Source organism: Phycicoccus duodecadis (assembly GCF_002846495.1).
Lineage (GTDB): Bacteria > Actinomycetota > Actinomycetes > Actinomycetales > Dermatophilaceae > Phycicoccus > Phycicoccus duodecadis.
Genome location: NZ_PJNE01000001.1, coordinates 224,391 through 282,061, shown reverse-complemented (window position 1 = coordinate 282,061; position 57,671 = coordinate 224,391). Strand labels below are relative to the sequence as shown.

Here is a 57,671-nt window from a genome sequence, read left to right as displayed (position 1 = left end):
TGCTCATCGGGTGCGGGAGCCCACCGAGGTCGGCGTAGCGCAGGAGGAGCCGGTGCCCCTGGTCGCTCGGGATGACGTCGGTCTCGGGGAAGGACTTGCCGTTGATGAGCCGGTACCGCGGGCTGAAGTCCCGCATGTCGAAACGCGCGGGATCGGCATTGAGGGCGGGGTCGATCTCGGTGAGGGCGACCACCGCCTCGTCGGTGTACGCCGAGGCGGTGTCGCCGTACGCCGACGTCCCGTCGGACGGGCGCACGACGAGCACCCCGGCGACCCCCATGGCGATCTGGCGCGCGCTGTCGGCGGTGTGGCCGGCCTCGTACACGAAGGTGCCCGGGCGGGAGGCGGTGAAGGTGAAGGAGCCGTCGCCCTGGGGGGCGACCCCGGTCGTCGACGCCGCGCCGAAGCCGGCACCCAGCGACGCGGCCGGGACACCGGGGACTGCCAGCGAGAGGGCCCCGGGCAGCTCGTTGTGCACCTTCACGGTCACGGTGCTCCCCTGGTCGACCACCAGCAGCGGGCCGGGGAGGGTCGGGTTGCCGGAGGCCGCGGACGACCAGCCCCAGATGGGGATGGACCGACCGAGGAGCTGCACGGTGCCGGGGCGGGCGTAGAGCACGCACGTGGCGGTCGTGCCCGAGGTCTGGCAGCCCTGGGGGGCCAGGTGGCCGTTCCCGGCGGCCGCCAGGGTGGGGCGCGAGGTCACCAGCCGGGGGAGGTGGGCGGGTGCCGCGGGCGCCGGCGCGGCGGCGGCCGGCGCGAGGGGTGCCAGCCCGCAGGCGACCACCAGGGCCGCGAGGAGTGCGAGGGAGCGTGTGCCGGTGGCACGGAGTCGTGAGGTCATCATCATTCCCGTCGAGGTCACTTGCAGCCGCCGGGCGGGTCGATGCGGTAGAGCGTCATCATCCCCCCGAAGGTGGCGCCGTAGTTGGTGGCTTGCTGCAGGGCGTGGCTGTGGGCGATGTGGTAGTACTCGCCGCACTGGTTGTTGTCCGTGATGTACGTGGGGACGTTGCCCTTCACGCCGAGGTACGGGCTCTCGCTGAACCACGTGTCGGTGCCGACGAGGAGCTGGTCGGTGATGGCCGGCAGCTTCGTGGGAATGGGGTTGGTGCTGGGGTTCCACTGGTCGACGTCGGTCCAGATCATCGTGGCGTCGAGGCTCTGTCCCGGCTGGACGTTCAGGTCGAACTTGTTGTACGAGAGGTCCTGCCCGGTGGGCCCGAGGGTCGGGTGCCCGTCGATGTTCACGATCCGTTCGTCGCTGCCGTGGGGGTGGAACGGGTAGTTCTCCGTCCCGGCGTTCAGGTAGCGGATGAGGGCGGGCGCGGAGTTCGTCGCGCTGTACGGCTGGATGTGCACCATCGCTCCGTAGGGCTGGCCCGGGAGGTACGTCGCGTTGTTCGGCGCCAGCGTGTCGGGCATGCTGCGGCCGTTGATCATGAAGTACCGGGGCTGGTACGACGACCAGTCCGGCGTCTCGCCCCGCTCCACCGCGAGGTGGATGTCGGGGTCGATCTCGCTCAGCACGAACAGGTACTCGTGGTCCGGGTTGAACGTCGCCGACGTGCCGGCGTTCGTGGCCTGGTGGGGGTGGTCCTTGGGGCGCACCACCAACGCGCCGAACAGGCCCATCTGCACCTGCTTGTTGACGTCGGTCCCCGAGGCGTACAGGTACGTGCCGGGGGACCCGGCCGTGAACGAGTACGTCATCGAGCCGACCTTCACCCCCGCGTCCGCGTCCGGCGGCGCTGCGGCCTGCACCAGCGAGGTGAGGGCGTGCTGGGCGTCGAACTGCGGCTGCGCCGGGCTGCCGTTGGCCGTCACGCCGCTCTGGCCGTGGAACACGATCGAGACCGGCTCGGTCAGGGTGTTGTGCAGGACCACGGTCACCACGTCGCCGGACGTGACGCACAGGGTGGGGCCCGGGAGCTGGAAGCCGTGACCTGCGCCCTCGTCGGCGAAGCCCCACGAGTAGATCGAGTTGCCGTCGGGCGTCGACACGCTGCCCGTGCGCGTGCCCAGCGTGAAGGTGTTGTTGACCGCCGTGTCGCAGACGATCCCCTCGCTCGGGGAGCTGCCCGCGTGCGCCGCGCTCTGGGCCACGACGGCCGCGCCGAGGGCCAGGAGGCCGGCCGTGGCGGTGGCCAGGAGCCGGCGTCGCGCCGGGAACCTCGGGGCGGAGGCCCGGGCGGGACGCCCGGTGGCCTTCGCAGGAATGGAGCTCGTCATCGTCGCTTCTCCCCGCTCACAGGTTCGGTTGGGTCTGGGCGGGGAGGGAGGGGCGGACGCTGATCTGCGTCATCATGCCGCCGTACCCGGCTCCCCCGCCGTTGTTCTGGAAGCTGTACCGGCGGTCGTACAGGAAGTAGTCGCCCACCGCCGGGGCCGTGAAGATGAGGTCGCGGCTCTCGCCGGGGCCGATGTTCACCGTGTTGGTGGTCTGGTAGTTCGTGACGTCGCCGTTGCGCAGCAGGCTCGCGTCCTCGGCGACGACCGTCAGGTCGATCTCGTCGCAGGTCAGCGAGTGGTCCTGGAAGCCGAGGTTCGCCAGGCGGACCAGCACCCGCTCGCCCGGGACGCAGGTGATGTGCGACGAGTTCGGCTGGTACTGGAGGCGGCCGGACGCGGTGTCGAGGTCGGGACGGTACTGCAGCCCACCGTCCGGCCGGGCCACGGAGTTCGCGCCGTTGGGGGCCAGCGTGTCGGGGTAGGCCCGTCCGTTCATCAACCAGAAGGAGGCGTCGAAGTCGGTCCAGTCGCTCACCTGGATGTGCGCGTCGCGGTAGTGGGCGGCCGACCAGAGCTCGGTCAGGATGATCCCGAACTCGCGGTCGTACCGGGTCGAGCCGTCGCCGTCGTTGTAGGCGTACTTGGTGCCCACGGGGTACCCGTTGACGCCCGTCCTGTTCTGCTTCGGTCGGACCCAGACCATGCCGGTCATCCCCATCTGCACGTGCTCGACGTCCTCGAAGTGGCAGTGGTACATGTACGTGCCGGCGTCGTGCGGCTTGTAGAAGTAGTCGAACCGGCGACCGACGGGGACCGAGAGCGAGAGCTCGGGCACCCCGTCGAACAGCGGGATCGCGTTCGTGAAGCCGTGCCAGTGCATCGTGTGGCCGTCGAACAGGTCCGGCCGCTGCGAGAGCCCCAGGTTGTAGAGGCTGAGGGTGATCTCGTCCTCCTCGTCGAACACCAGGATGGGGGCCGAGATCTGGGCCTTGCCCCGCTGGGCGGCCAGGTCGGTGTCGCTGAGGCCCGAGACGTCCCGGAAGCCGAAGACGTAGGTGTTGAAGGGGCTGGGTGCCAGCGGGTCCGGGAAGAACGGCGGGTCGGCCGGTGCGTTCGCCGGCATCGACACCCAGCCGTCGGTGCCGGCCAGGGCGATGGCCTTCTGGGGGCCGGTGCCCACCGGGTCGGCGGCGGCCACGGCGCCGCGGGCGTCCTGGGGGAGCAGGACCCGCGAGACCGCTGCCAGGCTCCCAGCGCCCAGGGCGCCGAGCAGCAGCCGCCGCCGGTCGATCGACGAGGTGTCCATGAGCTTCTCCTGCGGGGTCATGAGGTGGCCTGCGCGGCGCCGGCGTCGTACCGGGTGCCGGTGGGTCTGGCGACCCCGTGGATGTCGAACGGTGGAGCGGTGACGTAGACCGGGGTCGGGACGCCCTGCGTCACGAACGCGGGGTCGTTGCCGTAGGCGGCCGTGGTGCGGCTGCTGCCGATCCCGATGGCCGACGAGCCGGCGGCGAGGTCGAAGTCGCCGAGCAGGCTGTACGGGAGCACCGTCGTGACGATGGCCGCCTGCCGGAACATCGGGAACTGGCGCGAGGCGAGGATGTTCACGCTGATCGCGAAGTCGGACTTCACCGGCACGTCGTTCACCGCGTCGTTGCCGACCACGTTCCCGCTGCCGGTGGCGTCGGGGGCGTTCTGGTACCAGGAGCTGCTGATCGGCAGCTGGAGGCCCTGGGGGTTGTCGGCGATGCCGAAGTCCCAGCGGTTGGCGTCCGCGTCGGTGATGCCGGTCTCGAGCCCGGCGTAGTACGTGCCGGCGTAGTTGTCGGAGAAGGCGTCGTCGAGCATCGTCGGGGTGGCCGCCGCCGTGCCGCCGGTCAGCATCGTCGCGAACCCCGGCTGGCTCTTGAGCTGGGCCAGCAGCTGGTCGCTGAGGGTCCCGGTCGAGAGCCCGGCGGGAGCCGGCTGGCCGTTGCTCGTGGTCGCGGACGCGGTCGTGATGTTGCGCACGATGGTGTCGTCGACGATGGTGACGAAGGCAGCGTCGTCGAGCGCGATGCCGCCGCCCTCGTGCGCCGAGACGTTGTCGGCGATCTGGTTGTTCGTGATGCCGATGGTGTCGGTGACGACCCGGTTGGCCGGGCACGTCGTGACCCCGGTCCGCTTGTTCGTGGTGCACCCCGGCGTCGCGACGTGTGAGCCCGAGGTCTGGAGCAGCCGGATCCCGCCGCCGTCGTCGTTGGCGAGGTTGGCCTGGATGACGTTGCTGTCGATCGAGACCGGGCCCGTGCCCTCGGAGATCCCGTTGGGGTCGGCCGGCAGCTCGCCGGCGACCATGATGGCGCCACCCTCGTCGTAGGACTGGTTGAACCAGATCCGGTTGTGGTCGATGGTGTTCTTCGCCCCGAGCGCCGGGGTGGCGTTCTGGTACCCGAAGGCCGTGAGGGCCCCGCCGTACTCCGACGAGTGGTTGCCGCAGATGGCGTTGTGGTCGACCGAGTAGCCGTCGGACCCGGTGAAGAGCCCGATGCCGCCGGCGAGGTTGGTCCCGCCGTTGTCACGGATCTGGTTGTGCGAGATCACCGGCGACTCGTTGTGGTTGTTGCCGACGTACGGCGTCCCGATCCGGATGGCGCCGCCGAAGGAGCCGCTGTCACCGTCGAACACGTTGTTCGTCAGGTGCACGCCCTGGACCTGCTGGTGGACGTACACCCCACCGCCCTGGGTGACGAGGGAGCCACCGGCACCCACCGGAGTGGAGACCGCACCGGTGATGGCGTTGACCGCCCCCCCGATGTTGGCCTGGGACCCGTTGCGGATCCGCAGCCCGTCGAGGGTGACCGGCCACACGCTGCCCGGCGACCCGGTGGCGGGGGGCTGGTGGGTCCCGTTCAGCGGGGCGAGGACGGTGACGTCCGCGGCGTCCGGCACAGCCGCCAGCCCGCGGTAGCCCTGGCGGTTGACCGCGGCGAGCCAACTGGTGCCACTCGGCAGGTCGAGGTCGAAGCCCGTCCCGTCGAGGATGGAGCCGCGGACGAACGTCCCCGCGTCGTCGAACCCACCGGGGCCCACACCCTGGATGCGGGTCTGGTTGTGGACCACGACGTTCTCGTTGTAGTCGCCCTGGGGGTTGATCGCCGTCTGGGTGTTGGGCCAGACGACCACGGCGTCGTACTGCACGTCGTTCGTCGGACGGGCTGCGTTGAGGGCGGCCTGGACGGTGGCGTAGGTCTTCCCCGGGCCAACCTCGAACAGCTTGGCGTTGTTCTGGCTGTTGCTGGTTCCGTCACCCTTACCCGAGAGGGCCAGGACCGAAAGGGTGTTGTAGGCCGTCACCCCCGCGGCGTTCCTCAGGCTCAGCTGCAGGACGCCGTTCAGGTTGGTCTTGGCATTCTTGGTGTTCGTGTAGGTCGTCGGAACCGTGAAGACGATCTGGTGGTCGGTCCACGAGGTCACGACGGCCGGGACCGCCGGCATGGTGGTGACGAGCGGGTCGTTGAGCGTCAACGTCCCTCGAGTGGCGCCGAACCCGTAGCCCGTCATCGTCACCGTGCGGTTGGCGCCGTTCGTGCCCTTGACGTAGGGCGTGTCCACCGCGAGGAGCTGCGGCGTGGTCGCCGGGAGCTCGCAGATCGTGCTGTTGGCGACCGCTCCGTCGGGGGTGGCCACCGTCGAGGCCGCCTGGGTGGGTGCCTGGTCGGTGACGGTGTACAGGCCGGGCCACCCCTGGAAGTTCGCGGCGATGGTGCGGAACCGCGAGTTGTAGTCGGCGTTCAGCGCGCCCGGTGCGCCGGGGTCGTTGCCGACCGTCCGGTACATGTTCGGGCAGGGGCCGGCGGGCACCGGGCAGTTGTAGGTGTCCGTCGACGGCATCAGCGCCTCGTACATCCCGTTGAAGTCGGTGTGCGCCGTGTAGTCGAGGCGGCCGGCCCAGTCGTAGAAACCGACCGGGACGTTGGGCAGGCCCTGGGCCTCGCCGTACCCGATCGAGCGGGTGTCGAGGGTGAGGCCGAGGTCGTTGATGGTCAGACCCCAGAAGTGCGTCGGGATCGGGACCTCGGTGAAGAGGTTGAAGTTCGGGGCGACCGTCTGGCCCGAGCGGACCGTGACGAGCTTGTCCTGGCAGGAGGGCATCTCGTAGCCCTCGAACGGGGAGCCGCCGCCGGCGTTGAAGTCGGGGTTGTACGTCCCCGGGATCGGGTCGCTCGTGTCGCCGTCCGGCACGCTCCGCACGTGGACCCGGTGCAGCGGCCCGACGCAGCTGGAGATGATCCCGGCCTGCTGGGACGGCGGCTGCGACGGGGGCGTCGGGCTGCGGTCCGGAGCGCCGGCCGGGTTGTCGGCGGCCGCCTGGGTCGACGGCGGGAAGTTCTCCTGCGGGAGGTAGGTGTCACCGGTGAAGACGTTGACGTCCTCCTCCGAGGTGACCTTGTACATCGGCTTGTCGCCGACCGGTGTCCTCGGGATCTCCACGCTGACGATGTAGTCGCCCGGGTCCATGCCGCTGAAGCCGTAGTTGCCGTTGACCGACTGCGCTCCCGCCGTGTCGTTCACGCCGGCCTGGAACCCCATCATCGGGGACTCCACGCAGGCGTGGTCGGCGGTGACCCCGAACTCGGGCAGTGCCTGCTGGATCGTGGAGTCGAGGATCGAGCCGTCCCACTGGCGGGCGGTGCAGCCGCGCGGCGCCCCCCACGTCTCGGAGGTGTAGGCGTCGCTCTGCTCGGGGCCCTTCACGAAGGCCCCGCGGTCGGCGGCCGGGTTGTCGACGTAGGCGTTCGTCGCGTCCTTGACCTGCAGGGGGACGATCTCCTTGCCCTGGCGGCACTCGTTGGTGACGTGGAAGGTGTACGTCGCCGACGTCGTGTCGGTGACCCGGCACGGCGTGCTCGCGTAGAGGTGGACCTTCACCCCGGGGATGCCGGGCTGGTACGCCTCGCTCGCGGAGTCGGCGGCGTCCAGCTCGTTGCGGGTCGTGTCGTAGCTGACCGTGGCGGCGATCCCGCCGTTCTCGTTCTGGGCGTACGGGCGGACCCCCCAGTCGACCGTGCCGTGCAGGCCGATGATGGGCAGCACGTTGAGGTCGACCATGGAGCCGAGCTGGGTGGTGCCCTCGGGGTCGTTGTCGCCCTTCCAGGTGACCCCCGTGGTGGCGTAGCGGGTGTTGAAGGCCTCGAGGATCAGGTACTTCGCCATGGGGTAGCCCTCACGGATGTCGTACTCGCCCTGGTCGTTCGTGGTGACGGTGTTGGTCGCCTGGTCCATCGGGGTGTTGTCGCGCTCGCGCAGCGTGAGGGCGAAGTTCGGGACGCCGTTCTCGCCGGGGTCGCGGATGCCGTTGCCGTTGTCGTCGACGAAGACGTGGCCGGAGAAGTGCGAGAACCAGCCGACGAGCATCTGCTGGCCCACCTCGGTGTACCCGCCCGAGCCGCTGTGGGCGGCGGCGTCGACCTCGGCGTTGAAGCTCATGATGATGTAGTCCTGGTCGTCGTCCCACAGCGTGACCTGGTAGCTGCCGTCGGCGACGTCGTCGATGCGGAAGGTGCCGTCGGCGGCGGCCTGCGCGAGGTAGACCTGCTGGTCACCGTTGTTGAGGTCCGACAGCGCGACCCAGACGTTCTTCAGCCGCGAGCCGATCTTGACGCCGGCCACGCCCTCCGGGCCGACCACGCCGTTCTGGCCGCCGATGTACGGCAGGCCCTGGACGACGACACCCTTGATGCCACCGGGGCGGGTCGTGTCGGTGGCCGACGGGGCGAGCGCCATCGTCTTCGTGAAGCCGAACTGGGTGGCGGGCACCGGTTCCTGCCCCCGCAGCTGCTCGGTGTCGAGGCCGGTGTCGCCCTCCTGGACCCAGATGTCGTGGTCGTGCCCGCCCTCGAGGGTCGTCGTCTGCACCCACCGGCCGCCGGCCAGCGCGGGCGCGGCGACGGTGGCCGCGTAGCGGTTCGGCCCCAGGTTCGGGATCTTGATGACGCCCTTGCGGTCGCTGATGCAGCCGGGCGCCTTGGTGGTGTCGACGACCGGCTTGTTGGCCGCGTCGAAGACGATGGGGCTGTTCGGGTTCTTGGTGGTGTGCTGGTAGCTCGTGCAGAGCGCGTTCCCGTAGTAGTCGACGCTGACGGTGCCGAAGACGTCGCTCAGGTGCGCGTGGAACCCGGACATGTCGACGCTGCTCTCCGCGTCGACCTCGAAGGTGCCGTCGACCGGCGCGTAGTCGTCGTAGACCTGCAGCTGGATGGTCGCGAGCGGCAGGGGCGTCGGGTTGAGCCCGACCGGGACCGTCTGCGTGCCACCGTCGACGGTGAAGTGGGCCCCGTCGATCTTGTACCCGCGCGCTTTGACCGAGACGAGGTACTTGCCGCCCGGCAGGGTGAGGGTCTTGCCGGCGAAGTCGCTCTGGTCGCCCTCGGCGATGATCGGCGCGAAGCCCGACGTCGCGCGGGTGCTCGGCCAGGGGCAGGTGTCGGCGAAGTCGGGGTCGTTCGAGTGGGTGCCCTGCGCGGTCGCCGGCAGACAGCTGGACAGCAGCGGGTCCTTCGCCGTGCCGGGGTCGCCGGTGTCGTCGGCGTTGATGATCCACTGGTACGCGGTGACGGCGTCACCGGCGTTGGGCTTGATCGCCTTCCGGGCCGGGTTCACGTCGCGTGCGCTGCGGACGTCGAGGCTCACCGTGCCCGACGCACGGGTCGGGGCGGCGTAGGCGGCTGCCACCGCCCCCAGCGGTGCGGCCGGCACGGCGGCCCCCGCCGTGGCTGCGACGGTGGCCGGGGCGAGAGCCACGGCGACGACCGCGATGATCCGGACGAACGAAACAACAGAACCAGCCCTGCGCATGGTCACTCCCTCTGGACGGGCGACGTAGCGCCGAGACGCCCGAGGCCCTGTTCCTCGGAGTCGCCGTCGAGAGCAAGGTGGCGTGCCGAGGATGTCGCGACAAGCAATTCGCGGAATCCCACAGACGAGGGCCATGTTCGGGTCAGTCGGGCGTCACGGGGACGTCAGGATCGGGTGGGCCGGCGGTCAGGTGGCGGTCAGGGACCACCGCGGGGGCGCGCCACGGTGGGGCTCGGGGCCCTTTAGCACGGGATCGTCCGAACGGCCACTGGACGACGTCCCGCCCGAGTTCCACACTGGCCGGTGTCAGGGGTCAGACTTCAGCAGGGGTTGCCACGATGTCTCTCGTTCTACTCGCCGACGACGACGCACAGCTGCGAATGCTCGTCGCACGCGCGCTCACCGGTGCCGGGCACCAGGTGGTCGCGGTCGCCGATGGCGCCCAGGCGCGGGAACAGCTCCAGCACGGGGGGTTCGACCTCGCGCTCCTGGACCTGGTCATGCCCGGGGAGTCGGGCATGTCACTGGTCAAGTCCTTCACGCCCGAGCAGCGGCCGACGGTCCTGCTGATGTCCGGGATGACCGATGTCGGCCCGCGGATCGAGGCCCTCAACGCCGGGGCGGTCGACTTCGTGGTGAAGCCCTTCGTCATGGCCGAGCTCGTCGCACGGGTCAACCGGCACCTGGCGCAGAAGGTGCAGGCGACCCTCGTCGACGGCGGCATCCCGGCGGGCCCGGTGGTGCTGCACCCCGCCGGCCGGTTCGTCCAGACGCCCGACGGGCGGGTCGACCTCAGCGAGCTGGAGTTCTCGCTGCTCGCGTACCTCGCCCGGCGGGCCGGTGAGGCCTGCAGCAAGGAGGAGCTGCTCACCGACGTGTGGCGTACGGAGTGGGCCTCGTCCACCAACCTGGTCGAGGTGTGCGTCGCTCGCATCCGGCACCGCCTCGGTCCTCACTTCCCCGTCCGCACCGTACGCGGGCGGGGGTACTGCATCGATGCCTGAGCCGAGGGGCAGCGGCGAGGGGAGCGGCGACGCGGTCCTGCTCGCGTGGAACGCCCTGGCCGGCGTCGCCGTCGCGTGTGTCCTCTACCTTCCCCGGTACGAGACCCTCCCGATCCACCTCGCGCTGGCGGCGTTCGCCCTCGGCTACCGGCAGTTCGCGTGGCCCACCCCTCGCGCCTTCTTCTCGCTCGGGACCTTCTACGTGCTCATCGCGGTGCTGTTCGTCCGGGATGCCGTGATGGGCACCCTGCAGCTCTCCGAGGCCCTGGAGGTGCCAATCACCGCCCTGCTCGTCGTCGGGGTCGCGTGGCACGTCGGCCAGGCGCGGCGGGCTCTCGACCTGGTGGTGGAGGCAGCGGCCCGCGTGCGGCGACAGGCCGAGGACCGGGACCGGCTGACCCGGCTGAGCGCCCACGAGATGCGCACCCCGTTGACGGTGGTCCTGGGCTTCGTCGACCTGACCTCGACGAGCGGGGTATCGCCGGAGGTCGAGGAGCACCTCGCGGCGGTCCGCGCCGAGCTGCGCACCCTCGACCGGGTGGTCGACCGCATGGTGCGGGCCGCGAACGTCGAACCCGACCTCCCCACCGGGCCGCTGGAGGTGGCCCCGCTCCTCACCGAGGTCGAGGCGCGCTGGCACGCCGTGGCCGACCGGGAGTGGGTCGTCGACGCCGACGACCTCCGCCTGGAGTGCAACCGGGACCGCTTCGCCGCGGTCCTGGACACCCTGGTCGAGAACGCCGTCCGGTACACCGTCCCGGGCGACCGGGTGCGCCTCCTGGTGCGCCGCGACGGTGCGTGGGTGCTGATCGGGGTGGCCGACAGCGGCCGAGGTCTGCCGACCTGGGTCCTGGAGTCCGCCGACGAGCGCGGCCGGGGCCGCCGACGGCGCACGTCCGCCGTCACCGCGACATCCGGCGAGGGAGGACACGACGTGGACCCCCTGGCCCGGACCGGGCTGGGGCTCGAGATCGTCCGTCGGGCCACCCATGCCCGCGGCGGCATCGTGGTCGCCGACCGCGCGCCGGAGGGAGGGGCGCTGGTCGCGATGTGGGTACCGGTCGACCCCCTCCTCGGGACCGAGCCCCCGGACCCCGGCTGGGCGATGGGTCTTCCGACCCTGGGCGCCCGTCGTTCCACCGGGCGGCCCGCATCACTGGCCGGCCGGGTGGGCGTCGCGGCGGCTCGGGGCCGCGCGGTGACCGGTTAGCCGACGGCCGGGAGGAGGGGCCCGCCATCCGGCGCGTCCGCCGCACCGAACCACGGGCGTGAGCGACGTCCTCTACCGCGTGGTCATCCGGGTCGCCCGCGGGCTGTTCCGGGTCCTCGGGCTGCGCCTCGACGTGCGCGGGGCCGAGCGGCTGCCGGTGACCGGGCCGGTGGTCCTCGCGGCCAACCACTCGAGCTTCGTCGACTTCATGGTCGTGGGGCTGCCGGCCGACGAGCGGGGGCGGTTGGTGCGCTTCATGGCCAAGGAGTCGGTGTTCCGGTCCGCCACGGGCGGCCCGCTGATGCGGGGGATGCGGCACATCCCGGTCGACCGGCGCTCGGGCACCGCCGCGGCCCTGCGCGCCCGTCGCGCCCTGCTGGCGGGGGAGATGGTCGGTGTCTACCCCGAGGCCACCATCGGGCACGCGTTCACCCTGAAGGCCCGCTCCGACCTCACGCGCGGCGCCGCGCATCTGGCGATCGCCACCGGCGCCCCTTTGGTGCCGGTCGCCCACTGGGGCCTGCACCGGGTCTTCACGGTCGGACCGCGCTGGTCGCTGCGCCGGGGCCGCTGGGTCGGCATCCAGGTGGGTCAGCCGCTCTACCGCCTCCCGGGCGAGACCCCGGCGGAGCTCACCGGCCGCCTGCACGACGCCCTGCGCGAGCTGGTCGAGGGACTGCTCGACCGTTACCCCGACGTGCCCGCCGACCCGAGCCGGGCGTGGTGGTGGCCGGCCCACCGTGGTGGAGCCGCCCCCGCGCCCGACGCCGCGCGCGAGCTCGACCGGCGGGCGGTGGCCGAGGCCGACGGGGTGCCGTACGTGCGCTCCGCCTGAGGCCGCACCCCGGCTGACAGCCCTGTCGCACAGGCGGAAACGTTTACGCAGACCCGGATCGACCTGTCCCTGTGACCCAGGTCTCCGCGGCGCCCCCGATGTGACAAACGACTCCTATGTCAGCCGGGATCGCGGGTGGCCAGCGGTCACCCGGGTGCGGTGCAATGGCCATCTCGTGGAGTGGACGCCCGATGGGGGGCGCCCCGCTCACGGGCCGACACGCGACCGACCGAGAAGGGTGAGCATCGTGGCCGACCTGGAGAAGCCGTTGGACGACGCGGGGCTGACCAACCCCGCGGTGCGGGAGTACGTCCTGCACTGGGCGCAGTACCTCGGAGCCGAGCGCATCGAGGTGGTCAGTGCCTCCGACGACGCCCGGCTGATCCAGGAGTCCCTGGCGGCCGACGAGATCCAGCCGGCCGGTGAGGGCCTGTACTACTCGCGCAGCTACGCCAAGGACACCGCCCGCTCCGAGGAGCGCACCATCGTCGCCACCAGCCGCCCGGAGGACGAGGGCGTCTACAACAACTGGCGCCACTCCGACGAGATCCGTCCCGTCGTCGAGGGGCACATGCAGGGGGCGATGGCGGGCAAGACCATGTACGTCATCCCGTACCTGATGGCTCCGCCCGGGAGCCCCCTCGAGCGCTACGCGGCCGGTGTCGAGATCACCGACAACCGCACCGTGTGCCTGCACATGATCCGGATGGCGCGGGTCGGCGTCGACCTCATCAACGGCCTCGCCGACCCCGACATGTTCGTGCGGGCCGTGCACGTGACCGGAGACCTGCCGAACCTCGGGCAGGGCACCGACGACGACCAGCGCTACTTCGTGACGGTGGCCGACGAGCGCACCATCCTGCACTTCGGCAGCAGCTACGGGGGCAACGCCCTGCTCGGCAAGATCGCCCACGGCCTGCGCCAGGCGGCCTACGACGGCTGGGCCTCCGGCGAGTTCCTGGGCGAGCAGTTCATGCTCCTCGGCATCACCGACAAGGAGACCGGCGAGACCCACCACATCTGCGGGGGGTTCCCCAGCGCCTCGGGCAAGACCAACCTCGCGATGACACTGGCCCCCGACGCCCTCGGCGAGCGCTACCACGTGTCGTTCTACGGCGACGACATCGCCTGGCTGTGGGTGGCCGCCGACGGCCAGCTGTACGGCCTCAACCCCGAGAACGGGGTGTTCGGGGTCGCCAAGGACACCAACGAGGACACCAACCCCACCGCCCTCGACGCCATCGAGGAGGGCACCCAGGCGCTGTTCACCAACGTCGCCTACAACGAGAGCACCCACGAGGTCTGGTGGGAGGGGAAGACCCCGGCGCGGCCCACCGACCCCACCGGCTGGCGGGACTGGAAGGGCGAGCTCATCGCCGACCGCAACCCCGACGAGGCCGGCGACCCGTGGGCCCATCCCAACAGCCGTTTCACGACCACGCTGGCGAACGTGCCCAACGTGGCGGCCGACTTCGAGAACCCGCACGGGGTCAAGATCGACGCGATCATCTTCGGCGGCCGCACCCGCGACCGGGAGCCGCTGGTGCGCGCCATCGACGACCTGGCCGAGGGCGTGTACGACGGCCTGACCCTGGGAGCCGAGGCCACCGCCGCGGCCGAGGGCGTGGAGGGGAAGCTGCGGTACGACCCGATGTCGATGCGCCCGTTCATGTCCTACCCCGAGGGTCCGTACGCCGCGCACTGGCTGAACGTCGTCGGCGCCGCGAAGGACCAGCCGGTCTTCGCGCACGTCAACTGGTTCCAGCGCGACCCCGAGGACGGCCACTTCCTCTGGCCCGGGTACCGCGAGAACCTGCGCGCCCTGCTGTGGCTCGTGGAGTACAAGAAGGGGCAGGTCACCGGGCGCCGCACCCCCGTGGGGGTCGTCCCGCTGCGCGAGGAGCTGAACCTCGACGGCCTCGAGATCGACAGCGACGAGCTCGACACCCTGCTCACCATCGACGTCGAGCGCTGGCGCGAGGAGATGGGGCACCGCGAGGAGCACCTGAAGCAGTTCGCGAACCTGCCCGAGCAGATCTGGGAGGCGCACCGCCGCGTGGCCGCCGCGCTGGAGGCGGAGGCAACGGTCGACGTCTGACCGGGCGGCCCGGGTCAGGCCAGGGCGGCCAGCGCCGCCTCGAGGGTCCGGGCGGGATGCCCGGTCACCCGCTCGACGTCGTCGGTGACCCGGGCGGTCGAGCCGTCGGCGATGGCGGTGTAGGTGCTGACCCACGCGTCCAGCTGCCACTGCTCGGCGTCGTAGGCGGCGCGGCGGGAGGCGTAGGCCTCCTCGAGGCTCTCGTCCTCGAAGCGCAGGTCGCGCCCCAGGACCGCGCCGGCCCGCCGCGCGGCCTCGTCGAGGGTGAGCGCCTCGGGCCCGGTCAGCTCGTAGGTGCGCCCGGCGTGCTCGGCGGGGGAGCGCAGGACGGCGGCCGCGACATCGGCGACGTCGAGCCGGCTCACCAGCGCGACCCGCCCGTGGCCGGCCGGCCCCCGGATGACCCCCTCGGCGTCGGCGAAGAGCGGCAGCACCTCCGCGTAGAAGCTGTCGCGCAGCAACGTCGCACGCATCCCGCTGGCGGTGATCGCCTCCTCGGTGTCGTGGTGGTCGCGCCCGAGGGTGAACGTGGCGTCGGGCGCCGCCCCCGCGAACGAGGTGTAGACGATGTGACCGACGCCCGCCCGGGCCGCGGCCGCGACGAACCCGCGGTGCTGGGCCCGCCGGTCGACCGCCTCGGCGGCCGAGACCATGAGGAGGGTGTCGACGCCGGTGAGGGCGCGCACGGCCGCGTCGTCGTCGGCGTAGGTCGCCACCACGACCTCGCTGCCGCCGATGGCCGGGGCCCGCGAGGCGTCACGCACGACGAGCCGGGGGGAGAGGTCGGCGAGGAGACGGGCCACGGCACCCCCGAGGGCGCCGGTCGAGCCGGTGATGGCGATGGTCATGCCGCCCCAACACCCCGGCCCCGCGGACGCATTCCGGCGGCCGCCCGCCGGGCGGTGGGGCCCCTAGGCTGCGGTCGTGGCGGAGGCACGGTTCGGGTCGGTGCTCGCCCGCGGGGTCGAGGCCGTCAGCCACGACGTGGCCGACCTCGACCGCGGCGGCTTCTGGGTGGTCGTGCGCACCTTCGAGGGCGCCTTCACCGCGGTGCGGATGGCCGAGGTCCGGCGTGGGGTACCGATGCCCCGCGCGGAGCCGGACGACGACTGGCCGGCGCTCCGGGGGGAGTGGCGCACCAGCCTGGACGAGGCCGCCTACCGGGCCGGCGTCGACGAGGTGCGGCGGCGGGTGGCGGCCGGCACGGTGTACCAGGTCAACCTCTGCCGGGTGCTCGAGCACGACCTGCCCCGGGCTGCCTCCCTGGCCGCGCTCGGTCGGCGCCTGGCCCGCGGCAACCCCGCACCGCACGCGGCCACCATCGACCTGCCCGAGGCCGGGCTGGAGGTCGCGTGCGCCTCGCCGGAGCTGTTCCTGCGGCGGGTGGGCGACCGGCTGACGTCGGGCCCGATCAAGGGGACCGCGCGCACCGCCGAGGGTCTCCTCGCCAAGGACTACGCCGAGAACGTGATGATCGTCGACCTCGTGCGCAACGACCTGGCGCCGGTCTGCCGGCCGGGCACCGTCGAGGTCGGCGCGCTGTGCCGGCTCGAGGAGCATCCGGGTCTGGTGCATCTGGTCTCGGAGGTCACGGGGCGGCTGCGGCCGGGGGTGGGGTGGAGCGAGGTGATGGCCGCGACGTTCCCTCCGGGTTCGGTGAGCGGCGCGCCGAAGCACACCGCGCTGCAGGCCATCGCCGACCTCGAGCCGGTGCCCCGAGGCCCGTACTGCGGGGCCGTCGGATGGGTGGACGCCGACCGGGGCGAGGCCTCGCTGGCCGTCGGCATCCGGACCTTCTGGGCCGCTCGTCGCGACGACGGCCGGCGGGTCCTGCGGTTCGGCACCGGCGCCGGGATCACGTGGGGCAGCTCGGCCGCCGCGGAGTGGGACGAGACCGCGCTGAAGGCGGCGCGTCTCGTCGGGCTTGCCGGCGGTGGCCGGGCCCGGTCTGGGAGGGTGGGCGCATGACGGACATCCGCGTATGGGTCGACGGTGCCCGGGTCCCGGCCGACGGCCCCGCCGTCAGCGCGGTCGACCACGGCGTCACCGTGGGCGACGGAGCCTTCGAGACGGCCAAGGTCGTGGACGGTCGCCCGTTCGCCCTCACGCGCCACCTGGCCCGGCTCGACCGCACCATGGCCGGGCTGGGGCTGCCCCCGGCCGACCATGACCTCATCCGCGCCGGGGTCGCGGCGGTCCTGGCCGGCGAGCCCATCGCGTTCGGCCGGCTGCGCTGGACCGTGACGGCCGGCCCCGGGCCGCTGGGCTCGGACCGCCTCGCCTCGCGGCTGACCCACATCGTCACCGCAGTGCCGCACGAGCGCCCGGCCCCCTCGGGAGCGGTCGTCACCGTGCCGTGGGTGCGCAACGAGCGGTCGGCCACCGCCGGGCTGAAGACCACCTCGTACGCCGACAACGTCGTGGCTCTCGCGCGGGCCCAGGAGCAGGGGGCGGTCGAGGCGGTCTTCGCCAACACCCGCGACGAGCTGTGCGAGGCCACCGGCAGCAACGTCTTCGTCGTGCTCGACGGTGTCGTGCGCACGCCGCCGCTGTCGAGCGGCTGCCTCGCCGGCATCTCGCGCGCGCTCCTGCTCGAGTGGTGTGCCGCCGACGGGCTCGAGGTGCGTGAGGAGGACCTGCCCTTGGACGTGCTCCAGCGGGCCGAGGAGGTCTTCATCACCTCCTCCATCAAGGACGTCATGCCGGTCTCCGCCGTCGACGGCCGTGCCCTGCCCGCCCCGGGCCCGGTGACCGCCGCCGTCCAGGGCGTCTGGGCCCGGCACGCCGAGCGGACCGACGACCCGTGACCGGGGGCGAGCCGAAGCGGCCGTTCTTCCGGCCACCCCACGACGAGGACGAGTGGGAGTGGCGGCACCGGTTGCGGGCCAACGCGGGGACGCGCCTGGGCCTGCGGCTGGTCGTGGCCGTCGTCGGTCTCGTACTCGTGCTCGGCGGCTTCGCCCTCGTCCCGCTGCCGGGGCCGGGCTGGCTCATCGTCATCCTCGGGCTCGCGGTGTGGGCCTCCGAGATCGAGCCGGCCTCGGACCTGCTCGAGTGGGTCAAGCGGCAGGTGCGCCGGTGGGAGCGGTGGGTGAAGGCGCAGTCGCGCGGCGTGCAGGCGCTCGTGGTGCTGGTGACGTTCGCGTTCGTGGCGGGCGTGCTCTGGCTGACCTTCCGCCTCACCGGGCTGCCGGGGTTCCTCCCCGACGGCCTCACCCGCTGGCTGGAGGCGAACCTGGCGCTGTGACCCGCCGCCGGCCGAGTGCGCCCGATTTCCGCCCGCCGGGCCGGTTGGGTATCCTCGGCAGGCCGCAGCACCCGGATGTGTAGCTCAGTTGGTTAGAGCGTTCGCTTCACACGCGAGAGGTCAGGGGTTCGAGTCCCTTCACATCCACCGACAGCCCCCGATCGCGCCAGCGATCGGGGGCTTCCCGCGTCCCACGTGCAGGACGCCGAGGGGCCGGTGACGACGCGTGTCGGGCCACGGGTGTATGCATGGACGTATGACGATGAGCGTGCGCGCCATCCTGACCTTCCCCACGCGCGGCGAGGCCGGGGCGGCTCACGACCACTGCTCGGTGGGCGCCACCGGCCTGGAGGGTGACCGGCCCAAGAAGGCCGCGGTGTCCCTGGTCGGCAACGACTCCCCACACACCCGCGCGAACCTCATGCTCGACGTACCCACGGCCGAGGTCGAGACCCTCGGGGGCCGCGTGGTGCGCGTCGGTGGGGTCGTGCTGGCGGTCGAGCCCACGGGCAACGCCTGCCCCGGTCTCTACGCCGCGGTCGGCGAGGCCGGCACCGTGCGCGTCGGCGACGTCCTGGAGGTCGTGGAGGACGGCGCATGAGCCTGCTCGACCGTGACCTCACCACGGGCGCGGCCGCGCACCGCGCCGGCGTCGACCGTCTCGTCGCCAGCTACCGCGCCATCCCCCTCGGGGCACCGGTCCGGCTGGCCAAGCGCACCAGCAACCTCTTCCGGGCCCGCGCCGCCACCGATGTGACGGGGCTCGACACCAGCGGCCTCACCGGCGTCGTCGACATCGACCCCGAGGGCCGCACCGCCGACGTCCAGGGCATGTGCACCTACGAGGACCTCGTCGACGCCACCCTCGCCCACGGTCTGAGCCCGCTCGTGGTGCCCCAGCTGCGCACCATCACCCTGGGCGGGGCCGTCACGGGGCTCGGCATCGAGTCGTCGTCGTTCCGCAACGGGCTGCCGCACGAGTCGGTCCTCGAGATGGACGTGCTCACCGGCACTGGTGAGGTCGTGACGGCCGACCCCACCAGCCGGCACACCGACCTCTTCCGCGGCTTCCCCAACTCGTACGGCACCCTCGGCTACGCCACCCGGCTGCGTATCGCGCTCGAGCCGGTGGGTCGCACGGTCTCGCTGCGGCACGTGCGCTTCCACGACCTCGACGCCCTGGTCACCGCCCTCGGCGAGATCGTGGCGGCGGGGGAGTACGAGGGCGAGACGGTCGACTACCTCGACGGCGTCGTGTTCGGCGCCGACGAGTCCTACCTGACCCTCGGCGCCCGCTCCGACGAGCCCGGCCCCACCAGCGACTACACCGGGCAGGGCATCTTCTACCGCTCCATCCAGCACGACCGGCCGCGCCCGGTGCGCGACACCCTGAGCACCCTCGACTACCTGTGGCGCTGGGACACCGACTGGTTCTGGTGCTCGCGAGCCTTCGGGGCGCAGAACCCCCTGGTGCGCCGGGTGTGGCCGCGGCGCTGGCTGCGCTCGAGCGTCTACTGGAAGCTCGTGGCCCTCGACCGCCGGTTCGACGTCGCCGACCGGCTCGAGGCGCGCCGTGGGCGACCGCCGCGCGAGCGGGTCGTGCAGGACGTCGAGATCCCGCTGTCGACCACGGCCGAGTTCCTGCGGTGGTTCCTGCGCGAGGTCCCCATCGAGCCGATCTGGCTGTGCCCGTTGCGCCTTCGTGACGACCGCTCGTGGACGCTCTACCCCCTCGAGCCGGGCGAGACGTACGTCAACGTGGGGTTCTGGTCCACCGTGCCCGCCGACCCCGCGGGCGGCCCCGGGGCCACCAACCGCCGCATCGAGGACGAGGTGGGCGCCCTCGGCGGCCACAAGTCCCTCTACTCGGAGGCCTTCTACGACGAAGAGACCTTCTGGCGCCACTACGGCGGCGCCGACTACCCCGCGCTCAAGGAGCGCTACGACCCCGACCACCGGTTGCCCGACCTCTACGCGAAGGCCGTGCGCGGTGCCTGATCCCAGGAGGAACACCCCGTGAGCATCGCCCACATCGTCGAGTCCGTCGTCGACGGACCGCTGCCCTTGCGCGTCGAGGCGTTCGACGGGTCGGCCACCGGGCCGGACGAGGCGCCCCGCCGGCTGAGCATCGACACCCCGCGCGGCATCTCCTACCTCGCAACCGCCCCCGGCGACCTGGGGCTGGCGCGCGCCTACGTGGCCGGCGACCTGACCGTGCACGGCGTCCACCCCGGCGACCCCTACGACGTGCTGCGCGACCTGGCCGAGGTGCGCTTCCGCCGCCCCGGCAAGGACCAGGTCCTCGAGCTGTCGCGCACCCTCGGCCTCAAGGCGCTGACCCCGCCGCCCCCGCCGCCGCAGGAGAGCCTCCCGCGCTGGCGCCGCGTCGCCGAGGGGCTGCGCCACTCGCTCACCCGCGACGCCGAGGCCATCCACCACCACTACGACGTCTCGAACCGGTTCTACGAGCTGGTCCTCGGCCCGTCGATGGCCTACACCTGCGCGTGCTACCCGTCGGCCAGCGCCACCCTCGAGGAGGCGCAGGAGAACAAGTACCGCCTCGTGTTCGACAAGCTGGGGCTGCAGGCCGGCGACCGGCTCCTCGACATCGGCTGCGGCTGGGGCGGGATGGTGCGGTACGCGGCCCGCCGAGGGGTCAGCGTGCTGGGCGTGACGCTCTCGCGCGAGCAGGCCCAGTGGGCGCAGAAGGCCGTGGCCGACGAGGGCCTGGCCGACCTGGCCGAGGTCCGCCACAGCGACTACCGGGCGGTCACCGAGACCGGCTTCGACGCGGTGTCGTCGATCGGGCTCACCGAGCACATCGGGGTGCGCAACTACCCCGCCTACTTCCGTTTCATCCAGGCCCGGCTCCGCACCGGGGGCCTGCTGCTGAACCACTGCATCACCCGTCCGCACAACCGCCCGACCTCGACCGGGGCCTTCATCGACCGCTACGTGTTCCCGGACGGCGAGCTCACCGGCTCCGGCCGGATCATCACCGAGGCCCAGGACGTGGGGCTCGAGGTCCTGCACGAGGAGAACCTGCGCGAGCACTACGCCCTCACCCTGGCCGGCTGGTGCCGCAACCTGGTCGACCACTGGGACGAGTGCGTGGCCGAGGTCGGCGAGGGCACCGCCCGGGTGTGGGGCCTCTACATGGCCGGGTCGCGGCTCGGGTTCGAGCGGAACGAGGTCCAGCTGCACCAGGTGCTGGCGGTCAAGCCCGACCCACGCGGGGGCACCGGGCTGCCGCTGCGCCCGTGGTGGAGCGCCTGACCCGCTGACCGGGCGTCCGCCGCGCGCGCAGCCGCGGCGTCAGCGGCGGGGTCGCAGTCCGTCCCAGACCACGGTGGTCAGGTCGTCGGCGAGGTCGTCGGCGGTGCGCCCGCTGCGGGCGCCGCCGTCGGCCAGCCAGTCGTCGGCCGCCGCCCGCACCATCCCGACGAGCGCGACCCCCCACAGGTGGGCGGTGGGCCCGGTCACGGGGGAGCCGAGGCCGGCACCGATGATGCCGGCCACGTGCTCGGCGATGCGCCCGGTCATCCCGGCGGTGACGTCACCCTCGGGCCGCTCACCGGGGGGCACGATCGGCGCGTTGACGATGAAGCGGTACACCTCGGGGTCGTCCTCGACCAGGTGCAGGTAGGCGGCGATGACGGCGCGGATGACGGCCCGCGGTTCCCGGGCGGCGGTGGGCTCCTCGCCGGCGGCGCGCGTGATGCCGCGCACGATGGTGCCGTCGACCCGGTGGGCGACCGCCGCGTAGAGGCCCGCGCGGTCGGCGAAGTGGCGGTAGAGCACCGTCTTCGAGGTACCGGCGGTGGCGGCCACCTCGTCCATCCCGACCTGCGCACCGTGCTCGCGGACCGCGCGCACGGCGGCCTCGACCAGCTCGCGGCGGCGGGCCAGACGGTGCTCGTCCCAGCGGGCGCTGCGCCCGTCGGGGGCGGTGGAGGTCACGGGGTCAGACGGTAGCAGGCACCGGCGGTACCGGGTACCATCGGTACCGGATACAGCACGGTGGCGCCGTCCGGAGGCCACCGTCCCGACCACGAGGAGCCACCCCGGTGACCACACCGCGCCGCGCCGCCGTCCTCGGCGGCAACCGCATCCCCTTCGCCCGGCAGTTCGGCCCCTACGCCGAGGCCTCCAACCAGGACATGCTCACGGCCGCGCTCGAGGGCCTCGTGGCCCGCCACGGGCTGGCCGGCGAGCGCGTCGGCGAGGTCGTCGCGGGTGCGGTCATCAAGCACAGCCGTGACTTCAACCTCACCCGCGAGGCCGTGCTGGGCTCGAGCCTGGCCGCCGACACGCCCGCCTACGACATCCAGCAGGCCTGCGGCACCGGCCTCGAGGCCACCATCCTCGTGGCGAACAAGATCGCTCTCGGACAGGCCGACTCCGGCATCGCCGGGGGGGTCGACTCCGCGTCCGACGCGCCGATCGTGGTGCCCGAGAGGCTGCGTCGCAAGCTGTTGCGCCTCAACCGGGCCAAGACCCCGGCCGACCGGGCCCGCGCCGCGCTCGCCATCCGCCCCACCGACCTCGGGATCCAGGTGCCCGCCGCCAACGAGCCGCGCACCGGGATGTCGATGGGTGAGCACATGGCCGTCACGGCCGCCCGCTGGGGCATCACCCGCGAGGCGCAGGACGAGCTGGCCCTGGCCAGCCACCACCATCTGGCCGCCGCCTACGAGCGCGGCTTCTTCGACGACCTGATGACGCCCTACCTGGGGCTGACCCGCGACCAGAACCTGCGTCCCGACAGCACGATCGAGAAGCTCGCGTCGCTGCGCACGGCGTTCGGCACCGGGCCCGAGGCCACCATGACGGCCGGCAACTCGACCCCGCTCAGCGACGGCGCCTCGGCGGTGCTGCTGGGCTCGCCCGAGTGGGCCGAGGCCCACGGGCTGAAGCCGCTGGCGTGGTTCGTCGACGGCGAGACCGCGGCGGTCGACTACCTCTCGGGTGAAGAGGGCCTGCTCATGGCCCCGGCCTACGCCGTGCCGCGGATGCTCGCGCGCCAGGGGATGAGCCTGCAGGACTTCGACCTCTACGAGATCCACGAGGCGTTCGCGTCGACCGTGCTGTCGACCCTGAAGGCCTGGGAGGACCCGGAGTTCTGCCGCGACCGGCTCGGCCTCGAGGCCCCCCTGGGCGCCATCGACCGCTCGCGCCTCAACGTCAACGGCTCCTCCCTGGCGGCCGGGCACCCGTTCGCCGCCACCGGCGGCCGCATCGTCGCGACCCTGGCCAAGCTCCTGCACGAGAAGGGCTCGGGCGCTCGGGGGCTGGTGTCGGTCTGTGCCGCGGGCGGGCAGGGCGTCGTGGCCGTCCTCGAGGCCGCCTGAGATGGCGCGCCCCGACGGCTACACCGCCTTCGTCAACGGCGGCCTCGGCAAGCGGCTGGCCGCCACCCTCGGCCTGCCGCAGCCGGTCCCGCTGCGCCGCCACAGCCCGGGCGCCGCCCCGGCCGACGGCCCCGTGCTCGTGGGCGGGCACGCCGACACCCCCGCGATCGCGGGCCTGCGCGCCGGGCTCACCGCGGCCGGGGTCACGCTCACCGAGACCGTGCCGGAGGGCATCCGGCTCGGCGGGGTGGTCGTCGACCTCACCGCCGCGGTCACCCCCGCGGACCTCGAGTCGCTGCGCGCGACCCTCGCCCCGGCCCTGAAGCGGCTCGGCCGGTGCGCCCGGGTCGTTGTGGTCGGGCGCCATCCCGCCGACGCGTCGAGCGTGCCCGAGCGGGCCGCGCGGCGCGCGCTCGAGGGCATCACGCGCTCGGTCGGCAAGGAGCTGCGCGCCGGCGCCACCGCCAACCTCGTCCTGGTCACCGAGGGCACGGAGGCCGCGGCGCTGGGCACCGTGCTGTTCCTGCTCTCGGGCCGCTCGGCCTACGTCGACGGCCAGGTGTTCCGCGTCGGCTCCGACCGAGCGACCGCCGACGGGGCCGACCCCGAGCGTCCGCTGGCCGGCAAGGTCGCGGTCGTCACCGGTGCGGCCCGCGGCATCGGGGCCGACATCGCCCGCACCCTCGGCCGCGACGGCGCGACCGTGGTCTGTGTCGACGTACCGGCCGCCGGTGGCTCGCTGGCCGCGGTCGCCAACGAGGTCGGCGGCACCGCCCTCCAGGTCGACGTCACGGCCGACGACGCCGGCGCCCGCATCGCCGCGCACGCCCGTACCCGGCACGGCGGCCTCGACGTCGTCGTGCACAACGCGGGCATCACCCGCGACAGGCTGCTGGCCAACACCGACGCCGAGCGCTGGGCCTCGGTCCTCGACGTCAACCTGCTCTCGATCCTGCGGATGAACGAGGCGCTGCTGGCGGCCGACGGTCTGCGCGACGGCGGCCGGATGGTGCTGGTGTCCTCCATCGCGGGCATCGCCGGCAACCGCGGCCAGAGCAGCTACGCGGCGTCCAAGGCCGGCGTCATCGGCCTGGTCGACGGGTACGCCGCCGACGAGGGCCTGGTCGCGCGGGGCATCACCGTCAACGCCGTGGCCCCCGGGTTCATCGAGACGGAGATGACCGCCAGGATCCCGCTGGCCACCCGTGAGATCGGGCGCCGGCTCAACAGCCTGGCCCAGGGCGGCCTGCCGGTCGACGTCGCCGAGACCATCGCGTTCTTCGCGGCCGACGCGCAGGCGGCGGTCTCCGGCACCGTGGTGCGGGTCTGCGGGCAGAGCCTGCTGGGGGCGTGAGCGTGGTCGTCGAGACGCTGGCCGGGATGCCGTCCACCGCACCGCAGCTGGCCCGCGCGGCGCTCACCGCGCGGGGCCGGCGGGGGAGCACCGTCCCCGAGCGCACCCTGCGGGTCGAGGACGTGCGGGTCGACCGCACCCGTCTGGCGGCGTACCAGCGGCTGACCGGGTACGACGTGGGCGACGCTCTGCCACAGCCGTACCCGTGGGTGCTGGCCTTCCCCCTGCAGACGGCGCTGATGACGCGGCCCGACTTCCCGGTGGCGCTGCCGGGGCTGGTGCATCTTGAGAACCGGGTGACCACCCATCGGCGTCTCGACGCCGCCGAGGGGCTGACGCTCGACGTCAGCGCCGGCGACCTGCGGCCGCACCGCCGCGGTCGGACCCTCGGCGTCCGGATCGAGGCCCGCGTGGCCGACGAGCTCGTGTGGGAGTGCGACAGCGTCTACCTCGCCCGGGGCCGCGGCACCGAGGACGCGCCCCGCGGCGACACGCCTCCGAAGCTGCCGGGCGGCCCGGTCGTCGGGGTCTGGCGCCTCCCCCCGAGCCTCGGCCGCGAGTACGCCGCCGTCTCCGGCGACGTCAACCCCATCCACCTGCACCCGCTGGCGGCCCGCGCGATGGGGTTCCCGCGGCACCTCGCGCACGGGATGTGGACCTACGCGCGCACCCTGGCGGCGCTGGGCCGCTGTTCGCTCGGCCCCTCGAGCAGCCGGGTGTGGTTCACCAAGCCGGTGTTCCTGCCCGCCACCGTCGAGCTGGTGCGGACGACCGGCGACGACGGCGTGGTGCTGGCCGGCCTCCGGGCGCACGAGGACCCGTCGACCACCCACGTGGTCGTGCGCGTCGAGCCGCACCCGGAGCGCTGACGCGTCGCAAGGTTCGACATGGCTCGTTCGGGCTATGGCGTCCGCCACGCCCCGCCCCTAGCATGAGCGGGCCCGCGCACCACCCGTCGTGGGCACTGGCCCTCGCGCCGTGAGACGCGGACGATGGCTGCACTTCTTGGCAGGCCGTCGCAGGGGAAGGCCGTCGGGGGCGCCGTCCGAGGTGCGCCCGTCCCTCTGGCCGGTGTGCACCCGCGCGGAGGACACCATGAGCACCAGAAGCAGAGTCATCCAGGTCGTGGCCGCCACGAGCGCCGTCGGGGTCCTGCCCGTGGCCCTGGCCGTCGTCCACCTGCCCCGCCCGGACGGGCCGACCACGCAGTCGCCCGCCGCGAGCGCCGCCACGGTCGGCACCGCGTCCGCCACGACGAGGTGGGTCGCCCTCGACACCGGCGCCGGCCCCTCGATCACACTCAACGGGCCCACCGGGCGGATCGGCGCGACGCAGACGCTCGCCGAGGCGACCGACTGCGGGATGGACCAGGGCGCGGTCTCCTCGCGCTACCTCTCGTTCTCCGGGTCGACGGCCAGGACCTACAGCGAGACCCTCGCCTCGTTCGCCAGTGGCTCCATCGGGGTCAAGGAGAAGAAGAGCGGCGTCTCCTGCTACCAGGCCAACTCCCCGTCCGAGAGCCTGAAGGTCTCGCTCGGCGCCGGCCTGCGCACCGCGCTCGGGCCCGACGTCGTGGCGTCCGCGGCCTTCCTCGACGTGGAGCTCAAGCAGGGTGCACAGATCATGGCGACCGCGAAGCTCAAGGGCGCCGTCACCGGCGTCTTCGAGCTGCGCAGCGGTTCCTCGATCACCTCGCCCGCCCCCCTGCCGGGCGGGGTGACGGCGACCGCCGTGACCACCTGCACCACCAGCGCGGACTCCGGCCCCGACGCCGGGGTGGGCGACAACTGCCGCTGGCCGGTCAGCATGCCGTCGTGGCTCGGCCCCGACGACGGGATCGTCTTCGACGAGCTCACCCTCACGGCCGTCGGCGGGTCCTTCAGCCTCGAGGGCGGGGGCGACGGCCAGGTCGAGCCGCAGTCGCCGCTGTCGACGCCGAACGCCTCGATCGTCCAGGTCGCCGACGGGGTGCTCGACTGCGGGGCCTCGACGCGCACGATCGCCGCGTCCGCCGACGCCCCCCAGGTCAGCGTGTACCGCCTCGGCAACGCCGACGCCAGTGCGTGCGTCCCGGTGCCGTACTCCTTGGGCACCGCGCCGGCCTACGCACAGTTCCTCAAGCCGCTCGACAGCCAGACCACGGCGCAGTTCCTGTGGGACCTCACCTGGCGCTTCCCGGAGACGGCCGGCACCACGGCGCTGCCCGACCTCAAGGTCGACTACGAGTACCCGGCGCCCGGCGACACGGTGACGCTCGGCTGGTGCCCGGACCCCTCGTTCGACACCGCCGGCCGTTTCGCCGGCTACCCCGCCGGGTCGCTGACGGCCGCGATGGACCAGGAGCCCGACCTGCCCGGCACGCAGTTCGCCTGCGTCGTCTCGCGCAGCGCGCGCCCGGTCGACGGCGACCCCGACACCGTCGGCTCGCGCGACGTCGTCTACGTCTACGGCGACGCCGGGATGCGTTACTGACGCCGGTCCCGCGCGGCGCGTCAGCCGGGAGCCTGCGCTGCGTCGCCCGGCGCCGAGGCCCGCGCGCCCAGCGAGGCGAGCCGGGACTCGGCCCGGGCCCAGGCCTGGTCCGACCCGTCGAGGTCGCCCTCGTGCCGACGCACCCGGCTGAGGACCCGCAGGAGCAGCGCCTCGTCGTAGGGCAGGTCCTGCTCGCGCGCGGCCACCAGGCCGGTCTCCGCCAGCTCACCGGCCTCGGCGAACCGCCCCAGTGCCAGCAGCGCCCGCGAGCGTTGGTGGCAGGTGCGGGGGACGGAGGCCGCGGCCTCGGCACGGGCCGCGTGCTCGGCGGCGTCGATGACCTCGAGAGCCTGGACCGGGTGGCCCTCGCGGATCATCGCGTCGGCCTGGACCAGCGACGCCTCGAGCGCGGTCGTGGGCTTGCCGAGGGACAGCAGCGTCGCGGCGACGTCGGCCGCCAGTGCATCGGCCGCGTCGTGGTCGGCCCGGGTGAGGTGCAGGCGCGCGAGCTGGATCTCGCCCTGGGCCAGGAACGACAGGGCCCCCGATGCCCGCAGCACCCGCAGGGCGTCGTCGAGGATCACCTCCGCCTCGTCGAGCCGTCCCTGGTTGATGAGCAGCTCGGCGAGGTTGACGCCGGTCTCGGCGGCACCGAAGTCCTTGCCGACCTCGAGCGCCACGCGGCGCGCGCTGGCGTACCACTCGGCGGCCTCGGTCCACCGGCCCGCGTAGTACGCGATGGTGCCCAGGTTGCCGCGGACGGTCTCCTCGAGCGGGCGCCACTCCTCCTCGACGCAGATCCCGAGCGCCTCGAGATGGCGGGCGCCGAGGCCCGGGACGCCCATCGAGATCTCGATGCTGTCGAGCAGGATCAGGGCCCGCACGAGCGTCTCGCGGTCACCCACCTCGCGGGCGCGCTCGGCGGCGCGTTCGGCCCAGCGCAGGGCCTCGCCCGGGCGCTCCTGCTCGATCCGCACCCGCGCGGTGAGGTTGTCCAGGCGCACCAGCGTCGCAGCCCCGGCCTCGCCCGCCCCGCGCAGGACCGACCGCGCCCGCCCCACGACGCGCAGCGCCGCGGTAGGACGGCCCGTGCGCAGGAGCACGATGGCCTGCCGGGCGAGCAGCGCGGCGTGCGCCCGCAGGTCATCCCGGACGAGGCGGGCACCCCGCCGGTAGGCGTCGAGGGACTCCTCGAACATCCCGGCCAGCTCACGCAGCTCGCCGACCCCGGTCCAGAGGTCGGCGCGGGCGCGGTCGGTGACGTCGGGCAGCCTCGGGGACACGCTGAGGGCACGGACCAGGTGGTCGGCCGCGTCCGCGTTGGCGAACGAGCGCCGCGCCACCGCCCCGGCCACCTGGGCGTAGCGCCAGGTACGGGCATGGTCCCCGGCGCGGTCGAAGTGCAGGGCCAGGGTGGGCGAGTCCGCGTCGAGGTCGCTGCTCATCCGTTCCAGGACCTCGCCGGCGGTCTGATGGACGCGGGAGCGGACCCGGAACGACAGCCCCTCGTACGCGGTGTCGCGCACGAGACTGTTGCGGAACCGGAGGCGGTCCGGGCCGTCGGGTTCGAGGAAGGCGTGCAGGGCGTCGAACACCGTGCCGTCGAAGGCGGTCCCGTCGGCCGCCAGGGTGGCCGCGATGATCTCGCGCCGGAAGCTGCGCCCGAGCACCGAGGCGTGCCGCAGGACCTGGCGCAGGGGAGGGGTGAGCCGGTCGATCTGGGCGGCCATGGCCGCCTGCACCGACTCCGGCAGGGTGTCGAGGGCGCCACCGCCCCGGATCGTCTCGGTGACCTCCTCGACGAAGAGCGGGTTTCCCGCGGCTCGCCGGGCCAGCAGGGACACCTCGTGCGGCCGGAGCGGATGCTCCCGGGTGGCGGCGATGACCAGCTGCTCCACCGTCGCGGGCGGTAGCGGGCCCAGCGTCAGCACCGTCCCACCCTCCGGCGCGAACCCCCCCGGGGCGTCCCGGCGGACGACGACCACGGCCCACGGCCGGGTGGCCGCGGCGCCGGCCACGCGCCCCAGGAGGGCCACCGACGCGCCGTCGGCCCAGTGCGCGTCCTCGACCTGCACGGTCAGGGGTCCCGGGACCAGCCGGTCCAGCAGGGTGACGACGACGTCGGCCACCCGGTCGGGTTGGTAGGCCGGGTCGATGCGGCTCGCCTCGACCGTCGGCGGGACGTCGACCTGGACGACGTCGGCCAGCAGCGGCGCCATCGGCAGCAGCTCGGGGGCCACCCGCCCCAGGGTGTCGAGGACCGCGGCCCCCATCCGCTCCGGGGTGTCGCGCGTGACGCCCAGCAGGGTCCGCAACGGGTCGCGCAGCACCCGGTAGGAGCTCGAGACGCCGTACGGCTCCGCGTGCAGGAGCAGCCGCTCGGCCGGTGGCGCCAGCGCCGTCGCCTCGCGGACCAGCCGGGTCTTCCCGGAGCCGGTCGCGCCTTCGACGGTGAGGACGCCACCGGCTCCGGCGGCCGCCTCCGTGAGCATCCGCACCGCCTCGGCCAGCTCGGTGTCCCGACCCAGGAAGGGCAGCCGCGCACTGCGCCGCAGGTCCTGGCTGCCGGTCTCCTCACCCACCGCGAGGAGGTGCATCGGGACGGCCTTGCCCTTCATCGCGTACGGACCGACCGACGCGGTGGCGAACAGGCTGCGGGAGTGCTCGAGCACGCCCGGGTGGGCGAAGACACCGCCGGCCGGGGCCTTGGACGTGATCCGCGCGGCGGTGTTCGTCGTGTCGCCCATGGCGGAGTAGGCCGCCCGCTCCGGGATGCCGACCTCCGCGGCGAACACGTGGCCGCGGTTGACCCCCAGCTGGACCGGCAGGGGCAGGTCGGAGGTCGCGATCCGCCGCAGCGCTCGGAGCATCCGACCCTCGTCGTCCTCCCCGGCGACCGGGACCCCGGAGCCGAGGAAGAACTTGCCGCCGTCGGCGTCGAGGTCGGTGGCCAGCAGGGTCACCCCTTCGACGGCGAGGGCGGCCTCGACGGCCGTCACCGTGGTGTCGAGCAGCCCGGCGAGGTGAGCCGGCCCCTCGTCGTCGAACACCCGGTCGGTGCCGGAGAGGCGCACGAACGCGATCGTCGCGAGCCGGTGCTCCGGCTCGGGCGGACCCGGGTCGAGGTACTCCCCGAGGCTCCGGGGGAAGAGGCCCCCGAGGCGGGCCGCCGGGACCGGCGGCGTTCCGGCGGAGACGGCCGGCACCGTGTGCGCCACCCGTCGCCGCAGGACGAGTGCCCCGTCGGCCCGGACGCGGGTCGACCCGGGGGCGAGCCGCGCGGCCGTGGCGGGCGTGACCACGACCTCTCCGGCCTCGGCTGCCTGCTCGGCCGCCGCGGTGGCGGAGGCGGCCGGCCCCAGCACGAACAGCTCGCGGGTGGGAGACCCCACGAGGAAGAGGTGGACCGGTCCCGAGTGGACCCCCACCGACATCGAGAGGCTGAGGCGGCCCACCGACGTCGGCAGCGCGGCGGCGTCGCGCAGCGTCCGACGCATCTCCACCGCCGCGTCACACGCGTGGTCGGCGTGACCTGGACCGCGGAAGAGGAAGAGCAGGGCGTCCCCGCCGAACTTCAGCATCTCGCCGCCACGGGCCGCACTGAGGCGCAGCATCGGCCCGAAGACACGGTTGAGCGTCTCGACGATCTCCTCGGCGCCGACGCGACCTCGGCGGGTGAGCCGTTCGGTGAGTGCCGTGAACCCCGAGACGTCCGCGAACACCAGGGTGCCGTCGATCTCCCGCCAGGAGGCACCGGGCGCTTCGTCGTCCCAGCGCAGGACGAGCGGCGGTACGTGGCGGCGCAGGTCGGTCACAACGCTCCTCGCGGTCGACGGGCGCTCGCGCGACCCGGGCTGTAGTATCCCGCACGGTCCAGCACCGCCACGTCGGCGACCGCGGATCGTGTCCCGACGGAGGTTCACGTGGAGCTGACGTTCCTGGGGGTACGCGGCTCGACCTGCGCTCCCGGCCCGCGGTTCGTGCGGTACGGAGGGCACACGGCCTGCGTGGCCGTCACGGCCCGCGGCGGCGACCGCCCGGTCCTGCTCCTCGATGCCGGCACCGGGATCCGCTCCGCGTCCGCGATGCTGCGCGGCGAGGCCTTCCGCGGCACCGTCCTGGTGAGCCACCTGCACTGGGACCACGTCCAGGGGCTGCCGTTCTTCGCCGCCGGTGACCGCGAGGATGCCCGGGTCACGGTGCAGGTGCCCGCCCAAGGGGGCGCCAGCGGCCGCGACCTCCTCGCGCAGCTGATGTCGCCGCCGGGCTTCCCCATCGAGCCCGAGGGGTTGATCGGGGACTGGAGCTTCGAGGCGGTCGAGGCCGGGAAGAGCGTGGTCGAGGGTCTCGGCGTCACCTCGGTCGACGTCGAGCACAAGGGTGGGCGGACCTTCGGCTACGTGCTGGAGGAGGACGGCCGCCGCGTGGCGTACGTGCCCGACCACGCCCCTGCCGTCGGGGTGTCCGACGAGCTCCTCGCGGCGCTGCAGGGGGTGGACGTCCTGGTGCACGACGCGCAGTTCCTCGAGTGGGAGCGGCCGCGGGCCCGCGACTACGGACACGCCACCGTCGACGACGCCGTGCACCTCGGGGAGCGGGTCGGTGCTCGTCGACTCGTGCTCTTCCACCACGGACCGCACCGTGAGGACGACGCCCTCGACACCATGGCCCAGGTCGTCCCCACCGACCTCGAGGTCGTCACCGCCCGCGAGGGCATGGTGTTGAAGGTCTGAACACCCCTCCGCCACCGCGGTTGCCACGGACGTCGCCAGGTGTAGATTTCCCGCGTGCCGAGCGCGACGACGGGCTTCCAGGACGCTGTTCCACGCCCGCAGGGCGACGCTCCCCGCTCCCGGCCGTCGCCCACGCCCCGGGTCGCGCCCGGCCGGATCCTGCTGATCGCGTGCTTCGGGGCCTTCCTGGCCTTCCTGGACGCCACCGTCGTCAACGTGGCGTTCCCCTCGATCCGCGCCACCTTCCCGACGGTCCGGATCAGCGAGCTGTCCTGGGTCCTGAACGCCTACAACATCGTCTTCGCCGCCTTCCTCATCGTCTTCGGTCGCCTCACGGACCTCCTGGGTCGCCGACGGTCCTTCGTCGGTGGGGCCCTCGTCTTCACCCTCGCCTCGGTGCTGTGCGGGGTCGCCCCCTCCGTCGACCTGCTGGTCGCCGCGCGCGTCCTCCAGGCGCTCGGCGCCGCCGCGCTGGTGCCGGCCTCCCTGGCCCTGGTCGTCGCGGCCTTCCCCGCCGAGCGGCGCGCCCACGCCATCGGCCTCTGGGGTGCCTCCGCCGCGGTGGCCGCGGGCCTCGGGCCTCCCATCGGCGGGGCGCTGACCGAGTACTGGGGGTGGCGCTGGGCCTTCTTGGTCAACCTGCCCTTCGGCCTGGTGGCCCTGTGGCTGGCGCGCCGCCACCTGATCGAGAGCCGGGCGCCCGGGCGGCGACTCGTCCCGGACCTGCTCGGCGCGACCACCCTCGCCGCCGCCATCGGGCTGCTCAACCTGGGCATCATCCAGGGGTCGGACTGGGGCTGGCTGAGCGTGGGCGTCCTCGGGTCGTTCGTCGGCGCGCTGGTGCTCTTCGGGGTGTTCGGCCTCAGCTCCCGCCGGCATCGCTCGCCGCTGGTCCCCGCGGCGCTGCTGCGGGTCCGCTCCTTCAGCGTCGGGTCCGTCGCCTCGGTGCTCGCGGGCTTCGGCTTCTACGCCTACCTGCTGACCAACGTGCTGTGGCTGCAGTACGTCTGGGGCTACGCGGTGCTGCAGGCGGGGTTGGCGCTGGTGCCGGGCGCCGTGGTCGCGGCCGTCGTGGCGTCCCGTCTGGGACCGCTCGCGCAGCGGCTCGGCTACCGCTGGTTCGTCGTGCCCGGCGCGCTCGTGTGGGCCGGCGCCTACCTCTGGTACCACCAGCGGGTCGGCCTGCAACCGGCGTTCTGGGCCGAGTGGATGCCGGGCCAGCTGCTCAGCGGCATCGGGGTGGGAGCGACCCTCCCGCTGCTCGGCAGTGCCTCGCTGTCCCAGGTCCCGGGCGGTCGGTACGCCACGGCGTCGGCCATCAGCTCGGCCGCGCGGCAGGTGGGCGGGGTGCTGGGCATCGCGGTCCTCGTGGTCGTCATCGGCAACCCGACCCCGGCGACCGCGGTGGCGGCCTTCCGTGACGGCTGGCTCCTCTCCGTGGCGGCCTTCGTGGCCGTCGCGCTCCTGTCCCTCCCCCTCGGCCGGCTGCGCCCGGCCCTGGAGCAGGAGGCGGGCGACGATGACCGACCGCCCGCTCTGCACCTCCCGGACGCCCCGCCGTCGTGGAGGCTCCGGTCCACGTCCCCGTCGGCGGAGTCGACCGACCTGGGGGCGGTACCTCTGGTCGCCGCCCTGCCCGCCTCCGCACGACAGCGCCTCGAGGAGGCCTCCCGCCTGGTCGAGGTCCTCGCCGGCGAGGACCTCGTCCGCGAGGGTGACCCGCCCGGGTCCTTGTACGTCGTGCGTCGGGGCCGGCTCGAGATCCTGGTCGGGCCGCGCGTCGTGCGCGAGGTAGGACCGGGGGAGGTGCTGGGCGAGCTGGCCCTGCTGACGGGCGAGTCACGCTCGGCCACCGTCCGGGCCCGTCGCGACAGCACCGTCCTGGAGCTGCCGCGTGACGCGGTCGAGGGCGTGCTGGCCTCCGATGCGTCGGTCTCCAGGCACCTGCTCGGGCAGGTCGCGGAACGGCTACGGACCGCGGCCCCGGGGCCGACGTCACCGCCGCCGGAGCGTCCGACGGTCATCGCGGTGGTCGCGGCGCACCGCGCGGCCCCGGCGGCCGAGGTGGCGGAGGCCCTGACGGCCCGGCTGCGACACCACCTGGACGTGGTGCTGCTGGGACCGGTCGGTCCCGACGGGCTGGCTCGCGCGGAGGTGGCTCACGACCGCGTGGTGCTCGTCGCGCCCGACGGACCCGGGGAGACGGGCGAGGAGCGGGGCGGAGCGGCCTGGCGCGACTTCTGCGTCCGGCAGGCCGACGTCGTGGTGCTGGTGGCCGACGCGCACGCCCCGGCGGCCACGGAGCACACCTCCGTGGGCGGCCGGCGACCCGAGGTGGTGCTCGTGGGCGGCGGGGTCACGGCCGCCCACCGTGCCGAGTGGGTGCGAGCGACCGACGCCTGGCGGCTGACCTCGGCCGAGGGGGACCTGGCGCTCGGGGTGCGCGCGCTCGCCGACCGGCTCGCCGGCCGGTCCCTGGGCCTGGTCCTGGGTGCGGGGGGCGCACGAGCCTTCTCGCACATCGGGGTCATCCGCGAGCTCGAGGAGGCGGGGCTGCACGTCGACCGCGTGGCCGGGTCGAGTCTCGGAGCCATCGTGGCCGCCGTCTACGCGTCCGGTGCGGACGGGCGCACGCTGGAGGACCTGTGCTTCGAGGAGTTCGTCCGCCGGCGGCCGTTCGGTGACTGGCGCGCTCCCATCGCCTCCGTCTCCAAGGGTTCCCGGGTCCGCCAGGCCGTCGAGCGCGTTCTCGGGGCGGACGAGGTCCTGGAGGGCCTGCCGCGGCAGCTGCGCATGGTCAGCGTCGACCTCACCAGCCGGCGGCGCCAGGTCCATGACCGGGGGAACATCGTCGACGCCACCCTGGCCTCCTGCCGCCTCCCCGTGCTCTGGGCTCCCATCCCGACCGACGACGGTCGCCTGCTCGTCGACGGGAGCGTCCTGGACGCGCTGCCGACCGACCTCCTGGTGCAGCGCGACGAGGGGCCGGTGGTCGCGGTGGCGATCGGGACCGGCGGCACCCGCTCACGTCCGGGGCGGCCCCCCGTTCCGGCCCTGGGGGACACCCTCATGCGCACGATGATGATCGGCAGTGGTGGGGCGGTGGAGGCCGCGCGGCAGCAGGGGGCGTGGGTCCTCGGGCCGTCGTCCATGGGCGTCGGGCTCCTCGAGTTCCACCAGCTCGACCGGATGGTCGAGGCCGGCCGCGCCGCCGCCCGGCTCCTGCTCGAGCGGACCGGGGGCGACCTCTCGGCTCCGCTTGACCCCTCCTCGGACGGAGAGCTCCCGGCGGCCTGAGGCCGCGGGGTCAGGCCCCCAGGGCGAGCACCCGCCGGTAGAAGGCGAGCTCGCGCTCGTAGGCGTCGATAAGGCTCTCGCTCCGACGGAAGCCGTGGCCCTCGCCCTCGTAGACGGTGAGCTCGACGTCGCGGCCGGCGGCTCGCATCGCGGCGGCCATGGTCTCGGCCTGGGCCAGTGGCACCACGAGGTCGGCGTCGCCCTGGAGCAGCAGCAGCTCGCCGTGCAGCCGGTCGGCGTGGTGCACGGGGGAGCGGTCGCGGTAGATCTCCTCGCCCTCCGGCCACGGCGCGATGAGCCGGTCGGTGTAGCGCGACTCGAACTTGTGGGTGTCCTGCGCCAGCGCCGCGATGTCGCCCACCCCGAACAGGCTGGTCCCGGCCGCGAAGGCGTCGCTGGTGGTCATCGCCCGCAGCACCGCGTACCCGCCCGCGCTCCCGCCGCGGATGACCAGGCGGTCACCGTCCACGACGCCGGCGTCGGCCAGCGACCGGGCGCCGGTGACGCAGTCGTCGATGTCGATGACGCCCCACTGCCCGAGCAGGCGGTCGCGGTAGGCCCGTCCGTACCCGGTGCTCCCGGAGTAGTTGACGTCGAGGACCGCGAAGCCCCGGGTGGTCCAGAAGTGCACCGCCGATGAGAAGCCGGCCTCGCTGCGGCTCGTCGGGCCACCGTGCACCATGACCACGAGGGGCGGCCGCTCGCCCTCGGGCCCGACGAGCTCGGGGTGGCGCGGACGGAACAGCAGGCCGTGCACGTCGAGGCCCGCGCTGTCGGTCCAGGCCCACGGCTCGGCGGCCGAAACGTACCCGGGGTCGAGCGCCTGCGGGGCCGAGGTCGCCAGCACCCGGTAGGGCCCGGCGGCCGGCCCCCGCACCACGGCCGGAAGGGCGTCGACGTGGCCGCGCCGCAGGGCGACCTCGCCGTCGCCGGCGGCCACCAGCGAGTCGTGGAAGGCGCCGCCGTCGCTCGAGATGGCCACGTCACCCGTGGTGGCGTCGAGCACCCCGAGCCCCTGCCCGGGGCCCTCCCACCAGTGCACGAGCGCGTGGTCGGCGTCGAGCACGGCCAGGTCGTGCACCCCGAGGACCCACGGTGGAGTGGCGTGGTCGGCCTCGACGTCGTGCACGGCCACCGGCCCGTCGCCCGCGTCGCGGTGCACCAGCCACCAGCCGGAGGCGTCCGAGACGAACCAGAGCGCGCCGTCGGGCCCGAAGACGGGCTGGGCCACCGAGACGCCCTCGCCGCCCGCCACGACCTGGGGCTCGCCGAGGCCGTCGGCGCCCAGCGGGGCCCGCAGCAGGCGGGTCGAGTCCCACGGCATGTTGGGGTGGTCCCAGACGACCCAGGCGAGGCTGCGGCCGTCGGGCGAGACCGCGGGGCGCGAGACGAAGTCGGTGCCGCCGAAGAGGACCTCGGCGACCCCGGCGGATTCACCGTCGAGCGGGATGCGGACGAGCTCGTCGGCGGGCTCGGGCTCGCGCGCCAGGTCCTCGCGCACCGCGAGGACGACGTCGTCGTGCAGGACGAGGCCGCCGTAGCGCCACGGCCCCTCGGGGGTGAGCGCCACCGGCTCCTGGGCGCCGGGGTCGAGCCGGTACAGGCGGCCGTCGCCCGCGTGCGAGAACACCACGCGTCCGCCGGCCACGGCGTAGGACCCGCCGCCGTACTCGTGGATGGCCGTACGCGCGTTCCAGGGGGCGGCCAGCACGTCGCGGGCCGTCGAGCCGTCGTGGCGCACCAGCGCCTGGCGGCCACCCTCCGCGGGGCGGCCCTCGAGCCAGTAGGTGTCGGGGCCGTCGACCCGGACCTCCGAGAGCACCACCTGCCCGCCGGTCATCGACTCGGGCGTCACGGGGGAGGGCCAGGTGCCGTACGGCGCGGTCGCGGTCATCCGGCCACCCTAGGACGAACTCGCGCGACCGCCCCGGACCCGCCTCGATAGCATCGACGGGTGCGCCGGGGTCCCGGCGAGCGTCCCCACCGCGAGGAGAGCACCACCATGCCCGCCGAGATCACCGTCCACGTCGCCGGGAGCGAGCGATCGGTGACCGAGGGGACCACCTACGGCGACCTCTTCGAGGGCGACCGCAGCGTGCTCGTGGCCCGGGTCGGCGGGGAGCTGCGCGACCTCCACGTGCCGGCCGCCGACGGCGAGGTCGTCGAGCCCGTCACCGCCGCCGAGCAGGACGGCCTCGACGTGCTGCGCCACTCGGCCGCGCACGTCCTGGCCCAGGCCGTCCAGGAGCTGCACCCCGACGCGAAGCTGGGCATCGGGCCGCCCATCCGCGACGGCTTCTACTACGACTTCGACGTCGAGACGCCCTTCACCCCCGAGGACCTCAAGGCCCTCGAGAAGACCATGCAGCGCATCGTCAACGAGGGCCAGACCTTCCGGCGCCGCGAGGTGTCCGACGACGACGCCGCCCACGAGCTGGCCGCCGAGCCCTACAAGATCGAGCTCATCGGGCTCAAGGGCGGCGCGGCCGAGGACGCCGCCGAGGGCGCGGGCGTCGAGGTCGGCGGGGCCCAGCTGACGATCTACGACAACGTCCGCCGCGACGGCAGCGTGGCCTGGGGCGACCTGTGCCGGGGCCCGCACGTGCCCACGACCAAGGTCCTCGGCAACGCGTTCAAGCTCATGCGCAGTGCCGCCGCGTACTGGCGCGGGTCCGAGAAGAACCCGCAGCTGCAGCGCGTCTACGGCACGGCGTGGCCGACCAAGGACGAGCTCAAGGCCTACCTCGACCGGCTGGCCGAGGCCGAGAAGCGCGACCACCGCAAGCTCGGCGCCGAGCTCGACCTCTACTCCTTTCCCGACGAGCTCGGCTCCGGGATGGCCGTGTTCCACCCCAAGGGCGGGGTCATCAAGCGCGAGATGGAGGACTACGTCCGCCGCCGGCACATCGAGGAGGGCTTCCAGTACGTCGGGACCCCCCACATCAGCAAGGCGGGGCTCTTCCACACCTCCGGGCACCTGCCGTACTACGCCGACACCATGTTCCCGCCGATGGAGATGGAGCACGCCGAGTACCGCCTCAAGGCGATGAACTGCCCGATGCACAACCTCATCTTCCGCTCGCGCGGGCGCTCCTACCGCGAGCTGCCGATGCGGCTGTTCGAGTTCGGCTCGGTGTACCGCTTCGAGAAGTCCGGTGTGGTGCACGGGCTCACGCGGGTGCGCGCGATGACCCAGGACGACTCGCACTCCTACGTCACCCCCGAGCAGGCGCCGGCCGAGATAGAGCACCTGCTGCGCTTCGTCACCGGCCTGCTCAAGGACTTCGGGCTCGACGACTACTACTTCGAGATCTCGACGCGCGCGACCGAGGGCGAGAAGAAGGACAAGTTCATCGGCTCCGACGAGCAGTGGGAGGCGGCGACCGCCGTGCTGCGCGACACCGCCGCCCAGTTCGGCGTCGACCTCGTCGAGGACCCGGGCGGCGCGGCCTTCTACGGCCCCAAGATCAGCGTGCAGGCCCGCGACGCCATCGGGCGCACCTGGCAGATGTCGACGATCCAGTACGACTTCAACCAGCCGCACCGCTTCGGGCTCGAGTACCAGGCGGCCGACGGGTCGCGCCAGGAGCCGGTGATGATCCACTCGGCCAAGTTCGGCTCCATCGAGCGCTTCATCGGGGTGCTGGTCGAGCACTACGCCGGGGCGTTCCCGGTGTGGCTCTCGCCGGTGCAGGCCCTCGGTGTGCCGGTGGCCGAGGAGTTCGACGACTACCTGCGCGGAGTCCTCGACCAGATGCGCGGCCACGGCATCCGCACCGAGCTCGACGCCAGCGACGACCGGTTCCCGAAGAAGATCCGCAACGCCAGCAAGGCCAAGGTGCCCTACGTGCTCATCGCGGGGGAGGACGACCGCTCCGCCGGGGCCGTGTCCTTCCGCTACCGCGACGGGTCGCAGAAGAACGGGGTGCCGGTGGCCGAGGCCATCGCCGAGATCGTCGCGGCCATCGAGGACAAGCGCCAGGTCTGACCCGCCACCGGGCCGTCCGTCCGGATGGTGGACGGGCCCGTCCCCGGGCGTTGCACGCGTCCCGTCCGTCCCACGACACACCGGCGACACGCCGGCATCCGCGACGGGGGCCAGATTCACCTCTCCGAGCCCTTGCGGGCGGCCCCGGAGGGGACTAGAAATGACCCACTCCACCACTTCGGTGGCGGAGGGATCGAGAAGCAGAAGGCTTCCATGCCAGGCGGTTTCGGCCGCCAGGAGCCACCCGGTGATGCGGGTGGTGGACGCCGGAGGCGACTCGTGAGACGCGGAGCATCACGCCGGGTCACCCGAGGCCCCGGGAACTCATACTTCCCGGGGCCTCACCCTTGTCCGGGGAGGCCGCTGCTGCGGGAGCCGCTGCCCCGCACACGGGTTCGCGCCCCTGCGGCAGGGGGGATGGGTCATGCTGGCCTCTGTGGAGACCAGCCGAGACGTGCGCGTCCGCCGGGCCGTGCCCACCGACGCCTTCTCGGTGGCCGCGCTGCACATCCAGGACGAGCGCGAACGGGGAGCCACCCCGCCTGCCGGCTTCCTCGACGCCTTCGCCGACGCGTGGCTGCGCGACCGGGCCCGGCGCACCTGGCTGGCCGAGGCGCCGGGCGGCCGACCGCTGGGAACCATCCACGGCACCCGCGTCCAGAAGCTGCCGAGCGCGCACCGGCCGGCCGACGCCTGGTTCCACGTGAGCCTGCTCTTCGTCACGCCCGACGCCCGTGGGGCCGGGCTGGGGGAGCGGCTCCTGCGTGAGCTCGTGGCGTGGGCCGGGACCGACCAGGTCACCCGCATCCAGCTCAACGCCGTGCCCGCCGCCCGCGGGCTGTACGAGCGGGTGGGGTTCGCCGCCCCCTCGGCGCGGCTGATGGAGCTGCGGCTCGACCCGCCCGTGCGGTGATCCTCTACTCGCTCGGCGTCACCCTGGTCGACGCCGTCCTCGGGCTGCTGACCCGCCGCGAGCACCGGCACGTCGAGCGCATCCCGGCGGCCGGCGCCGTGGTGGTCGTCTCCAACCACCTGTCGGTCTCGGACCCGCTGGTGCTGGCCAGCGCCCTGCGGCGGGCCGGCCGGCGCGGCACCTTCCTGGTCATGGCGGAGGCGTTCGCCTGGCCGGTCGTGGGATGGCTGCTGCGGCGCACCGGCCAGATCTCGGTCCGGCGCGACCGCGACCCGGTGACCGCCCTGCAGCCCGCGCTCGACGCCCTGGGGAAGGGCTGGGCGGTGGCGCTCTACCCCGAGGGCCGGATCACCACGGAGCCCGACTACCGCCCGATGGCGGCCGCTCGCACCGGTGCGGTGCGGCTCGCCCTGGCCGCGGACTGCCCGATCGTGCCGGTCGCCCAGTGGGGCGCCCACCGGCTCCTGACCCGCGAGGGCACGAGCTCGCTGGCCCGCCCGCCGCGCCTCCTCGGCCGGCTGCGCCCCGGGCGGGTCGCCCGCCGGCCCATGGTCGTGGTGTCGGTGGGGGAGCCCATCACCCCGACCCGGCTGCGAGGGGCCGTCCGCGATCCCGAGGACCTGCGCGCGATGACCGCCGTCGTGATGGACGAGGTCCGCGCCCTCCTCGCCGAGATCGCCGCCGACGAGCTGCCCGACCTGCGTCGCTAGGGTGGCGCCATGAGTGCTCTCCCGTCCCGCGGCGTCCTGGTCACCGGCTCCTCCCGAGGCGTGGGGGCAGCGGTCGCGCGGGCCTTCGCCGCCGCGGGGGACCGGGTGGTGGTGCACCACCGCGGCGACGCCAGCCGGGACCGCGCCGAGGACGTGCTCGCCTCCCTCGACGGCACCGGGCACGCCCGCCTCGCCGCCGACCTGGCGGACCCCGCCGCCGTCGAGCGGCTGGCCGGTGAGGCCCACGAGGCGCTCGGCCGGGTCGACGTCCTGGTCAACAACGCCGCCATGATCGTGCCGCCGGGCTCGTCGGGGAGCCGGCGCGGCGACCATCCCCTCGACGCCACGTCGTACGCCGACTGGGTCGAGGTCTGGGAGCGCACCCTGGCCACGAACCTGCTCGGGCCGGCCAACCTCACCTGGTGCGTCGCCCGGCGGATGATCGACGTCGCTCCCGCCCCGGGGGTGGCTGTGGGGCGCATCGTCAACGTGGGCTCGCGCGGCGCCTACCGCGGCGAGCCCGACATCCCGGCCTACGGCGCCGGCAAGGCGGGCCTGCACGCGTTCGGCCAGTCGATGGCCCAGCACCTCGGGCCGCACGGCATCGCCGTCACCTCGCTGGCGCCGGGCTTCATCGCCACCGAGATGGCCGGGTACGCCCTGGCCGACCCCGAGGCGGCCGAGGCGACCCGCGCGCAGAGCCCGTTCCGCCGCGTCGCCACCCCCGAGGAGGTCGCCGCCGCGGTGCTCACGCTCGCGTCGCCGGGCGCCGAGTGGGCCTCGGGCGCGGTCGTCGACTTCAACGGGGCCTCCTACCTCCGCTGACCTCCAGTTTTCGGGGTCACCCCGAAAAGGCGACGAGGCAAGGGCTTCGAGGCGGGGTCTCGACGGGGAACCGGGGTGTCGAGCCGGGCCCGCGCCCCGTCCTAGGATCGGGTCATGCCGGAGCCCGAGGACGTCGCCGACTTCACGGGGGAGCCCGACGGCTTCGAGCGCCTCTGGACCCCCCACCGGATGGTCTACATCCAGGGCGAGCGACCGGCCGAGGACGCCGGCGACAACTGCCCGTTCTGCGCGGCACCGACCAAGGGCGATGCCGAGGGCCTGGTCGTGCACCGCGGCGAGCACTGCTACGTCGTCATGAACCTCTTCCCGTACAACCCCGGCCACGTGCTGGTCTGCCCCTACCGGCACGTGCCGCTCTACGTCGACCTGACCGACGACGAGACCGCCGAGTTCACGAGCCTGACCAAGGCCGCGATCCGGGCGCTGGAGGCCGCATCGGCGCCGATGGGCTTCAACCTCGGGATGAACCAGGGCGCGGTCGCCGGGGCCGGCGTGACCGCCCACCTGCACCAGCACGTCGTGCCGCGCTGGGGCGGCGACAGCAACTTCCTGCCCATCGTGGCCCGTACCAAGGCGCTGCCGATGCTGCTCGAGGACGTCCGCTCGCGGCTCGCGGAGCACTGGCCGGCCTGAGGCCGGACCCGCGCCGGACCCGCGCCGGGCCGCCGCCTGGCGACGCCTCCGCACCGTCCCCACTACGCTGGCCGCACCATGCTCAACCGATACGCCCGCGCCTTCTTCACCAAGCTGCTGACCCCGGTGGCCGTCACCTTCATCCGACTCGGCATCAGCCCGGACGTCGTGACCGTCATCGGCACCCTCGGCGTGACCTTCGGCGCGCTGGCGTTCTACCCGCGCGGCCAGTTCTTCGTCGGCACCCTCGTGGTCACCGCGTTCGTGTTCTCCGACACCGTCGACGGCATCATGGCGCGGCGCATCGGCCGCTCGGGCAACTGGGGCGCCTACCTCGACTCGACCCTCGACCGGGTGGGCGACGCCGCCGTCTTCGGAGGCCTCGTCCTCTGGTACGCCGGCAACGGTGGGAACGCCTACATGGCGGCCCTGGCCCTGGCCTGCCTCATCCTCGGGAGCGTCGTCTCGTACGCGAAGGCCCGCGCCGAAGGGCTGGGGATGACCGCCAACGTGGGCATCGCCGAGCGGGCCGACCGGCTCGTCACGGTCCTCGTGGCCACCGGCCTCACCGGCCTGTTCGGCATCCCCACCGTCTTCCTCGGGGTGGTGCTCGCCCTGCTCGCCCTCGCCAGCCTGGTCACCGTCGTCCAGCGGATCCTCGAGGTCCGCCGTCAGGCCCTGGTCGCTCCGTGAGGGGGCTGCCGGCCGACCTCGCGGCCTCCGCGACCGTCGCGGGCCACCGCCTCGGCTGGGCCGCCGTCCGCCGCCTGCCCGAACGGGCCGCCTACCGGCTCTTCGACGCCGTGGCCGACGTCACCGTGGCCCGCGGGGGAGCGGCCCGGATGCGCGCCAACTACGCGCGCGTACGACCCGAGCTCGACGACGCCGCCCTCGACGCCCTGGTCCGCGAGGGGATGCGGTCGTACCTGCGCTACTACTGCGAGGCCTTCCGCCTGCCGGTGCTCGACCGCGACGCCATCCTGGCCCGGGTCCGGGTCGAGGGCGACGACGCCGTGCGCGAGGTCCTCGACGCCGGCGGCTCGGCCGTCTGCTTCCTGGGCCACCTGGGCAACTGGGACCTCGCCGGCGCCTGGGGGACCCAGTTCCTGGGCCCGGTCACCACCGTGGCCGAGCGGCTCGAGCCCGAGGAGGTCTTCCGCGAGTTCCTCGAGTTCCGCGAGGGCCTGGGGATGACGATCCTCCCGCTGACCGGCGGCCCCGAGGTGTTCCCCGCCCTGCGCGAGGCCGCCCGCACCCCGCAGGTCATCCCGTTGCTGGCCGACCGCGACCTCACCCGCCAGGGCGTCACCGTCGACTTCTGCGGCCTGCCGGCCCGGATGGCACCGGGCCCGGCGGCCCTGGCCCTGGCCGAGCGCCGCCCGCTGTTCCCGGTGTCCATCCGGCACGAGCGCCGGGGCCGCGGCTGGGGCATCGTCATCGTCTTCCACCCGCCGGTCGAGGTGCCCGCCACCGGTGCGACCCGCGAGAAGGTCGTGGCCATGACGCAGGCCTGCGCCGACGTCCTCGGCGATGCCGTCCGCCGGTACACCTCCGACTGGCACATGCTCCAGCGGGTCTTCGTCGACGACCTCGACCCGGCGCGTGCCCCGGCGGCCGCGCCGTGAGGATCGGGATGGTGTGCCCGTACTCCTTCGACGTGCCCGGGGGAGTGCAGTTCCACGTGCGCGACCTGGCCGAGGTCTTCCTGGCCCAGGGGCACGACGTCTCGGTGCTCGCGCCGGCCGACGACGGCGCCGAGGTGCCGCCCTACCTGGTCTCGTGCGGGCGCGCGGTGCCGGTGCGCTACAACGGCTCGGTGGCGCGGCTGACGTTCGGCCCGGTCACCTCCACCCGGGTCACCCGCTGGCTGGAGTCCGGGGGCTTCGACGTGGTGCACCTGCACGAGCCGGTCACCCCGTCGGTCTCGCTGATGGCGCTGTGGGCGGCCGAGGAGCCGGTCGTCGCGACCTTCCACACCGCCACCAGCCGCTCGCGCGCCATGCACGCCGCGAACCCCGTGCTGCGGCCCTCGCTCGAGAAGCTGCGCGCCCGCATCGCGGTCTCGGAGGACGCGGCGGCCACGGTGCGCCGACACCTGGGCGGCGAGACCTACATCATCCCCAACGGCGTGCACGTCGACCGGTTCGGCCGAGCCCCCCGCCGCGAGGCGTGGGTCGGCACCGACGAGCGCCCGACCCTGGCGTTCCTCGGCCGGGTCGACGAGCCCCGCAAGGGCCTCGAGGTCCTGTTGCGCGCGCTGCCCACCGTCCTCGAGGCCCGGCCCGGCACCCGCCTGCTGGTCGCGGGGCCCGGGGACGCCGGCGACCTGCTGCGAAAGGCCGACCCGCGGGTGCACGCCGCCGTCGAGGTCCTCGGCGGTGTGAGCGACGCCGACAAGGAGTCGCTGCTGCGCTCGGTCGACGCCTACGTCGCGCCCCACCTCGGGGGCGAGAGCTTCGGCATCGTGCTGGTCGAGGCGATGGCCGCCGGGGCGCCCGTCGTCGCGTCCGACCTGCCGGCCTTCGTGCGCGTGCTCGACGACGGCCGCACCGGCGTCCTGCACGAGGCCGGGTCGGCGCCGGGGCTGGCCGCCGCGGTGCTCGCGCTGCTCGGCGACCCCGCGCGCCGCACGAGCCTCAGCGCCGCCGGCCGCGAACGGGCTCGGGTGTTCGACTGGGAGCCGGTCTCGCGCCAGGTGATGGCCGTCTACGAGACGGCCCTGGCCGGCGCCCACGCCGAGCTGGTCGACGGTCCTCGCGGGCTGTGGAGCCGGCTCGTGCGCAGCGTGCCGGGGGGTGACCGGCCGTGAGCAGCACCAACGTCGACATCCTCCAGGTCACGACCTTCGTCGTCATCCTGCTCATCGGGGTCGCCTGGTACCTCTCGTACGCCGCGGCCCGCCTCGACCGCCTGCACGCCAAGGTGGAGGGCGCGATGTCGGCCCTCGACGCCCAGCTCGTCCGGCGCGCCGAGGCCACCCTCGAGCTCGCCAACAGCGGAGCCCTCGACCCGGCCACCGCCCTCCTGCTGGCGGACGCCGCCACCGAGTCGGTCGAGCGCACCACGGAGCACCCCCTGGCGGAGGACCTCCTCGACGGGCAGCACTTCGGGGGCCGCGAGGAGGTCGAGGCCTCGCTCAGCGAGATCCTGGCCGTCACCCTCACCGACGAGGTCGTGGCCGACCTCCGCTCGCGCGGCGACGAGCTCGTCGACGACAGCCTCGACCGCATCGCCGCCAGCGGCCTGCGCGTGCGGATGGCCCGCCGCTTCCACAACGACGCGGTGCGCGAGGTGCGCCGGGTGCGCCAGAAGTGGGTCGTGCGGGTGTTCCGGCTCTCGGGGCACGCCGCGCTGCCCGAGCGCGTCGAGTTCACCGACGAGCTCCCGACGGCCCTGGCCCGCTGAGAACCTTCAGCCCCTGGTCGGGCGCCCTCGCCGGCGGTCCTAGAATCGCGGCATGACCGAACAGCAGAGCGCCACGAGCACCGGCACCACCCGCGTCAAGCGCGGCATGGCCGAGATGCTCAAGGGCGGCGTCATCATGGACGTCGTCACCCCCGAGCAGGCCCGTATCGCCGAGGACGCCGGCGCCGTCGCCGTCATGGCCCTCGAGCGCGTCCCGGCCGACATCCGGGCCCAGGGCGGGGTCTCGCGGATGAGCGACCCCGACATGATCGACGGCATCATCGCCGAGGTCTCCATCCCGGTGATGGCCAAGGCCCGCATCGGCCACTTCGTCGAGGCCCAGGTCCTGCAGAGTCTCGGCGTCGACTACATCGACGAGTCCGAGGTCCTCACCCCGGCCGACTACGCCAACCACATCGACAAGTGGCAGTTCACCGTGCCGTTCGTGTGCGGCGCGACCAACCTCGGCGAGGCCCTGCGCCGCATCACCGAGGGCGCGGCCATGATCCGCTCCAAGGGCGAGGCCGGCACCGGCGACGTCTCGAACGCCACCACCCACATGCGGACCCTGCGCGCCGAGATCAACCGGCTCCGGTCCATGTCCTCCGACGAGCTCTACGTCGCGGCCAAGGAGCTCCAGGCCCCGTACGAGCTGGTCAAGGAGGTCGCCGAGGCCGGCAAGCTGCCGGTCGTGCTCTTCACCGCGGGCGGCATCGCGACCCCTGCCGACGCGGCCATGATGATGCAGCTCGGCGCCGAGGGCGTCTTCGTCGGCTCGGGCATCTTCAAGTCGGGCAACCCCGCGCAGCGCGCCGAGGCCATCGTCAAGGCGACGACCTTCCACGACGACCCCGACGTGATCGCCAAGGTCTCGCGCGGGCTCGGCGAGGCCATGGTCGGCATCAACGTCGACGAGATCCCGCAGCCGCACCGGCTGGCCGAACGCGGCTGGTGAGCCCGTGCGGGGGGCCGGCATGGACGCGGTGATCGGGCTGGTCGGCGTGCTGGTCGGCCTCCTGCCGCTGGCGGCGGCCGGGGTCGCGCTGTTCCTCTGGCTGCACACCCGGCGCCCCCGTGTGCCGGCGTCGGTCGGGGGTGCGGTGGCGGCCGCGGGCTACGACCCCGCCGCCCCGCCCCCCGTCCCCGTCGGCCAGTGGAACGCCCAGCTCTCGCCGGGCGGCGCGATGGTGCTGCCGGGGCAGCAGGTCGGGGTGCTGCGCATCGAGAACGGGTGGCTCGGCTTCCACCCGGCCGGGCCGCAGAGCCCGCCCACCTGGCTCGTCCCCGCCCACCAGGTGCGTGCGGGTAAGAACAGCCTGCTCGCGCGGCAGGAGGTCTGGCTCGAGACCCCCGCCACCGGCAGGGTCAACGCCACCGTGAGCCACGAGCACATCAACCAGTGGATGGGCAACGACCTCAAGTCCCTGCGCGAGCGGCGTTACGCCGACGAGTTCCTCTGGGTGCTGCACCAGGCCGGGGGAGCGGTCGCGGGCTGACCGGCCCGCTCGCCCGTCGGCCGCTCAGGTCACCGTGGCGCGGCGGGCGAACTCGGGGCGCTCGTGCTCGCGGCCGTCGAGGACCGCTCGCAGGTGCTCGGCGGCGCGGACGACGTCGACGTGCGAGAGGTACATCGGGGCGAACCCCAGGCGCACGATGTCGGCCTCGCGGAAGTCACCGACCACGTCGCGCGCGATGAGCGCCTGCACCACCCCGTAGGCCGCCGGATGCCGCAGGCTGACCTGCGAGCCGCGGCGCGCCGGATCGCGCGGGGTGACGACCTCGACCTCGGGGGCGAGCGCGTCGAGGCACTCGAGGAAGAGCCCCGTGAGCGAGAGCGAGCGGGCCCGCAGGTCGGCGACCCGGACGGCGTCGTAGGCGTGCAGCGCGGCCTCGAGCGCGAGCATCGAGAGCAGCGGGGGCGTGCCGACCCGTCCGCGGGTGATGCCGGGGGCCGGCGTGAAGTCGGGGGCCATCGCGAACGGGGTGGCGTGCCCGTTCCAGCCCGAGAGCGGCTGGTCGAAGGCGTCCTGGTGGCGCCGGGCGACGTACAGGAAGGCCGGGGCGCCGGGACCGCCGTTGAGGTACTTGTAGCCGCAGCCCACCGCGAGGTCGGCCCCGTGCTCGTCGAGGCCGACCTCGAGGACTCCGGCCGAGTGGCAGAGGTCCCAGCAGGCCAGGGCGCCGACGGCGTGGGCGGCGTCGGTGATGGCGGGCAGGTCCCAGAGCTCACCGGTGCGGTAGTCGACCGAGCTGTAGGAGGCCAGGGCCAGGGCGTCGCCGAGCGCGACGATGCGGGCCGGGGCGTCGGCGGGGCTCACGAGCTCGACGGTCAGACCGGCGTCGCGGGCCGCGGCCCGGGTCACGTAGAGGTCGGTCGGGAAGGAGGCGGGGTCGGTGAGGACGACCCCCCGCCCGGGCCGCATCCGGGCCGCCGCGACGACGCACTTGTAGAGGTTGACGGTGGTCGAGTCGGTGCAGACGAGCTGGCCGGCGCCGGCCCCGACGAGCTCGCCGATGCGGTCACCGACGCGGGTCGGGGCGCCCCACCAGTCGGCCTCGTTCCAGCTGGCGATGAGACGGTTGCCCCACTGGCGGTGCACGACGTCGGCAACGGCCTCGGCCACGCCGGCGGGCAGCGCGCCGAGGGAGTTGCCGTCGAGGTAGACGAGCCCGGCGGGGAGCCGGAAGCGCCCGCGCAGGTCGGTGGCGGCGTGCTCGGAGTCGAGGGCCCGGGCCCGGTCCATCAGCGCTGACGACATGCGACGACGCTAGCGGGTGCTGTTGCCCCCGAGGCAGGCCGGTCAGGTCCGGATGCTCCCGAGCGAGCGGCGGCACCGCCCGGGGTCAGGCCTCCGCCGGGTCGTCGAGGGTCATCAGCAGCACCGGCTCGCGGTCGGCCGGGAGCCAGTGCGGACGGGCCTCGCCGACCACGCGCCAGCCCCGCCGGCGGTAGAGGGCGGCGGCGGGGGAGTGCTCCTGGACCACGTCGAGCACGGGGACCCGACCCAGCGCCCGCGCGTGCGCCACCGCGACGTCGATCAGCCGCGTCCCGATGCCGGCGCCCCGTCGCTCGGCGTCGACGAACAGCGTCGACACCGTCGCCATCCGCTCGGGCGGCAGCCCCATCGCCTCGCGGAACGCCGCAGCCTCCCAGCCGGACGCCGGGTGCAGCAGCGCCACGTGCCCGGCCACCACCCCGCCGACCTGCGCGACCCACGCGCCGAGCTCGCCGGGGCGCACCACGAACTCCTCGGCAGGGAACGGCAGCGGCCAGCGCACCGGGTAGCCGCTCCCGGCCTGCTGGGCCTCTAGCACCCCCACCAGGCGGGGCAGGTCGGCCGGCTCGCGGTCCCGCAGCGCCACGTCGGAGGAGGTACCCACCCCCGCAGCCTAGGCAGGGGCGCCCGTAGCATCGGTGGCCGTGACCACCACCGCACCCGTCGTCGGGGTCCTGGCCGTCCAGGGCGACGTCCGCGAGCACCTCGCCGCCCTCGAGGGCGGCGGCGCCCGCGCCGTCACCGTGCGGCGCCCGGCCGAGGTGGAGGCCGTCGACGGGCTGGTCGTGCCCGGGGGCGAGTCGACCACCATCGACAAGCTCGTGCGCGCCTTCGACCTCCAGGAGCCGCTGCGCGCGCGCATCGCCGCCGGTCTGCCCGTCTACGGCTCCTGCGCGGGGATGATCCTGCTCGCCGACCGCCTGGCCGACGGGGCCGCGGGCCAGCAGACCCTCGGCGGCATGGACATCCTCGTGCGCCGCAACGCCTTCGGCCGCCAGGTCGACTCCTTCGAGGAGGACCTGCACATCCGGGAGATCGGGGGAGAACCGGTGCGCGCCGTCTTCATCCGGGCCCCCTGGGTGGAGGAGGCAGGCCCGGCCGTCGAGGTCCTGGCCCGGGTCGAGACCGGCCCGGCCGCCGGGCGCATCGTCGCGGCCCGGCAGGGCTCCCTGCTCGTGACGTCGTTCCACCCCGAGGTGACCGGGGACCACCGGCTGCACCGGCTCTTCGTCGACATGGTGGTGCGCGCCACGCGTCGAGGACGGTGACCGGGGCCGGAACCGTCGGGGACGGGCCGCTCGCGCGCGGGTAGGATCGTCGCCGCGCGGCAGCGGACCCACCGCCAGGCCCCTCGGCTACGAGGCGGCGGGCGGGGCCGGTCCACCGGATGCCCGCCGACATCGCGACACAGAGTCTGAGGGAGCGTTCATGAGCGGCCACTCCAAGTGGGCGACCACCAAGCACAAGAAGGCGGCGATCGACGCCAAGCGCGGCAAGCTCTTCGCCAAGCTCATCAAGAACATCGAGGTGGCGGCCCGCTCCGGCGGCGGCGACGTCTCGGGCAACCCGACGCTCTACGACGCCATCCAGAAGGCCAAGAAGTCCTCGGTCCCCAACAACAACATCGACAACGCGGTCAAGCGCGGGTCGGGGGCCACGGCCGGCGGGGCCGACTGGGAGACCATCACCTATGAGGGCTACGCGCCCGGTGGCGTCGCGGTCCTCATCGAGTGCCTCACCGACAACCGCAACCGCGCCGCGGCCGAGGTGCGCACCGCCCTCACGCGCAACGGGGGCGCCCTGGCCGACCCCGGCTCGGTCAGCTACGTCTTCGACCGCAAGGGCGTGGTCGTCGTCCCCAAGGGTGACAAGACCGAGGACGACATCCTCGAGATCGTGCTCGAGGCCGGCGCCGACGAGGTCAACGACCACGGCGACGCGTGGCAGATCGTGTCCGAGGCCACCGACTTCGTCGCCGTGCGCACCGCCCTCCAGGAGGCCGGCGTCGACTACGACTCCGCGGAGGCCTCGTGGGTGCCGAACCTCCAGGTGCCGCTCGACCTCGAGGGCGCCCGCAGGATGATCCGCGTCATCGAGGCCCTCGAGGACTCCGACGACGTCCAGGACGTCTTCGCCAACGGCGACATCCCCGACGACGTCCTGGCCGAGCTCGACGACTCCGAGGACTGAGCCCGCCCCGCGCGTGTCGCTGCGCCAGGGCTCGACCGCGCTCCCGTAGCGTGGTCTCCGAACAGGTGTTCTAGCCCCCGGAGGAGTCGATCGTGCGCGTCCTCGGTGTCGACCCCGGCCTCACCCGGTGCGGCCTCGGCGTCGTCGACGGCCGGCCCGGCAAGGCCGTGATGGTGGCCGTGGGGGTGGTGCGCACGCCGAGCGGTGCTGAGCCCGGCGCGCGCCTGCTCTACCTCGAGCAGGAGGTGCAGGCCTGGCTCGAGCGCTACGACCCCGAGGTCGTGGCCATCGAGCGGGTCTTCGCCGACGTCAACGTCGCCAGCGTCATGACCACCGCCCACGCCACCGCCGTCGCGCTGCTGGCCGCCGCCCGCCGCGGCCTCCCGGTCGTCTTCCACACCCCCACCGAGGTCAAGGCCGCGGTCACCGGCAGCGGCCGCGCCGACAAGGCCCAGGTCACCGCCATGGTCACCCGCATCCTGGGGCTCGACACCCCCCCGAAGCCCGCCGACGCCGCCGACGCCCTCGCGCTGGCGATCTGCCACAGCTGGCGCGGCGCCCAGACCGCCCGGCTCACCGCCCTGGCCGAGGCGGCCCGCCGATGATCGCCTCCGTCCGCGGCCCGGTCGGCCACGTCGGGCTCGACCACGTCGTCGTCGAGGTCGGGGGCGTCGGCATGCTGGTGCACACCACTCCCGCCACCGCCTCCGGATGCCGCCGCGGCCAGGAGGCGAGCCTGGCCACCAGCCTGGTCGTGCGCGAGGACTCCCTCACCCTGTACGGCTTCGCCGCCACCTCCGAGCGCGACATGTTCGAGACGGTGCAGACCGTCTCGGGCGTCGGGCCGCGGCTGGCGCTGGCGATGCTGTCGGTCATGGGCCCCGACGAGCTGGCCGGCGCCCTGGTGCGCGGCGATGCCAAGGCCCTCACCGCCATCCCGGGTATCGGGGCCAAGTCGGCCCAGCGCCTGGTCCTCGAGCTCAAGGACAAGGTGGCCGCGCTGCACGGCACCGGCACGTCGTCGGGCGGCCCCGCCGCCACGGCCGCCGCCGGGTCCGGCGAGCCGTGGCGCGAGCAGGTCTCCGAGGCGCTGGTCGGGCTGGGCTGGAGCAGCAAGCAGGCGGCCGACGCCGTCGAGCGCGTGGCCGGCAGCGCGCCCGCGGACGCCGACGTCGCCGCCTACCTGCGCCTGGCCCTGCGCGAGATGCGCCGATGAGCGAGCAGACACCCGGCGGGTTCTTCAGCGAGGTCCGCGAGGCCGACGGCTCGCTCGACGCCACCGCGCGCGTGGTCGACCCCGCCACCAGCGACGACGAGCGGGTGGTCGAGGCCGCCCTGCGCCCGCGCCGGCTCAGCGAGTTCCCCGGCCAGCCGAGGGTGCGTCAGCAGCTGGGCCTGGTGCTCGAGGCCGCCCGCCGCCGCGGCAGCCCGCCCGACCACGTGCTCCTATCGGGGCCACCCGGGCTGGGCAAGACCACCCTGGCGATGATCGTGGCCGCCGAGCTCGAGCGCCCGCTGCGCGTCACGAGCGGCCCGGCCATCCAGCACGCGGGCGACCTGGCCGCGGTGCTGTCGAGCCTCGACGAGGGCGAGGTCCTCTTCCTCGACGAGATCCACCGGATGAGCCGGTCGGCCGAGGAGATGCTCTACCTGGCCATGGAGGACTTCCGGGTCGACGTGGTCGTCGGCAAGGGGCCGGGAGCCACGGCCATCCCGCTCGAGCTGCCGCCGTTCACGGTCGTCGGCGCCACCACCCGCGCCGGGCTGCTGCCGGCCCCGCTGCGCGACCGCTTCGGCTTCACCGGCCACCTCGACTTCTACGACGTGGCCGACCTCGTCACCATCCTGCACCGCTCCGCCGGGCTGCTCGGGGTCGAGGCCGACGCCGACGGCGTGCACGAGATCGCCGGCCGCTCCCGGGGCACCCCGCGCATCGCCAACCGGCTGCTGCGCCGGGTGCGCGACTGGGCGCAGGTCCACGGCGAGGGGCGGGTCGACCAGCACGCCGCCCGCGAGGCCCTGGCGCTGTTCGACGTCGACCAGGCCGGGCTCGACCGGCTCGACCGTGCGGTCCTGGAGGCCCTGTGCCGCCGCTTCGGCGGGGGGCCGGTGGGCCTGTCGACCCTCGCGGTGGCGGTGGGCGAGGAGTCCGACACCGTCGAGACCGTGGCCGAGCCCTACCTCGTGCGCGAGGGCTACATCCTGCGCACCCCTCGCGGGCGCGCCGCCACCGCCGCGGCGTGGCGCCACCTCGGCCTACCGGTGCCGGCGCACCAGGCGTTCCAGGGCGCGCTGCCGATCGAGGACGAGGGCCCCGGGCGCTTCGGCACCTGAGCCAGGAGGGCACGCCGGGGTACAGCGGTTCGTTGGTGGGGTGTCCGGCTCTCGCCTACAGTGGGTCCTCGGCCCGGTGCGTCCGGGCCGATACCACGCCCGCCACCGCGGGGCGCACTCGTTCCGAAGGACCTACTCCGATGTCTCAAGGCTCCGGCTCCGGCCTCGCCTACCTGCTCATCCTGGGACTGCCGTTCCTGCTCATCCTGTGGATGTTCTTCACCCAACGGAAGCGGGCCCAGCAGGTGCAGACGCTGCAGTCCTCCCTGGCGGTGGGTGAGGAGGTCGTGACCACGTCGGGCCTCTACGGGACGATCACGGCCCTCGACGACAAGATCGCGACCCTCGACGTCGGTGCGGGCACGGTCCTGCGGTTCGACCGCCGCGCCATCGGCATGCGCTCGAGCGAGGTGGCCTGACATGGCGGCGGTCCCCCCCAAGACGCTCGCGCGTCGCGCGCTCATCGCGCTGACCGTGCTCGTCGTCGCGCTCGGCGGCGTCCTCGCGGGCTCCATCGTGTGGAGCGACGGGCAGGCCACCCCCAAGCTCGGGCTCGACCTCAAGGGCGGCACCCAGATCATCCTCGAGCCGCGCGGCAAGGCCGGCCAGACCGTCTCGGCCGCCCAGCTGAACCAGGCCCGCGACATCATCGTCCAGCGCGTCGACTCCAACGGCGTCTCCGGTGCCGAGGTCACGACCCAGGGCGACCGCAACATCGTCGTCAGCATCCCCGAGATCCCCACCCAGGCCGTCCGCGACGCGATCAGCAAGTCCTCGCAGATGCAGTTCCGCCCGGTCCTGGCCGTGGCCTCCGGCGTCCCGCAGCCGGCCCCCAGCGCCAGCCCCTCGGCCTCGCCGTCGGCGGCGGCCTCCGGCAGCGCCACCCCGAGCGCGAGCCCCTCGGCCGTGTCGAGCGCGAGCCCGGCGCCGACCTCCACCAGCAACAGCGCCGTCAACGAGGCCCTCACCGCGGCCTCGCCCACCCCGTCGCCCACGGCCAGCCCGTCGGCCTCGCCGAGCGCCGCGGCCTCCCCGGCCCCGTCGGCCAAGCCCTCGGGTTCGACCGCCGCCCCCAACGGGCCCACCGACCTCGCGTGGATCACCCCCGAGGTGCAGCAGCGGTTCACCGCGCTCAACTGCGCCGACCCGGGCGCCCTCGACACCATCGAGGACGACCCCGCGAAGCCGCTGGTCACCTGCGGGGTCGACGACGGCGCCAAGTACATCCTGGGCCCCGTGGTCGTCTCCGGCGACCACATCAGCGACGCCAGCGCCGGGTACCAGACCAACCAGCAGGGCGTGCCGACCAGCCGCGTCGAGATCGCGCTGTCGTTCGATGCCGAGGGCACGAAGCAGTACGCCGACATCAGCCGCACCATGGTCGCGCTGCCGTCGCCGCAGAACCAGCTGGCCGCGACCCTCGACTCGCGGGTCATCGTGGCTCCCCAGTTCAACGAGGCCATCCCGAACGGCCGGGCCAGCATCACCGGCAACTTCACCATCGAGTCGGCGCGCGCCCTGGCCGACCAGCTGAAGTTCGGGGCCCTCCCGCTGTCGTTCGAGGAGCAGAGCAGCGTCGACATCAGCCCCACCCTGGGCAGCGAGCAGCTGCGGTACGGCCTGGTCGCCGGCCTCATCGGGCTCCTGCTGGTCGTCGGGTACTCGCTCGTGCAGTACCGGGTGCTCGGCTTCGTGACCATCGCCTCGATCGTGGTCGCGGCCCTGCTCACGTACCTGACGATCACGGTCCTCGGCTGGGCGCAGAACTACCGCCTCGACATGGCCGGCGTCACCGGCCTCATCGTGGCCATCGGGTTCACCGCCGACAGCTTCATCGTCTACTTCGAACGGGTGCGCGACGAGCTGCGTGACGGCCGTTCGCTGGCCTCGGCCGTGCAGACGGCGTGGGGTCGCGCCAAGCGCACCATCCTGATCGCCGACGGCGTCAACTTCCTGGCCGCGATCGTGCTGTACCTGCTGGCCAGCTCCAGCGTGCGCGGCTTCGCCTTCACCCTGGGCCTGACGACCCTGATCGACATCCTCATCGTCTTCTGGTTCACCCACCCGGTGCTGACCCTGCTGACCCGCCTGCCGTTCTTCCGCGACGGCCATCCGTGGTCGGGCCTGGACCCGCGCCGCCTGGGTGTCACCACCACCCGGTACGCCGGCCGCGGGCGGTTCACCAGTGCCCCGCCCGCCGTCCGTGAGCCCGAAGGGAGCCGAGCATGAGCCGCTTCTCCGACGTCGGCAACGACCTGTACACCGGGAAGCGCTCGGTCCCGGTCGTCGCCCTGCGGCGACGCTTCTACGGTGTCTCGCTCGTCCTGCTGGTCGTGGCCGCCCTCGGCCTGGCCGTCCAGGGCCTGAACCTGGGCCTGGAGTTCCGCGGCGGGTCCGAGTTCCGGGTCGCCACCACCTCGGCCCCGGCCGACTACGAGCAGGTCGCCCGCGACGCCGTCGGGGCCGCCGAGGACGAGCGGGGGGTCAACGTCACCCTGGTGGGCAACGGCACCGTGCGGGTGCAGACCGAGCGGCTCGACGACACCGCCAGCCAGGACGTGCGCCAGTCGCTGGCCAAGGCCTTCGGGGTCTCCGAGCAGGACGTCAGCGGCACCTTCATCGGCCCCTCGTGGGGTGCCTCGGTCAGCCAGCAGGCGCTGCGGGCGCTCATCATCTTCCTCATCGGCGTCGTGGTGATGCTGAGCATCTACTTCCGCAACTGGAAGATGGCGGCCGCCGCCCTCGTGGCGCTGGTGCACGACCTCGCCATCACGGTCGGCATCTACGCCCTCACCGGCTTCGAGATCACGCCCGCGACCATGATCGGCTTCCTCACCGTGCTGGGCTACAGCCTCTACGACACGGTGGTGGTCTTCGACAAGGTCCGCGAGAACACCGCCCAGGCGTTCGGCAGCGGCCGGATGACCTACGCCCAGGCGGCCAACCTGGCCGTCAACCAGACCATGGTGCGCTCGATCAACACCACCGTGATCGGCCTGCTGCCCATCGCGGCGGTCCTGGTCGTCGGCTCGATCTTCCTGGGGCCGGGCGTGCTGCTCGACCTGTCGCTGGTGCTGTTCGTCGGCATCCTGGTGGGCGCCTACTCCTCGATCTTCATCGCGACCCCGATCCTGGTCACCCTGCGGCGCACGGACGACGCGGTCGTCGAGCTCGGCAAGCGCGCCGCGCGCCACCAGGCCAAGGTGGCCCGGGTGCCGGCCGGCACCACCCCCGGCGCCACGGCGGACGCCGACGGCGATCCCGTACCGGTGGGGGCGCCCGGGGCGGGGCAGCGCGAGGAGGGCTCGACCCTCACCGGGCGCGCCGTGCACCAGTACGCGCGCAGCGGCCCGCGCAACCAGCCGAAGCGCCCACCTCGGGCGAAGCGGTAGGCCCGGTGAGCCCGCTCGACGCCGACACCCTCTCCCGGGTCGTCGCGCAGGGACTGCGCGACGTCCCCGACTTCCCGTCGCCGGGGGTGGTCTTCAAGGACATCACCCCGCTGCTGGCCGACCCCGAGGCCTTCGCCACGGTCATCCGGGCTATGGCCGACGGCCACCGCGGCGAGGTCGACCTGGTCGCCGGCGTCGAGGCCCGCGGCTTCGTCGTCGGCGCCGCCCTGGCGTACGAGCTGGGCGTCGGCTTCGTCCCGGTGCGCAAGGCGGGCAAGCTGCCGGGGGAGACGGTCGCCGTCAGCTACGACCTCGAGTACGGCTCGGCGACCATCGAGGTGCACGCCGACGCCCTGGCCAGCGGCCACCGCATCGTCCTCGTCGACGACGTGCTGGCCACCGGCGGCACCGCGGTGGCGGCGTGGGACCTGCTCGAGCAGGTGGGCGGGCACGTCGTGGGCTTCGACTGCATCGTCGAGCTCGCCTTCCTCGGGGGCCGTGCGCGGATGGGCGAGCGCCCGGTCAGGTCCCTGCACCGGGTCGGCTGAGGCCCGCGACTAGACTTCCGGCATGGCGGACAACACGACGACCGCCGCCCCGGGGGCCACGTCCCCAGGAGCGGGGTCCCGGGCGCGGGCCCGGGCCGCCCTGGCGCGCGTCGGGCGCAACAAGCCGCCGAGCAACCCCGTCCTCGAGCCGCTGCTCCAGGTCGTGCGCACCACCCATCCCAAGGCCGACATCGCCCTGGTCGAGCGGGCCTACGCCGTGGCCGAGCGCGCCCACGAGGGGCAGAAGCGCCGCAGCGGCGACGACTACATCACCCACCCCCTGGCCGTCACCACCATCCTGGCCGAGCTGGGCATGACGCCGACCACGCTGGCCGCCGCCCTGCTGCACGACACCGTCGAGGACACCGCCTACAGCCTCGAGGCCCTGCGCCGCGACTTCGGCGAGGAGATCGCGATGCTGGTCGACGGGGTGACCAAGCTCGACAAGGTCACCTACGGCCAGGCCGCCCAGGCCGAGACCGTGCGCAAGATGGTCGTGGCCATGGCGCGCGACATCCGGGTGCTCGTCATCAAGCTGGCCGACCGCCTGCACAACGCGCGCACCTGGCGCTACGTCTCGGCCGAGAGCGCGCAGCGCAAGGCCAAGGAGACCCTCGAGATCTACGCGCCGCTGGCGCACCGCCTCGGCATGAACACCATCAAGTGGGAGCTCGAGGACCTCTCGTTCCAGGCCCTGTACCCCAAGGTGTACGACGAGATCGTGCGCCTGGTCGCCGACCGCGCCCCGGCCCGCGAGGAGTACCTCGCCGGGGTGCGCGAGGAGGTCGGCAGCGACCTCAAGGCCGCCAAGATCAAGGCCACGGTCACCGGCCGTCCGAAGCACTACTACTCGGTGTACCAGAAGATGATCGTGGGCGGCCGCGACTTCGAGCAGATCTACGACCTCGTGGCCGTGCGCGTCCTGGTCGACACCGTCCGCGACTGCTACGCCGCGCTCGGCGCGCTGCACGCCCGCTGGAACCCGGTGCCGGGGCGGTTCAAGGACTACATCGCGATGCCGAAGTTCAACATGTACCAGTCGCTGCACACGACGGTCATCGGGCCGGGGGGCAAGGCGGTCGAGATCCAGATCCGCACCCACACCATGCACCGGCGCGCCGAGTACGGCGTGGCCGCGCACTGGAAGTACAAGGAGGACCCGTCGGTCAAGGGCGCCGCGGGAACCCCGGGGGCCCAGGCCCGCGACGGCCAGACGGGCCCGGTCAACGACATGGCGTGGCTGCGCCAGCTGCTCGACTGGCAGA

The 57,671-nt window shown here is 73.7% G+C and carries 47 protein-coding genes and 1 tRNA gene (2 of these 48 cut by a window edge); 38 read left to right on the top strand and 10 right to left on the bottom strand.

The genetic code is table 11. The features are described 5' to 3' along the window. The 4 genes in view from ATL31_RS01330 to ATL31_RS01315 are tightly spaced (at most 17 nt apart) and all read right to left on the bottom strand, a layout consistent with a single transcriptional unit that may run on beyond the window. Positions 1 to 844: the start of a multicopper oxidase domain-containing protein gene (locus tag ATL31_RS01330; protein ID WP_158239769.1), read on the bottom strand. 2,225 nt of this gene lie to the left of the window's left edge; the window shows 844 of its 3,069 coding nt (coding positions 1-844); the start codon lies at positions 842 to 844; its stop codon lies beyond the left edge, outside the window. A gap of 17 nt (positions 845 to 861) precedes the next feature. Next, positions 862 to 2,232, bottom strand: coding sequence for a multicopper oxidase domain-containing protein (locus ATL31_RS01325; protein WP_101394182.1), 1,371 nt, complete (start codon positions 2,230 to 2,232; stop codon positions 862 to 864). Positions 2,233 to 2,248: 16 nt separating this feature from the next. Then, complete coding sequence (locus ATL31_RS01320; protein ID WP_158239768.1) at positions 2,249 to 3,538, bottom strand: multicopper oxidase domain-containing protein; 1,290 nt, start codon at positions 3,536 to 3,538, stop codon at positions 2,249 to 2,251. A gap of 17 nt (positions 3,539 to 3,555) precedes the next feature. Continuing rightward, a complete protein-coding gene (locus ATL31_RS01315) occupies positions 3,556 to 9,069 on the bottom strand; it encodes an SdrD B-like domain-containing protein (protein WP_143598266.1) in 5,514 nt (1,837 codons plus the stop codon). A 338-nt stretch (positions 9,070 to 9,407) separates the two neighbouring features. On the opposite strand from ATL31_RS01315, the gene ATL31_RS01310 reads away from it, so the two are divergent. From ATL31_RS01310 to ATL31_RS01295, 4 genes are all read left to right on the top strand, one after another. Then, complete coding sequence (locus tag ATL31_RS01310) at positions 9,408 to 10,073, top strand: response regulator transcription factor (protein ID WP_101394179.1); 666 nt, start codon at positions 9,408 to 9,410, stop codon at positions 10,071 to 10,073. Then, positions 10,066 to 11,283, top strand: a complete 1,218-nt coding sequence (locus tag ATL31_RS01305) for a sensor histidine kinase (protein ID WP_101394178.1) — start codon at positions 10,066 to 10,068, stop codon at positions 11,281 to 11,283. The genes ATL31_RS01310 and ATL31_RS01305 overlap by 8 nt, the downstream gene beginning before the upstream one ends. 58 nt (positions 11,284 to 11,341) lie before the next feature. After that, entirely contained in the window at positions 11,342 to 12,118 is a 777-nt protein-coding gene (locus ATL31_RS01300; protein WP_101394177.1) for a lysophospholipid acyltransferase family protein, read from the top strand. Positions 12,119 to 12,365: 247 nt separating this feature from the next. Beyond that, positions 12,366 to 14,216, top strand: a complete 1,851-nt coding sequence (locus ATL31_RS01295; protein WP_101394176.1) for a phosphoenolpyruvate carboxykinase (GTP) — start codon at positions 12,366 to 12,368, stop codon at positions 14,214 to 14,216. A 14-nt stretch (positions 14,217 to 14,230) separates the two neighbouring features. Here ATL31_RS01295 and ATL31_RS01290 read toward each other — a convergent pair whose 3' ends face one another. Further along, a complete protein-coding gene (locus tag ATL31_RS01290) occupies positions 14,231 to 15,064 on the bottom strand; it encodes an NmrA family NAD(P)-binding protein (protein WP_101394175.1) in 834 nt (277 codons plus the stop codon). A gap of 76 nt (positions 15,065 to 15,140) precedes the next feature. Between ATL31_RS01290 and ATL31_RS01285 the strand changes: the two genes are divergently transcribed. From ATL31_RS01285 to ATL31_RS01255, 7 genes are all read left to right on the top strand, one after another. Next, positions 15,141 to 16,184: a chorismate-binding protein gene (locus tag ATL31_RS01285; RefSeq protein WP_245861819.1), complete on the top strand. Its 1,044-nt coding sequence runs from the start codon at positions 15,141 to 15,143 to the stop codon at positions 16,182 to 16,184. Further along, positions 16,181 to 17,023 (top strand): aminotransferase class IV, encoded by an 843-nt coding sequence (locus ATL31_RS01280; protein WP_211283942.1) that lies wholly within the window; start codon positions 16,181 to 16,183, stop codon positions 17,021 to 17,023. The genes ATL31_RS01285 and ATL31_RS01280 overlap by 4 nt, the downstream gene beginning before the upstream one ends. Beyond that, entirely contained in the window at positions 17,020 to 17,463 is a 444-nt protein-coding gene (locus ATL31_RS01275) for a TIGR02611 family protein (RefSeq protein ID WP_158239767.1), read from the top strand. The genes ATL31_RS01280 and ATL31_RS01275 overlap by 4 nt, the downstream gene beginning before the upstream one ends. Before the next feature lie 73 nt (positions 17,464 to 17,536). Further along, positions 17,537 to 17,610, top strand: a tRNA-Val gene (locus tag ATL31_RS01270). Positions 17,611 to 17,719: 109 nt separating this feature from the next. Continuing rightward, entirely contained in the window at positions 17,720 to 18,064 is a 345-nt protein-coding gene (locus ATL31_RS01265) for a hypothetical protein (RefSeq protein WP_101394173.1), read from the top strand. After that, positions 18,061 to 19,461 (top strand): FAD-binding oxidoreductase, encoded by a 1,401-nt coding sequence (locus ATL31_RS01260; RefSeq protein WP_101394172.1) that lies wholly within the window; start codon positions 18,061 to 18,063, stop codon positions 19,459 to 19,461. Before ATL31_RS01265 ends, ATL31_RS01260 begins: the two co-directional genes overlap by 4 nt. A gap of 18 nt (positions 19,462 to 19,479) precedes the next feature. Then, the gene (locus ATL31_RS01255; RefSeq protein ID WP_101394171.1) at positions 19,480 to 20,739 is read left to right on the top strand and encodes a class I SAM-dependent methyltransferase; all 1,260 of its coding nucleotides are present in this window, start codon (positions 19,480 to 19,482) and stop codon (positions 20,737 to 20,739) included. Between the two features lie 39 nt (positions 20,740 to 20,778). On the opposite strand, the gene ATL31_RS01250 is transcribed toward ATL31_RS01255, so the two are convergent. Continuing rightward, positions 20,779 to 21,423, bottom strand: coding sequence for a TetR/AcrR family transcriptional regulator (locus ATL31_RS01250; RefSeq protein ID WP_245861818.1), 645 nt, complete (start codon positions 21,421 to 21,423; stop codon positions 20,779 to 20,781). Positions 21,424 to 21,530: 107 nt separating this feature from the next. Between ATL31_RS01250 and ATL31_RS01245 the strand changes: the two genes are divergently transcribed. The 4 genes from ATL31_RS01245 to ATL31_RS01230 all read left to right on the top strand — a co-directional run bounded on the left by ATL31_RS01245 (position 21,531) and on the right by ATL31_RS01230 (position 26,640). Next, positions 21,531 to 22,814, top strand: coding sequence for an acetyl-CoA C-acetyltransferase (locus ATL31_RS01245; RefSeq protein WP_101394170.1), 1,284 nt, complete (start codon positions 21,531 to 21,533; stop codon positions 22,812 to 22,814). 1 nt (position 22,815) lies between these two features. Further along, positions 22,816 to 24,168 (top strand): 3-oxoacyl-ACP reductase, encoded by a 1,353-nt coding sequence (locus ATL31_RS01240; protein WP_101394169.1) that lies wholly within the window; start codon positions 22,816 to 22,818, stop codon positions 24,166 to 24,168. Beyond that, positions 24,165 to 25,037 (top strand): MaoC family dehydratase, encoded by an 873-nt coding sequence (locus ATL31_RS01235; protein WP_101394168.1) that lies wholly within the window; start codon positions 24,165 to 24,167, stop codon positions 25,035 to 25,037. The genes ATL31_RS01240 and ATL31_RS01235 overlap by 4 nt, the downstream gene beginning before the upstream one ends. A 226-nt stretch (positions 25,038 to 25,263) precedes the next feature. Further along, the gene (locus tag ATL31_RS01230) at positions 25,264 to 26,640 is read left to right on the top strand and encodes a hypothetical protein (RefSeq protein WP_143598264.1); all 1,377 of its coding nucleotides are present in this window, start codon (positions 25,264 to 25,266) and stop codon (positions 26,638 to 26,640) included. Between the two features lie 20 nt (positions 26,641 to 26,660). On the opposite strand, the gene ATL31_RS01225 is transcribed toward ATL31_RS01230, so the two are convergent. Further along, positions 26,661 to 30,455, bottom strand: a complete 3,795-nt coding sequence (locus ATL31_RS01225; protein ID WP_158239766.1) for an adenylate/guanylate cyclase domain-containing protein — start codon at positions 30,453 to 30,455, stop codon at positions 26,661 to 26,663. Positions 30,456 to 30,563: 108 nt separating this feature from the next. Here ATL31_RS01225 and ATL31_RS01220 point away from each other — a divergent pair, with 108 nt between their 5' ends. Further along, positions 30,564 to 31,373 (top strand): MBL fold metallo-hydrolase, encoded by an 810-nt coding sequence (locus ATL31_RS01220; RefSeq protein ID WP_158239765.1) that lies wholly within the window; start codon positions 30,564 to 30,566, stop codon positions 31,371 to 31,373. A gap of 54 nt (positions 31,374 to 31,427) precedes the next feature. Continuing rightward, the gene (locus tag ATL31_RS01215; RefSeq protein ID WP_101394164.1) at positions 31,428 to 34,670 is read left to right on the top strand and encodes an MFS transporter; all 3,243 of its coding nucleotides are present in this window, start codon (positions 31,428 to 31,430) and stop codon (positions 34,668 to 34,670) included. 10 nt (positions 34,671 to 34,680) lie between these two features. Here ATL31_RS01215 and ATL31_RS01210 read toward each other — a convergent pair whose 3' ends face one another. Beyond that, positions 34,681 to 36,564, bottom strand: coding sequence for a S9 family peptidase (locus tag ATL31_RS01210; protein WP_101394163.1), 1,884 nt, complete (start codon positions 36,562 to 36,564; stop codon positions 34,681 to 34,683). Positions 36,565 to 36,672: 108 nt separating this feature from the next. On the opposite strand from ATL31_RS01210, the gene thrS reads away from it, so the two are divergent. The 11 genes from thrS (at position 36,673) to ATL31_RS01155 (ending at position 46,661) form a co-directional block, all read left to right on the top strand. Next, entirely contained in the window at positions 36,673 to 38,658 is a 1,986-nt protein-coding gene (thrS, locus tag ATL31_RS01205; protein WP_101397109.1) for a threonine--tRNA ligase, read from the top strand. A 436-nt stretch (positions 38,659 to 39,094) separates the two neighbouring features. Continuing rightward, positions 39,095 to 39,571 (top strand): GNAT family N-acetyltransferase, encoded by a 477-nt coding sequence (locus ATL31_RS01200; RefSeq protein WP_158239764.1) that lies wholly within the window; start codon positions 39,095 to 39,097, stop codon positions 39,569 to 39,571. Beyond that, positions 39,568 to 40,281 carry a lysophospholipid acyltransferase family protein gene (locus ATL31_RS01195; RefSeq protein ID WP_158239763.1) on the top strand — a complete coding sequence of 238 codons (714 nt, stop codon included), beginning with the start codon at positions 39,568 to 39,570 and terminating at the stop codon, positions 40,279 to 40,281. The genes ATL31_RS01200 and ATL31_RS01195 overlap by 4 nt, the downstream gene beginning before the upstream one ends. A gap of 9 nt (positions 40,282 to 40,290) precedes the next feature. Then, complete coding sequence (locus ATL31_RS01190) at positions 40,291 to 41,106, top strand: SDR family NAD(P)-dependent oxidoreductase (protein WP_101394160.1); 816 nt, start codon at positions 40,291 to 40,293, stop codon at positions 41,104 to 41,106. A 114-nt stretch (positions 41,107 to 41,220) separates the two neighbouring features. Continuing rightward, entirely contained in the window at positions 41,221 to 41,760 is a 540-nt protein-coding gene (locus ATL31_RS01185) for an HIT family protein (protein ID WP_101394159.1), read from the top strand. A 78-nt stretch (positions 41,761 to 41,838) separates the two neighbouring features. Further along, entirely contained in the window at positions 41,839 to 42,453 is a 615-nt protein-coding gene (pgsA, locus tag ATL31_RS01180) for a phosphatidylinositol phosphate synthase (protein ID WP_101394158.1), read from the top strand. After that, a complete protein-coding gene (locus ATL31_RS01175) occupies positions 42,450 to 43,385 on the top strand; it encodes a phosphatidylinositol mannoside acyltransferase (protein WP_245861817.1) in 936 nt (311 codons plus the stop codon). The genes pgsA and ATL31_RS01175 overlap by 4 nt, the downstream gene beginning before the upstream one ends. Next, positions 43,382 to 44,569 (top strand): glycosyltransferase family 4 protein, encoded by a 1,188-nt coding sequence (locus tag ATL31_RS01170; RefSeq protein ID WP_101394157.1) that lies wholly within the window; start codon positions 43,382 to 43,384, stop codon positions 44,567 to 44,569. The genes ATL31_RS01175 and ATL31_RS01170 overlap by 4 nt, the downstream gene beginning before the upstream one ends. Next, a complete protein-coding gene (locus ATL31_RS01165) occupies positions 44,566 to 45,165 on the top strand; it encodes a hypothetical protein (protein ID WP_245861816.1) in 600 nt (199 codons plus the stop codon). The genes ATL31_RS01170 and ATL31_RS01165 overlap by 4 nt, the downstream gene beginning before the upstream one ends. Positions 45,166 to 45,217: 52 nt before the next feature. Beyond that, the gene (gene pdxS / locus ATL31_RS01160) at positions 45,218 to 46,120 is read left to right on the top strand and encodes a pyridoxal 5'-phosphate synthase lyase subunit PdxS (protein ID WP_101394156.1); all 903 of its coding nucleotides are present in this window, start codon (positions 45,218 to 45,220) and stop codon (positions 46,118 to 46,120) included. A gap of 19 nt (positions 46,121 to 46,139) precedes the next feature. After that, positions 46,140 to 46,661: a hypothetical protein gene (locus tag ATL31_RS01155; protein WP_101394155.1), complete on the top strand. Its 522-nt coding sequence runs from the start codon at positions 46,140 to 46,142 to the stop codon at positions 46,659 to 46,661. Between the two features lie 24 nt (positions 46,662 to 46,685). Here ATL31_RS01155 and kynU read toward each other — a convergent pair whose 3' ends face one another. Both kynU and ATL31_RS01145 read right to left on the bottom strand, forming a co-directional pair. Further along, positions 46,686 to 47,924, bottom strand: a complete 1,239-nt coding sequence (kynU, locus tag ATL31_RS01150) for a kynureninase (RefSeq protein WP_101394154.1) — start codon at positions 47,922 to 47,924, stop codon at positions 46,686 to 46,688. An 85-nt stretch (positions 47,925 to 48,009) separates the two neighbouring features. Beyond that, entirely contained in the window at positions 48,010 to 48,546 is a 537-nt protein-coding gene (locus ATL31_RS01145) for a GNAT family N-acetyltransferase (protein ID WP_245861815.1), read from the bottom strand. A gap of 40 nt (positions 48,547 to 48,586) precedes the next feature. Between ATL31_RS01145 and pdxT the strand changes: the two genes are divergently transcribed. The 10 genes from pdxT to ATL31_RS01095 form a co-directional block, all read left to right on the top strand. Beyond that, on the top strand, positions 48,587 to 49,210 hold the full coding sequence (gene pdxT, locus ATL31_RS01140) for a pyridoxal 5'-phosphate synthase glutaminase subunit PdxT (protein ID WP_101394153.1): 624 nt from the start codon (positions 48,587 to 48,589) through the stop codon (positions 49,208 to 49,210). Positions 49,211 to 49,370: 160 nt separating this feature from the next. Further along, a complete protein-coding gene (locus tag ATL31_RS01135; protein ID WP_101394152.1) occupies positions 49,371 to 50,132 on the top strand; it encodes a YebC/PmpR family DNA-binding transcriptional regulator in 762 nt (253 codons plus the stop codon). 92 nt (positions 50,133 to 50,224) lie between these two features. Continuing rightward, positions 50,225 to 50,737 (top strand): crossover junction endodeoxyribonuclease RuvC, encoded by a 513-nt coding sequence (gene ruvC, locus ATL31_RS01130; protein ID WP_101394151.1) that lies wholly within the window; start codon positions 50,225 to 50,227, stop codon positions 50,735 to 50,737. Then, positions 50,734 to 51,348, top strand: coding sequence for a Holliday junction branch migration protein RuvA (ruvA, locus tag ATL31_RS01125; protein ID WP_101394150.1), 615 nt, complete (start codon positions 50,734 to 50,736; stop codon positions 51,346 to 51,348). Before ruvC ends, ruvA begins: the two co-directional genes overlap by 4 nt. After that, on the top strand, positions 51,345 to 52,466 hold the full coding sequence (gene ruvB / locus ATL31_RS01120) for a Holliday junction branch migration DNA helicase RuvB (protein ID WP_101394149.1): 1,122 nt from the start codon (positions 51,345 to 51,347) through the stop codon (positions 52,464 to 52,466). The genes ruvA and ruvB overlap by 4 nt, the downstream gene beginning before the upstream one ends. Before the next feature lie 140 nt (positions 52,467 to 52,606). Then, a complete protein-coding gene (gene yajC / locus ATL31_RS01115; RefSeq protein ID WP_101394148.1) occupies positions 52,607 to 52,885 on the top strand; it encodes a preprotein translocase subunit YajC in 279 nt (92 codons plus the stop codon). Position 52,886: 1 nt separating this feature from the next. Further along, complete coding sequence (gene secD / locus ATL31_RS01110; protein WP_101394147.1) at positions 52,887 to 54,695, top strand: protein translocase subunit SecD; 1,809 nt, start codon at positions 52,887 to 52,889, stop codon at positions 54,693 to 54,695. Further along, a complete protein-coding gene (gene secF / locus ATL31_RS01105; RefSeq protein ID WP_101394146.1) occupies positions 54,692 to 55,858 on the top strand; it encodes a protein translocase subunit SecF in 1,167 nt (388 codons plus the stop codon). The genes secD and secF overlap by 4 nt, the downstream gene beginning before the upstream one ends. A gap of 5 nt (positions 55,859 to 55,863) precedes the next feature. Then, positions 55,864 to 56,406, top strand: a complete 543-nt coding sequence (locus ATL31_RS01100; RefSeq protein WP_101394145.1) for an adenine phosphoribosyltransferase — start codon at positions 55,864 to 55,866, stop codon at positions 56,404 to 56,406. Between the two features lie 22 nt (positions 56,407 to 56,428). Continuing rightward, on the top strand, positions 56,429 to 57,671 hold the 5' portion of the coding sequence (locus ATL31_RS01095; protein WP_101394144.1) for a RelA/SpoT family protein. Its footprint extends 1,091 nt past the window's final position; the window shows 1,243 of its 2,334 coding nt (coding positions 1-1,243); it begins with the start codon at positions 56,429 to 56,431; its stop codon lies off the right edge, out of view.

Coding starts and splice junctions, on each gene's coding strand:
- ATL31_RS01325 (WP_101394182.1), bottom strand. CDS start 2,232: ATGACGAGCTCCATTCCTGCGAAGGCCACCGGGCGTCCCGCCCGGGCC.
- ATL31_RS01320 (WP_158239768.1), bottom strand. CDS start 3,538: ATGGACACCTCGTCGATCGACCGGCGGCGGCTGCTGCTCGGCGCCCTG.
- ATL31_RS01315 (WP_143598266.1), bottom strand. CDS start 9,069: ATGCGCAGGGCTGGTTCTGTTGTTTCGTTCGTCCGGATCATCGCGGTC.
- ATL31_RS01310 (WP_101394179.1), top strand. CDS start 9,408: ATGTCTCTCGTTCTACTCGCCGACGACGACGCACAGCTGCGAATGCTC.
- ATL31_RS01305 (WP_101394178.1), top strand. CDS start 10,066: ATGCCTGAGCCGAGGGGCAGCGGCGAGGGGAGCGGCGACGCGGTCCTG.
- ATL31_RS01290 (WP_101394175.1), bottom strand. CDS start 15,064: ATGACCATCGCCATCACCGGCTCGACCGGCGCCCTCGGGGGTGCCGTG.
- ATL31_RS01280 (WP_211283942.1), top strand. CDS start 16,181: ATGACGGACATCCGCGTATGGGTCGACGGTGCCCGGGTCCCGGCCGAC.
- ATL31_RS01265 (WP_101394173.1), top strand. CDS start 17,720: ATGACGATGAGCGTGCGCGCCATCCTGACCTTCCCCACGCGCGGCGAG.
- ATL31_RS01260 (WP_101394172.1), top strand. CDS start 18,061: ATGAGCCTGCTCGACCGTGACCTCACCACGGGCGCGGCCGCGCACCGC.
- ATL31_RS01240 (WP_101394169.1), top strand. CDS start 22,816: ATGGCGCGCCCCGACGGCTACACCGCCTTCGTCAACGGCGGCCTCGGC.
- ATL31_RS01230 (WP_143598264.1), top strand. CDS start 25,264: ATGAGCACCAGAAGCAGAGTCATCCAGGTCGTGGCCGCCACGAGCGCC.
- ATL31_RS01210 (WP_101394163.1), bottom strand. CDS start 36,564: ATGACCGCGACCGCGCCGTACGGCACCTGGCCCTCCCCCGTGACGCCC.
- thrS (WP_101397109.1), top strand. CDS start 36,673: ATGCCCGCCGAGATCACCGTCCACGTCGCCGGGAGCGAGCGATCGGTG.
- ATL31_RS01190 (WP_101394160.1), top strand. CDS start 40,291: ATGAGTGCTCTCCCGTCCCGCGGCGTCCTGGTCACCGGCTCCTCCCGA.
- ATL31_RS01185 (WP_101394159.1), top strand. CDS start 41,221: ATGCCGGAGCCCGAGGACGTCGCCGACTTCACGGGGGAGCCCGACGGC.
- pgsA (WP_101394158.1), top strand. CDS start 41,839: ATGCTCAACCGATACGCCCGCGCCTTCTTCACCAAGCTGCTGACCCCG.
- pdxS (WP_101394156.1), top strand. CDS start 45,218: ATGACCGAACAGCAGAGCGCCACGAGCACCGGCACCACCCGCGTCAAG.
- ATL31_RS01155 (WP_101394155.1), top strand. CDS start 46,140: ATGGACGCGGTGATCGGGCTGGTCGGCGTGCTGGTCGGCCTCCTGCCG.
- kynU (WP_101394154.1), bottom strand. CDS start 47,924: ATGTCGTCAGCGCTGATGGACCGGGCCCGGGCCCTCGACTCCGAGCAC.
- ATL31_RS01135 (WP_101394152.1), top strand. CDS start 49,371: ATGAGCGGCCACTCCAAGTGGGCGACCACCAAGCACAAGAAGGCGGCG.
- ruvA (WP_101394150.1), top strand. CDS start 50,734: ATGATCGCCTCCGTCCGCGGCCCGGTCGGCCACGTCGGGCTCGACCAC.
- ruvB (WP_101394149.1), top strand. CDS start 51,345: ATGAGCGAGCAGACACCCGGCGGGTTCTTCAGCGAGGTCCGCGAGGCC.
- yajC (WP_101394148.1), top strand. CDS start 52,607: ATGTCTCAAGGCTCCGGCTCCGGCCTCGCCTACCTGCTCATCCTGGGA.
- secD (WP_101394147.1), top strand. CDS start 52,887: ATGGCGGCGGTCCCCCCCAAGACGCTCGCGCGTCGCGCGCTCATCGCG.
- secF (WP_101394146.1), top strand. CDS start 54,692: ATGAGCCGCTTCTCCGACGTCGGCAACGACCTGTACACCGGGAAGCGC.